The 55400-nt window shown below is 64.5% G+C and carries 58 protein-coding genes and 1 tRNA gene (1 of these 59 running past the window's edge); 39 read left to right on the forward strand and 20 right to left on the reverse strand.

Features of this window, described 5'->3' with window-relative positions; genetic code table 11:
* Together RJT48_RS03120 and RJT48_RS03125 are read left to right on the forward strand one after the other, a co-directional pair.
* Positions 1-79, forward strand: the 3' end of a protein-coding gene (locus RJT48_RS03120; RefSeq protein WP_311170761.1) for a helix-turn-helix transcriptional regulator. It extends 1193 nt beyond the left edge of the window; 79 of the gene's 1272 nt are visible here — the last part of the coding sequence; the start codon falls outside the window, past its left edge; its stop codon occupies positions 77-79.
* A 196-nt stretch (positions 80-275) separates the two neighbouring features.
* The gene (locus tag RJT48_RS03125) at positions 276-1118 is read left to right on the forward strand and encodes a polyprenyl synthetase family protein (protein WP_311170762.1); all 843 of its coding nucleotides are present in this window, start codon (positions 276-278) and stop codon (positions 1116-1118) included.
* Positions 1119-1146: 28 nt separating this feature from the next.
* On the opposite strand, the gene RJT48_RS03130 is transcribed toward RJT48_RS03125, so the two are convergent.
* Positions 1147-2292 carry a DUF373 family protein gene (locus RJT48_RS03130; protein WP_311170763.1) on the reverse strand — a complete coding sequence of 382 codons (1146 nt, stop codon included), beginning with the start codon at positions 2290-2292 and terminating at the stop codon, positions 1147-1149.
* Between the two features lie 274 nt (positions 2293-2566).
* On the opposite strand from RJT48_RS03130, the gene RJT48_RS03135 reads away from it, so the two are divergent.
* On the forward strand, positions 2567-3562 hold the full coding sequence (locus tag RJT48_RS03135; RefSeq protein ID WP_311170764.1) for a radical SAM protein: 996 nt from the start codon (positions 2567-2569) through the stop codon (positions 3560-3562).
* Positions 3563-3607: 45 nt separating this feature from the next.
* On the opposite strand, the gene RJT48_RS03140 is transcribed toward RJT48_RS03135, so the two are convergent.
* Positions 3608-4303 (reverse strand): hypothetical protein, encoded by a 696-nt coding sequence (locus tag RJT48_RS03140; protein WP_311170765.1) that lies wholly within the window; start codon positions 4301-4303, stop codon positions 3608-3610.
* Positions 4304-4719: 416 nt separating this feature from the next.
* Here RJT48_RS03140 and RJT48_RS03145 point away from each other — a divergent pair, with 416 nt between their 5' ends.
* Positions 4720-5193: a TRAM domain-containing protein gene (locus RJT48_RS03145; RefSeq protein WP_311170766.1), complete on the forward strand. Its 474-nt coding sequence runs from the start codon at positions 4720-4722 to the stop codon at positions 5191-5193.
* Positions 5194-5274: 81 nt separating this feature from the next.
* Positions 5275-5778 carry a Tfx family DNA-binding protein gene (locus RJT48_RS03150; protein ID WP_311170767.1) on the forward strand — a complete coding sequence of 168 codons (504 nt, stop codon included), beginning with the start codon at positions 5275-5277 and terminating at the stop codon, positions 5776-5778.
* On the opposite strand, the gene RJT48_RS03155 is transcribed toward RJT48_RS03150, so the two are convergent.
* The gene (locus RJT48_RS03155; protein WP_311170768.1) at positions 5775-6992 is read right to left on the reverse strand and encodes a mannose-1-phosphate guanylyltransferase; all 1218 of its coding nucleotides are present in this window, start codon (positions 6990-6992) and stop codon (positions 5775-5777) included. The genes RJT48_RS03150 and RJT48_RS03155 overlap by 4 nt on opposite strands.
* Positions 6992-7300, reverse strand: a complete 309-nt coding sequence (locus RJT48_RS03160) for a DUF7091 family protein (protein ID WP_311170769.1) — start codon at positions 7298-7300, stop codon at positions 6992-6994. The genes RJT48_RS03155 and RJT48_RS03160 overlap by 1 nt, the downstream gene beginning before the upstream one ends.
* A 231-nt stretch (positions 7301-7531) precedes the next feature.
* Here RJT48_RS03160 and RJT48_RS03165 point away from each other — a divergent pair, with 231 nt between their 5' ends.
* The 3 genes from RJT48_RS03165 to RJT48_RS03175 all read left to right on the forward strand — a co-directional run bounded on the left by RJT48_RS03165 (position 7532) and on the right by RJT48_RS03175 (position 9848).
* The gene (locus RJT48_RS03165; protein WP_311170770.1) at positions 7532-8461 is read left to right on the forward strand and encodes a replication factor A; all 930 of its coding nucleotides are present in this window, start codon (positions 7532-7534) and stop codon (positions 8459-8461) included.
* Between the two features lies 1 nt (position 8462).
* Positions 8463-9125, forward strand: coding sequence for an RPA family protein (locus RJT48_RS03170; protein ID WP_311170771.1), 663 nt, complete (start codon positions 8463-8465; stop codon positions 9123-9125).
* A 312-nt stretch (positions 9126-9437) separates the two neighbouring features.
* The gene (locus RJT48_RS03175) at positions 9438-9848 is read left to right on the forward strand and encodes a DUF8146 domain-containing protein (protein ID WP_311170772.1); all 411 of its coding nucleotides are present in this window, start codon (positions 9438-9440) and stop codon (positions 9846-9848) included.
* A 67-nt stretch (positions 9849-9915) separates the two neighbouring features.
* On the opposite strand, the gene RJT48_RS03180 is transcribed toward RJT48_RS03175, so the two are convergent.
* Positions 9916-10371, reverse strand: a complete 456-nt coding sequence (locus tag RJT48_RS03180) for a DUF5814 domain-containing protein (protein ID WP_311170773.1) — start codon at positions 10369-10371, stop codon at positions 9916-9918.
* 183 nt (positions 10372-10554) lie between these two features.
* Between RJT48_RS03180 and RJT48_RS03185 the strand changes: the two genes are divergently transcribed.
* The 3 genes from RJT48_RS03185 to RJT48_RS03195 all read left to right on the forward strand — a co-directional run bounded on the left by RJT48_RS03185 (position 10555) and on the right by RJT48_RS03195 (position 12415).
* Positions 10555-10627: transfer RNA gene (locus RJT48_RS03185), tRNA-His, on the forward strand.
* A 698-nt stretch (positions 10628-11325) separates the two neighbouring features.
* Positions 11326-12162 (forward strand): beta-keto acid cleavage family enzyme, encoded by an 837-nt coding sequence (locus tag RJT48_RS03190; protein WP_311170774.1) that lies wholly within the window; start codon positions 11326-11328, stop codon positions 12160-12162.
* A 40-nt stretch (positions 12163-12202) separates the two neighbouring features.
* On the forward strand, positions 12203-12415 hold the full coding sequence (locus RJT48_RS03195; RefSeq protein WP_311170775.1) for a hypothetical protein: 213 nt from the start codon (positions 12203-12205) through the stop codon (positions 12413-12415).
* Positions 12416-12579: 164 nt separating this feature from the next.
* On the opposite strand, the gene RJT48_RS03200 is transcribed toward RJT48_RS03195, so the two are convergent.
* Positions 12580-13722 carry a GNAT family N-acetyltransferase gene (locus tag RJT48_RS03200; RefSeq protein ID WP_311170776.1) on the reverse strand — a complete coding sequence of 381 codons (1143 nt, stop codon included), beginning with the start codon at positions 13720-13722 and terminating at the stop codon, positions 12580-12582.
* Between the two features lie 288 nt (positions 13723-14010).
* Between RJT48_RS03200 and RJT48_RS03205 the strand changes: the two genes are divergently transcribed.
* From RJT48_RS03205 to RJT48_RS03215, 3 genes are all read left to right on the forward strand, one after another.
* Entirely contained in the window at positions 14011-14307 is a 297-nt protein-coding gene (locus RJT48_RS03205) for a PqqD family peptide modification chaperone (protein WP_311170777.1), read from the forward strand.
* Complete coding sequence (locus RJT48_RS03210) at positions 14288-14725, forward strand: lasso peptide biosynthesis B2 protein (protein WP_311170778.1); 438 nt, start codon at positions 14288-14290, stop codon at positions 14723-14725. The genes RJT48_RS03205 and RJT48_RS03210 overlap by 20 nt, the downstream gene beginning before the upstream one ends.
* Positions 14726-15148: 423 nt before the next feature.
* The gene (locus tag RJT48_RS03215) at positions 15149-15259 is read left to right on the forward strand and encodes a lasso RiPP family leader peptide-containing protein (protein WP_311170779.1); all 111 of its coding nucleotides are present in this window, start codon (positions 15149-15151) and stop codon (positions 15257-15259) included.
* A gap of 95 nt (positions 15260-15354) precedes the next feature.
* Here the strand turns inward: RJT48_RS03215 and asnB are convergent, their stop codons facing one another.
* Positions 15355-17241 carry an asparagine synthase (glutamine-hydrolyzing) gene (asnB, locus tag RJT48_RS03220; RefSeq protein WP_311170780.1) on the reverse strand — a complete coding sequence of 629 codons (1887 nt, stop codon included), beginning with the start codon at positions 17239-17241 and terminating at the stop codon, positions 15355-15357.
* 267 nt (positions 17242-17508) lie between these two features.
* Positions 17509-19299, reverse strand: a complete 1791-nt coding sequence (locus tag RJT48_RS03225; protein WP_311170781.1) for an ABC transporter ATP-binding protein — start codon at positions 19297-19299, stop codon at positions 17509-17511.
* Positions 19300-19781: 482 nt separating this feature from the next.
* Between RJT48_RS03225 and RJT48_RS03230 the strand changes: the two genes are divergently transcribed.
* From RJT48_RS03230 to RJT48_RS03260, 7 genes are all read left to right on the forward strand, one after another.
* Complete coding sequence (locus RJT48_RS03230; RefSeq protein WP_311170782.1) at positions 19782-20690, forward strand: serine/threonine protein kinase; 909 nt, start codon at positions 19782-19784, stop codon at positions 20688-20690.
* Positions 20691-20772: 82 nt separating this feature from the next.
* Positions 20773-21894: a nucleotidyltransferase domain-containing protein gene (locus RJT48_RS03235; RefSeq protein WP_311170783.1), complete on the forward strand. Its 1122-nt coding sequence runs from the start codon at positions 20773-20775 to the stop codon at positions 21892-21894.
* A gap of 528 nt (positions 21895-22422) precedes the next feature.
* Positions 22423-23061 (forward strand): hypothetical protein, encoded by a 639-nt coding sequence (locus RJT48_RS03240; protein WP_311170784.1) that lies wholly within the window; start codon positions 22423-22425, stop codon positions 23059-23061.
* Positions 23058-23690 carry a DUF2238 domain-containing protein gene (locus tag RJT48_RS03245; protein ID WP_311170785.1) on the forward strand — a complete coding sequence of 211 codons (633 nt, stop codon included), beginning with the start codon at positions 23058-23060 and terminating at the stop codon, positions 23688-23690. The genes RJT48_RS03240 and RJT48_RS03245 overlap by 4 nt, the downstream gene beginning before the upstream one ends.
* A gap of 70 nt (positions 23691-23760) precedes the next feature.
* A complete protein-coding gene (locus RJT48_RS03250) occupies positions 23761-24078 on the forward strand; it encodes a hypothetical protein (protein WP_311170786.1) in 318 nt (105 codons plus the stop codon).
* A 105-nt stretch (positions 24079-24183) separates the two neighbouring features.
* Complete coding sequence (locus tag RJT48_RS03255) at positions 24184-24738, forward strand: DoxX family membrane protein (RefSeq protein ID WP_311170787.1); 555 nt, start codon at positions 24184-24186, stop codon at positions 24736-24738.
* 97 nt (positions 24739-24835) lie between these two features.
* On the forward strand, positions 24836-25867 hold the full coding sequence (locus RJT48_RS03260; RefSeq protein ID WP_311170788.1) for a threonine aldolase family protein: 1032 nt from the start codon (positions 24836-24838) through the stop codon (positions 25865-25867).
* Positions 25868-26012: 145 nt separating this feature from the next.
* Here RJT48_RS03260 and RJT48_RS03265 read toward each other — a convergent pair whose 3' ends face one another.
* A complete protein-coding gene (locus RJT48_RS03265) occupies positions 26013-26954 on the reverse strand; it encodes a cation diffusion facilitator family transporter (RefSeq protein ID WP_311170789.1) in 942 nt (313 codons plus the stop codon).
* 99 nt (positions 26955-27053) lie between these two features.
* Between RJT48_RS03265 and RJT48_RS03270 the strand changes: the two genes are divergently transcribed.
* Positions 27054-27572: a metallophosphoesterase gene (locus RJT48_RS03270; protein WP_311170790.1), complete on the forward strand. Its 519-nt coding sequence runs from the start codon at positions 27054-27056 to the stop codon at positions 27570-27572.
* A gap of 354 nt (positions 27573-27926) precedes the next feature.
* Here the strand turns inward: RJT48_RS03270 and RJT48_RS03275 are convergent, their stop codons facing one another.
* A complete protein-coding gene (locus RJT48_RS03275) occupies positions 27927-28784 on the reverse strand; it encodes an ArsR/SmtB family transcription factor (RefSeq protein WP_311170791.1) in 858 nt (285 codons plus the stop codon).
* Positions 28785-28943: 159 nt separating this feature from the next.
* Here RJT48_RS03275 and RJT48_RS03280 point away from each other — a divergent pair, with 159 nt between their 5' ends.
* Both RJT48_RS03280 and RJT48_RS03285 read left to right on the forward strand, forming a co-directional pair.
* On the forward strand, positions 28944-29192 hold the full coding sequence (locus RJT48_RS03280) for a DUF7859 family protein (protein ID WP_311170854.1): 249 nt from the start codon (positions 28944-28946) through the stop codon (positions 29190-29192).
* A gap of 6 nt (positions 29193-29198) precedes the next feature.
* The gene (locus RJT48_RS03285; RefSeq protein ID WP_311170792.1) at positions 29199-30401 is read left to right on the forward strand and encodes an inorganic phosphate transporter; all 1203 of its coding nucleotides are present in this window, start codon (positions 29199-29201) and stop codon (positions 30399-30401) included.
* 35 nt (positions 30402-30436) lie between these two features.
* On the opposite strand, the gene RJT48_RS03290 is transcribed toward RJT48_RS03285, so the two are convergent.
* Entirely contained in the window at positions 30437-31906 is a 1470-nt protein-coding gene (locus tag RJT48_RS03290; RefSeq protein ID WP_311170793.1) for a hemolysin family protein, read from the reverse strand.
* Between the two features lie 193 nt (positions 31907-32099).
* Between RJT48_RS03290 and RJT48_RS03295 the strand changes: the two genes are divergently transcribed.
* The 3 genes from RJT48_RS03295 (at position 32100) to RJT48_RS03305 (ending at position 33626) form a co-directional block, all read left to right on the forward strand.
* Positions 32100-32369 (forward strand): glutathione S-transferase N-terminal domain-containing protein, encoded by a 270-nt coding sequence (locus RJT48_RS03295; RefSeq protein ID WP_311170794.1) that lies wholly within the window; start codon positions 32100-32102, stop codon positions 32367-32369.
* The gene (locus RJT48_RS03300; RefSeq protein WP_311170795.1) at positions 32369-32878 is read left to right on the forward strand and encodes a redoxin domain-containing protein; all 510 of its coding nucleotides are present in this window, start codon (positions 32369-32371) and stop codon (positions 32876-32878) included. Before RJT48_RS03295 ends, RJT48_RS03300 begins: the two co-directional genes overlap by 1 nt.
* 106 nt (positions 32879-32984) lie before the next feature.
* Positions 32985-33626, forward strand: coding sequence for an L-threonylcarbamoyladenylate synthase (locus RJT48_RS03305; RefSeq protein WP_311170796.1), 642 nt, complete (start codon positions 32985-32987; stop codon positions 33624-33626).
* A gap of 18 nt (positions 33627-33644) precedes the next feature.
* Here RJT48_RS03305 and RJT48_RS03310 read toward each other — a convergent pair whose 3' ends face one another.
* Entirely contained in the window at positions 33645-34394 is a 750-nt protein-coding gene (locus RJT48_RS03310; RefSeq protein ID WP_311170797.1) for a CRISPR-associated protein Cas4, read from the reverse strand.
* 82 nt (positions 34395-34476) lie between these two features.
* Positions 34477-34962, reverse strand: a complete 486-nt coding sequence (locus RJT48_RS03315) for an FKBP-type peptidyl-prolyl cis-trans isomerase (RefSeq protein WP_311170798.1) — start codon at positions 34960-34962, stop codon at positions 34477-34479.
* A gap of 200 nt (positions 34963-35162) precedes the next feature.
* Between RJT48_RS03315 and RJT48_RS03320 the strand changes: the two genes are divergently transcribed.
* The 5 genes from RJT48_RS03320 (at position 35163) to RJT48_RS03340 (ending at position 41693) form a co-directional block, all read left to right on the forward strand.
* On the forward strand, positions 35163-36206 hold the full coding sequence (locus RJT48_RS03320; protein ID WP_311170799.1) for a PAS domain-containing sensor histidine kinase: 1044 nt from the start codon (positions 35163-35165) through the stop codon (positions 36204-36206).
* 347 nt (positions 36207-36553) lie between these two features.
* Positions 36554-37315: a hypothetical protein gene (locus tag RJT48_RS03325; protein ID WP_311170800.1), complete on the forward strand. Its 762-nt coding sequence runs from the start codon at positions 36554-36556 to the stop codon at positions 37313-37315.
* 126 nt (positions 37316-37441) lie between these two features.
* Positions 37442-37843: a DoxX family protein gene (locus tag RJT48_RS03330; RefSeq protein WP_311170801.1), complete on the forward strand. Its 402-nt coding sequence runs from the start codon at positions 37442-37444 to the stop codon at positions 37841-37843.
* Positions 37844-38003: 160 nt separating this feature from the next.
* Positions 38004-40289, forward strand: coding sequence for a hypothetical protein (locus RJT48_RS03335; protein WP_311170852.1), 2286 nt, complete (start codon positions 38004-38006; stop codon positions 40287-40289).
* Between the two features lie 93 nt (positions 40290-40382).
* The gene (locus RJT48_RS03340; protein WP_311170802.1) at positions 40383-41693 is read left to right on the forward strand and encodes an amidase; all 1311 of its coding nucleotides are present in this window, start codon (positions 40383-40385) and stop codon (positions 41691-41693) included.
* 4 nt (positions 41694-41697) lie between these two features.
* Here RJT48_RS03340 and RJT48_RS03345 read toward each other — a convergent pair whose 3' ends face one another.
* The 5 genes from RJT48_RS03345 to RJT48_RS03365 all read right to left on the reverse strand — a co-directional run bounded on the left by RJT48_RS03345 (position 41698) and on the right by RJT48_RS03365 (position 45912).
* The gene (locus tag RJT48_RS03345; protein ID WP_311170803.1) at positions 41698-42630 is read right to left on the reverse strand and encodes a DUF1641 domain-containing protein; all 933 of its coding nucleotides are present in this window, start codon (positions 42628-42630) and stop codon (positions 41698-41700) included.
* Positions 42631-42632: 2 nt separating this feature from the next.
* The gene (locus RJT48_RS03350; protein ID WP_311170804.1) at positions 42633-43823 is read right to left on the reverse strand and encodes an NAD(P)/FAD-dependent oxidoreductase; all 1191 of its coding nucleotides are present in this window, start codon (positions 43821-43823) and stop codon (positions 42633-42635) included.
* 66 nt (positions 43824-43889) lie between these two features.
* On the reverse strand, positions 43890-44531 hold the full coding sequence (locus RJT48_RS03355; protein ID WP_311170805.1) for a helical membrane plugin domain-containing protein: 642 nt from the start codon (positions 44529-44531) through the stop codon (positions 43890-43892).
* Positions 44528-45673 carry an NAD(P)/FAD-dependent oxidoreductase gene (locus RJT48_RS03360; protein ID WP_311170806.1) on the reverse strand — a complete coding sequence of 382 codons (1146 nt, stop codon included), beginning with the start codon at positions 45671-45673 and terminating at the stop codon, positions 44528-44530. The genes RJT48_RS03355 and RJT48_RS03360 overlap by 4 nt, the downstream gene beginning before the upstream one ends.
* Positions 45670-45912 (reverse strand): sulfurtransferase TusA family protein, encoded by a 243-nt coding sequence (locus RJT48_RS03365; protein WP_311170807.1) that lies wholly within the window; start codon positions 45910-45912, stop codon positions 45670-45672. The genes RJT48_RS03360 and RJT48_RS03365 overlap by 4 nt, the downstream gene beginning before the upstream one ends.
* A gap of 267 nt (positions 45913-46179) precedes the next feature.
* Between RJT48_RS03365 and RJT48_RS03370 the strand changes: the two genes are divergently transcribed.
* The 3 genes from RJT48_RS03370 to RJT48_RS03380 are packed head-to-tail and all read left to right on the forward strand — an operon-like array spanning position 46180 to position 48837.
* A complete protein-coding gene (locus tag RJT48_RS03370; RefSeq protein ID WP_311170808.1) occupies positions 46180-47607 on the forward strand; it encodes a cytochrome ubiquinol oxidase subunit I in 1428 nt (475 codons plus the stop codon).
* Complete coding sequence (locus RJT48_RS03375) at positions 47600-48601, forward strand: cytochrome d ubiquinol oxidase subunit II (protein ID WP_311170809.1); 1002 nt, start codon at positions 47600-47602, stop codon at positions 48599-48601. Before RJT48_RS03370 ends, RJT48_RS03375 begins: the two co-directional genes overlap by 8 nt.
* Before the next feature lie 2 nt (positions 48602-48603).
* Positions 48604-48837 carry a hypothetical protein gene (locus tag RJT48_RS03380; protein ID WP_311170810.1) on the forward strand — a complete coding sequence of 78 codons (234 nt, stop codon included), beginning with the start codon at positions 48604-48606 and terminating at the stop codon, positions 48835-48837.
* A 159-nt stretch (positions 48838-48996) separates the two neighbouring features.
* Here RJT48_RS03380 and RJT48_RS03385 read toward each other — a convergent pair whose 3' ends face one another.
* On the reverse strand, positions 48997-49236 hold the full coding sequence (locus RJT48_RS03385; protein WP_311170811.1) for a hypothetical protein: 240 nt from the start codon (positions 49234-49236) through the stop codon (positions 48997-48999).
* A 116-nt stretch (positions 49237-49352) separates the two neighbouring features.
* Here RJT48_RS03385 and RJT48_RS03390 point away from each other — a divergent pair, with 116 nt between their 5' ends.
* The 3 genes from RJT48_RS03390 to RJT48_RS03400 all read left to right on the forward strand — a co-directional run bounded on the left by RJT48_RS03390 (position 49353) and on the right by RJT48_RS03400 (position 51818).
* Positions 49353-50072 carry a helix-turn-helix domain-containing protein gene (locus RJT48_RS03390; protein WP_311170812.1) on the forward strand — a complete coding sequence of 240 codons (720 nt, stop codon included), beginning with the start codon at positions 49353-49355 and terminating at the stop codon, positions 50070-50072.
* A gap of 52 nt (positions 50073-50124) precedes the next feature.
* On the forward strand, positions 50125-50994 hold the full coding sequence (locus RJT48_RS03395; RefSeq protein ID WP_311170813.1) for a sulfurtransferase: 870 nt from the start codon (positions 50125-50127) through the stop codon (positions 50992-50994).
* Between the two features lie 137 nt (positions 50995-51131).
* Entirely contained in the window at positions 51132-51818 is a 687-nt protein-coding gene (locus RJT48_RS03400; RefSeq protein ID WP_311170814.1) for a peroxiredoxin, read from the forward strand.
* Positions 51819-52767: 949 nt separating this feature from the next.
* Here RJT48_RS03400 and RJT48_RS03405 read toward each other — a convergent pair.
* Positions 52768-53532: an IclR family transcriptional regulator gene (locus RJT48_RS03405; protein ID WP_345784730.1), complete on the reverse strand. Its 765-nt coding sequence runs from the start codon at positions 53530-53532 to the stop codon at positions 52768-52770.
* Between the two features lie 332 nt (positions 53533-53864).
* Here RJT48_RS03405 and RJT48_RS03410 point away from each other — a divergent pair, with 332 nt between their 5' ends.
* On the forward strand, positions 53865-55100 hold the full coding sequence (locus tag RJT48_RS03410; protein WP_311170816.1) for a mandelate racemase/muconate lactonizing enzyme family protein: 1236 nt from the start codon (positions 53865-53867) through the stop codon (positions 55098-55100).
* Positions 55101-55400 lie beyond the last annotated feature (300 nt).

Here is a 55400-nt window from a genome sequence, read left to right on the forward strand (position 1 = left end):
CAAACTCCGACTCGGCCGCGAGAACGTCATCTCCCTCCCCGAGGAGGCGGCCGATGACGAGAGCGACAGCGGCCAGTGACGTGAGGCAAAGGCGGTCTGAACGGGAAGACGACGGTGGCCACTGACGTGAGGCAAAGGCGGTCTGAACGGGAAGACGACGGTGGCCACTGACGTGAGACACAGCCGGCCTGCGCGGGAAGACGACGGCGGCCGTCAACCACTTCCGACTCGCAGTTCCGGAACCTCTTTTGCCGGCGCATCCTCAGAGACGGGTAATGGAGTATCTGGAGCGTCGGGTCTCGATGGTGGAGGCCCGCCTCGAGGAGGTGATCGAGGCGGTCGATCCCCCGGAACTGTCCGACGAGGTCGCCCACGTCGCACTCGCGGGGGGCAAGCGCGTCAGACCGGCCGTGACGGTGCTCGCCTGCGAGGCCTGCGGCGGGGAGCCGTCGGACGCGGTCGACTTCGCGGTCGCCGTCGAGCTGGTGCACAACGCCTCGCTCGTCATCGACGACATCATCGACCGCTCGGACGTCCGGCGCGGGACCGCCAGTGCGTGGGCCGAGTACGGATACGGTCCAGCGATCATCGCCTCCGACGGTCTGCTGGGGGAGGCTTTCGCCCTGCTCTCGCGGAACGATCACGCGACCCAGATCGTCGCCGAATCGATGGTCGAACTCGGGGAGGGCGAGGCGACGGAACTTGTCGCCCGCCCGACCGACGAGCGGGAGTACGTCGAACTGGCCCGCCGGAAGACGGGCGCGTTGTTCCGCGCGGCCGCCGAACTCGGTGCCGTCGCGGCCGGGGCGGATCCGTTCACGATCGAGGCCTTCGGCGAGTACGCCGAGCGGGTCGGCGTGGCGTTTCAGATCCGCGACGACGTCCTCGACGCCACCGCCGACGCCGACGAACTGGGGAAGCCGACCGGCCAGGACGCCGAGATGGACCGGCCTTCGCTGGTCCAGGTCACCGACCTCTCCGTCGAGGAGGCCAACCAGCGGGCCCACGATCAGTCCGATGGGGCGCTGGAGGCGCTCGCGGCCTCGAACGTCGACGACAGCGAACCGCTGGGGTATCTGCAGGACCTCGCGGAGTTCGTCGTCGTTCGCGAACGCTGATCGGAGGCCGGAACCGGTCCGGGAGCCTCTACGTCGCCTCGGCGTCCGCTTCCGTCTCTGTTTCCGCGGCGGTCGGGAATCGCGACTCCGCGATCGCGAAGGCGAGCGTGCTGAACACGCCCAGAAGTGTCCCGACCGTGAGCCCGACCGCAAGCCCCGTTAGCGAGAACGACTGGACGCCACCGATGCCGCTCGGCAGGAAAAACCCAGAGACGACGTAGAGAACGATCGCAATCGCGACGACGTAGAAGGGGGCGTTGAGGTAGCGCCACTTGAATCGGTCGGCGAGATACTCGTCGGTCACCTGTCCGAGGCTGGAGGTGACGCCGGCGGCTGCGAACCACTGCACGGCTCCGTGGACGAGCGCTGCCAGGACGATCGGCGGCGTGGGGTCGCTGACGCTCGTGCGGACCGTTTCGAGCAGGGCGATCCCCCGGAATCCGCCGACGATCAGCAGCGCCGCGGCGGCGACGTAGGTGATGAGCGTGACCCGGCCCTCGTAGAGCACGTCGCGGATCCGATCGGCGGTTTCGTCGACGGCGTCCTCAAGTCCGAGCCCACGGAAGAGCGTGTACAGTCCCAACAGCGCGGAGATGATCCCCAGCACGACGGCCCCCGGGACTTCGAAGAGGCTGGCGATCGTGAGAAACGGGTAGATGAGGAGCAGGATCCCGAGCGGTACCAGGATCGTCCCGCGGGTCTCCGGGTCCGCAAGCACCTGCTTCATCGTGTAGTAGATCGACTCCAGGTCCTGCGCCTGCCGGACGACGACGCGGCGCACGCTGTCGATGGGGACGCGCGAGCGGACGATCGGCAGGACCGACTCGTCCTGTGCGCCATCGGTGATGACGATCGTGCTGACGTTCTCACCGGTCGAGAGGCCCGCAAGCACCCGGTCGATCTCCTCACCGATCGCGCGGTTGGCCTTCACGTCGCCACTCTGCGTTCCCGTGACCGCCGCAACCGTCACTGCCTCCTCGACGTCCGGGTCGGCTCGGAGCGCATCGTACTCGTGGATCCCCTGGAACAACACGTTCACGTCGGAGTCCTCCGGATCGGCCGTGGCGAGATCGACGGCCGCCGCCTCGACCGCGTCCCGGCCGACGACGGGCGTGGGATGGCCCGTCTTGCGGCCGAGGTCGTCGTCGAGGTCGACACAGAGGACCAAGAGCATTTGTCGGGCGTAAGCCGTCGACGTATATCTGCTTTCGGGAGCACGCGAAGGATGCTGTTTAGTCAAGCAGTGATATCGCAGAGAGGCCCAGAGAGAATCTCGGAAGAGGCCGCGTTCGGCCCCTTCCAGTCCCACCCGTGGCGGTTCTCCAGCCAGCATTCGCGTAACTACATATCACCCGTACGTCTGGGGAATCCCAAGAGCGGATGCACACTCGTCAAGCCGTCTCCAAGTAGCACGACTTTTGAGTCTCGGGCCAGTAGTCTCTGAGAGAATGATCTCGAAGGGCTGTGAACAGTGCGCGAAAGGGGGCAAGATGGTGCTCTTTGTCTACGGCTACTGCGACCAGCGCGACTGTTTCTACTGCCCGCTCGGCGAGAACCGGAAGAACGTCACCGACGTCTACGCCAACGAGCGCCTCGTCGAATCCGATCAGGACGTCATCGACGAAGCGAAACGGATGGACGCGCTCGGGACCTCCATCACGGGGGGCGAGCCCCAGGAGGCCCTCGAAAAGACCTGCCGATATCTCTCGCTTTTGAAAGACGAGTTCGGCGAGGACCACCACACCCACCTCTACACCGGCATCACGGGCGGCCGGGAGAATATGCGCCGCCTCTCTGCGGCCGGCCTCGACGAGATCCGATTCCACCCGCCGTACGAACAGTGGGGCGATCTCCACGGCACCGAGTGGGAGGAGATCCTCTACATCGCCCGCGAGGAGGGGCTCACGCCCGCCTTCGAGATCCCCGGCATCCGCGCCGAACCGGAGTTCCTCGAATTCCTCGACGAGGGCGCCGCCGAGTTCTGTAACGTCAACGAGTTCGAGATGAGCGACGGCAACTACCGCCGGATGCAGGAGGCGGGCTACGAACTCCAGGAGGGCCACATGTCCGCCGTCGACGGCTCGAAAGAGGCGATCCTCGAAGAGATGGGCGACCACGAACGGGTGTACTTCTGCACCTCGGTGTTCAAAGACGCCGCCCAGCACCGGAACCGCCTCAAGCGGATGGCCAAGATCGTCCGGCGGCCGTTCGACGAGGTGACCGACGACGGGACGATCGTCTACGGCAAGACGTGGGTCCCGCCGGCGGAACTCGACGCCCTCGGCGTCGACGAGGAGTTCTACACGGCCAAATCCGACCACGTCGAGGTCGCGTGGTGGCTCCTAGAGGAGATGATCGAAGAGGGCGACGTCCCGGAAGGCGAGATCATCGAACAGTACCCGACCGTCGACGGGACCGTCGTCGAGCGGACGCCGCTCGCGTAGGTCGTCGAACGGCGCCGCTGGCGTAAGCCGCCCACACTGGATTTTTCAGCGGGAGCGCGGGGATCGACGGGTTTGGTCCGCGGTCAACGCCAGAAAGACGCTCGGGAGTAGCGCTGTCGCCGCCCCGGCGAGCAGCCACTCCGTCAGTGGACCGCCGTCGAGCACCCCGACGCCGACGAGGCCGACGCCCAAGAGTCCGCCTGCGGCTGCGGCGCGGCGTTTCGTCCGGACGCCGACGGCGACGCCGCGTTCGTTCCCGTAGAGCGCGCACCCGAGAGCCACGGCGCCGCCGACGGCGACGCCCGTGAGCGGCCGGTCGACGAACAGTCCCGCGACGAGCAGGAGGAATCCGGTCGCGGCGCCGGCGAGTACCGTCGTCTGCGGCGGGAGCGGGTTGACGCCCGCGCCGTAGCGCGTAGCATAGGCGGCTGGGGGTACGAAGAGCACGACTCCAACGAGGAGCGCGAAGAGCACGCCAGCAGGCGTCGGAGTGCCGAGGAGGGCTCCGAGCGCACCGAGTGCGGCGACGAGACCACCGGCAGCGAGCACGGGTCGGGGCCGGATCGTCGCCGCGGGATCGTCGTCGCGGACGATCCCGAAGGCGACGAAGGGGTAGGAGACGCCGGCCCCGATGACGACCGTCGCGTAGAGGCCCCACCCAAGGGTCACACCGGTGACGAGGGCCGAAAGGCCCAGAAAGACGCCCGTGACGACCGCGAACTCGGGGACGCGACGGCTCATACCCGGACTCGGGACGAGTCGAGTGAAAGCGTTGCGGTCGCGGGAGAACGGTACTGATTACTCTCACTGTTTTCCGCCGAGCGCCATCCCCGCCTTCGGCGATCGGCGGGAAGAGACGAGAGTAATCATTAGGGTCGGTTCGGCAATTCGACGGCGGGAACGGTCTGTCGCTCGCGTGGTCGGAAACGTCTCACTCCTTGCGGCCAAGGCTCACAGTTCTCTTTAGCCGACTCAGTTTACAACTACTCCGGAGGGCCCACCGGATCGAAGCGCCCGCCACTTCGATCCCGAGCGATGCGACGAGTTCATCGGGCGACGCGGCTGCAGCGGCCCACCGGAGAGGGTACTCTCCGGCCGATCAGGGCCGTTCACTTAAACCCACAAGCGTTTAGACAGGCCGCGGAGTAACTGCCACTATGTCCGACTGTCCGCTGGCCGACGACTGCCCCCGGTACTCCGAGCGCATCGACGGGATGGGGTGTCAGTACTACGGCGATCGTGGCGGCGCGGAGTGGTGTAACAACTACGACCAGCCGATCCGCGACCTGAAGGCCCAGCCCGTCAAGCCCGGGGAGGAGGTCGTCGTCGACGTCGACGACATCCACGAGAGCGGCGCGGGCGTCGGCCGGACGGACGACGGGTTCATCGTGCTCGTCGACGGCCTGCTTCCGGAGGCGCGGGCGGTCGTCCGGATCCACCGCGTGAAGTCGAACCACGCCACTGCGAAGGAGATCGTCGAGCGGCTCCCGCTCGACGAGGAGGAAGGCGAGGAGACGGACGCCGACGCTTCCGACGACCAGGAAGCAAGCGACGACGAGGACACGGAGACCGGCGACGGACTCGACCGCCGGACGGCGCTCGGCAGTCGCGACAACTTCTGGGGCGGATAGTCCGCCCGCACGTCCGAGGCAGACGGGTCGGACAGCCGTTCTTCTGGGGACTTTTTTGCGCGTGGCCGCGTAGGGAAGAGTATGGACCAGGTCGATGAGGACGAAGACGCGGACGTAGACGTCGACGCGATACTCTCGGAGACGGGGTTCGATGCCGAGGAGAGCGTACTGACGCGGCGACAGGCGGAGGTGCTGGCGCTCAGAGAACGTGACATCCGCCAGTCTAAGATCGCCTCGATGCTGGGGACGTCCCGGGCGAACGTCTCCAGTGTCGAATCGAGCGCGCGACGCAACGTCGAGAAAGCCCGCGAGACCGTCGCGTTCGCCGAGGCGCTGGCCGCGCCGGTTCAGGTGTCCGTCGAGGCGGGAACGGACCTCTATGACGTCCCGAAACTGGTCTACGACGCCTGCGACGAGGCCGGCGTGAAGGCCAACCGCACGGCGCCGGAGCTGATGAAGGCAGTGTCGGATGCCGCTGGCGACGCCGTCCAGGGGCGCGAAGTCCGTAAATCGCTGCTCGTCGGGGTGACCACGGACGGCCGCGTCGAGGTCCGCCACTCGTCGGTCGCGGCGGCCGACGACTAGAACTCGCCGCGGTCCCGTAGCGCGCCGACCAGCGATTTGACGGCCTGAGCGCGCCCTTTCGGGACTACGAGCACGCGGTCGTCCCAGGCGACCACCGCCAGATCGGAGACGCCGACAAGCGAAACGTGTTTTCCGTCGGCCGCGACGACGTTGTCCCCGGCGTCGAGCGTCCGGAGCGTGACGTCACCGGCGGTAACGTTGCCGTCTTCGTCGGCAGCGAGCACTCGTTCTAAGGCGTCCCAGGCACCGATGTCGTCCCACGTGAAGGAGACCGGCACGACCGCGACCCGGTCCCACGTCTCGAACACCGCGTTGTCGACGCTCACCGGATCGGCAGCCGCGAACGCCGCGGACACGGCCGGGTCGTCGTTCAGGTCGCCTGCGCCGTCGGCCGCACCTTCACCGTCGCCGTAGGCGTCTTCTGCTGTACGAAGCGCGTCGACCAGCTCGGCAAGCGGCGACGCCGCGGCCGCTTCGAGGAAGGCGGCGGGTCGCCAGGCGAACAGGCCGGCGTTCCAGTAGTGGCCCGCGGCGACGTACGCTTCCGCAGTGTCGGCGTCGGGTTTCTCGTGGAACGAGCGGACGGGGTACCACTCGACGTCGCGATCGGTCGATGTCTCAGTAGATCCGTCGGCGTCGTCGATGGGTTCCCCGGCCTGGGTGGCTTCGCCGGCGTCGTCGATCGGTTCCCCGGTCTGGGTGGCTTCGCCAGCGTCGTCGATCGCGGCCTCGATGTAGCCGTAGCCGGTCTCCGGTCTCGTCGGCTCGACGCCGAACGTGACGAGCCGGTCCGTCGCTGCGGCGACGGCGACGCCGCGCTCGATCGCCGGAGCGAACCCCTCGCCGACGAGGTGGTCGCTCGGGAGCGCAACGACGACAGGGTCGTCGTACGTGCGATCGATCCAGTGGGTCGCATACAGCAGGGCCGGTCCGGTGTCCCGCCCGACTGGTTCGACGAGTACTGTGGATTCGGGCACGCGCTCGCGCACGCCATCGACGTACGACTTGCGGGTGACGACGACCACCTCGTCTGTGACCTCCCGCGCCCGCGAGACGGTCCGTTCGAGGAGCGACTCCTCGCCGGCCAGCGGGAGGAACTGCTTCGGGCGATCAGAGCGGCTGGCGGGATACAGCCGGGTGCCGGTACCGCCGGCGAGGACGACGGCGACGACGGGATCCTCCTGGGGCGCGACGGGTGGTTCCGCGTCGGTCATCACCACGTCTCCACGATGCCGTCGCGGACGTCCTCGACACACCCCTCGCAGTCGGGATGCCCCGCCTCGAAACACTCGGGATGGCCGTCGTCGCCGACGTGCACGGTCCGCTTGTCGGCGTCGCGGCGGCAGACGAGCCTGACGCGGCCTGCCTCGTCGCGGGGAAGCGACGGCGGCACTGCTCCGCTCGCGGACTCGCCGCCGCCGGACTCCTCGCGACCCTCGCGGTAGGCGTCGCGTGCCTGGGCGTACTTGCGGCCTGCCTCGCGGAACTTCTGCCGGACGAGGCGTTCGAGCCGGTCCTCCATCGGGAGAGAGTGGGGCCGGAACCGGTATAGATCCGTTGGTGGGACGAAACGGACTGCTGAGCAACTCCGGCGGAGTCGACCGTCGGTCGCCGCATTCCGGATCGTATCAGGCGAAATCGACAGACTTCGTGTCCCACTTCACTTTCACCACGGTCACGATACTTTATTACTCATCGGGAACCAACCGGCGTGTGCCTCCCAACGAAAACCAAGGTGGAGGCGAGTGAAACTATGTCAGACCTGCGAACACACGCAGCGGAGATTGCAGAACAGTTCTCGGACCACCTCGACGTGAGCGAAGACGAGGTCGAAGAGCGACTGCGGAACCTCGTCGAGGAGTACCGGGTCCCGGTCGAAGAGGCGCGACGGTCGGTCGTCAACAGCTACCTCGACGAGGCCGACCTCGAACGCGACGAGATCGGCCGCGGCGGCAACGACGAGGTTCACCTCACCGACATCGACGAGGACGAACAGTGGATCGACGTGACCGCGAAGGTCGTCGAGCTATGGGAGCCCCAGAACGAAGCGATCGCCCAGGTCGGCCTGCTCGGCGACGAGTCCGGGCGGACCAAGTTCGTCGCCTTCGAGACCTCCGACCTCCCCGAGTTGGAGGAAGGAGCAGTCTACCGCCTCGGGAACGTCGTCACCGACGAGTACCAGGGCAACTTCTCGGTGAAGCTCAACCGGACGACGACGATCGAAAAGCTCGACGAGGACATCGAGGTCGGCGACGACGCCGTCACCGTCGAGGGCGCGCTCGTCGACATCCAGTCCGGCAGCGGACTGATCAAGCGCTGTCCCGAGGAGGGCTGTACGCGCGTCCTGCAGAACGGGCGCTGCTCGGAGCACGGCGACGTCGAAGGCGAGTTCGACCTGCGGATCAAGGGCGTCCTCGACGACGGCGCCGCGGTCCACGAGGTGATCTTCGGCCGCGAGACGACCGAGGAACTCACCGGCATCGAACTCGAGGAAGCCCAGCAGCTGGCGATGGACGCCCTCGACACCTCGGTCGTCGTCGACGAGATGCGGCAGGACCTGGTCGGCCGGTACTATCGGGTGTCGGGCCCGGAACTCGGCCGGTACGTCCTCGCCGACGAGGTCGAACGGCTCACCGAACCAGCGGATCCCGAAGCGGTCCTGATCAAAGCGAGGTCGATCTGAAATGAGCGCAAACGACATCCCCTCACGAGAGGTCGCACGCCGTGTGTTCGCAGACGAGTTCAACGACGCCGCCTTCACCTTCAAAGAGTCCGACGACGACCGCGCGCCGGTCTACGTCCTGCTGCCGACGGGGGCGAAGGCCAACCGCGTGTTCTTCGTCGGGACGCTGACGGAGAAAGACGACGTCGGCGAGGACAACGAGTACTGGCGCGGCCGGATCGTCGATCCGACGGGGACGTTCTTCGTCTACGCCGGCCAGTACCAGCCGGAGGCCGCGAGTACCCTCCGGGATCTGGAGCCCCCGGCGTACGTCGCCGTTGCCGGCAAGCCGCGGACCTACGAGACCGACGACGGCTCGGTCAACGTCTCGGTCCGCCCCGAGTCGATTGTCGTGGTCGACGCCGCCACTCGCGACCGGTGGGTCGTCGAGACCGCGGAACGGACCCTCGACCGGATCGACGCGTTCGACGCCGAGGGTAACGAGTACGCACGGATGGCCCGCGAGGAGTACGACCTTCCGATCGAGCGGTACACCGAATCGACGATTTCGGCACTGGAGAGCCTCGAAGAGTCCGACAGCGACGAACTCGGCCTCGGCGGTGGCACCACGGATAGTGGCGCCGGTCCCGGGGATACCGCGGACGACCTCCAGCCCGAGCCGTAGGGTCGATTGAGCCGGGAGTCTGCCGTCCTCGGCTCCGAACCGCTACCGGCCCTTTGTTCCACGCCGAACCACATCAGCAACCAGCGTCATCTCCCGGCTGAACCGCATCAGCAACGAGCGTCATCGCCCGGCCGAACCACATCAGCAACCAGCATCATCTCCCGGCCGAACCACATCACCAGCATCATCTCCCGGCTGAATCGCATCAGCAACGAGCGTTGCCGTTCCGCCGAGACGCGTCGGGGCCGGCCGTCGCGGTGAGTGTCTGACGAACCATTAAGTGGATCGGCCGACGAGTGGCGAAACGAGCCTATGGGCAACAAAAACAAGACGATCTCGTTCCGCGTCAACGAGGACGCGTTCGAGACGCTCCGTGAAATCGCCGAGGAGCGCGACATCTCCCTGTCTGCGGTCTTCCGCGATTACGTCGACACGCTCGTTGCCCACGACGGCCAGGTCCAGGTCGTCCCCGAGCACGAACTCGAACAGCTCCGCAGCGACGAAGAGGAGAGCTTCCCGCCGAAGGTGAAGGTCCCCAAGAGCTTCATCCGCGAGCACGAGCGCCTCGAACTGGAGGCCGACCACCTCCGCGAACAGCTCGAAGAGCACAAGCGGTACGTGAACTATCTCCGCGAGCAGCTCGAAGACGAGGACGAGGACGTCATCCAGCTCGAAGACCTCGATCAAAGCGAGGCCGACGAACCCTCCTTCCGTCTGGGATAACGAGCGTCTGCGGACGCGGATCTCTTCGTCGGTTACGTGCTCCCGTATTTCGCCGGTTCGACCCTGTCTATCCTGACAGCGCCTTCCGCGCCCGCCGCAGCTTCTGTTCCATCCGCTCGTCGCCCTCGACGCCCGCGAGCGTCTCGGCCGCTTCGAGCGTCCGGACCGCGTTGTCGAGAAACGACAGCACGTCGCCGGGGTACGCATACAGGAGATACTCGTCGCTCATTACGTCGACGATGGCGTCGGGGCCGAGCCCCTGTGCGCGGAGTTCCAACAGATACCGGATGAACTGCCGCTCCGGGTAGCCCGTATACAGGTCGTCGGGGTTCTCCGGGTCGAGGAAGTCCTCCGCGAAGTCGAGCAGCCGGTCGCGGGTCGCGTCATCGAGCTTCGCGAGCCCCTCTCCGGAGTAGAGGACGTCCATCGTCGCCCCCTTGAACGCCCCCTTCGGGATGTTCACGTCCAACTGGGAGACGATCTGCCGGTGGTTCTTCAGGTAGATCTTGTCCGTGATGGCCACGCGTGGCTACTTGTAGGGCGGTGTGGGGCAAAAGCGTCTCGATGCGGGGAGCGTCCGCTCGACAGCTTGCTGGCGACCGGGGCACGCCGTTCCCGCCGCGGGAGCTGTGCTGTGTGACTCAGCCGCACTCCACCCGAGAGTCGTAACGTATTTGGCTCCGACGGGGGTACCTGCAGGTGCGTGTCCGGGTTAGGGTAGTGGACTATCCTTCAGCCTTGTGGAGGCTGAGACGCGGGTTCGATTCTCGCACCCGGACTTTTTCTGCGACCCCGAAGAGAAGAGCGGTATGGTCGGAAGGCGAGAATCGAACCAGAGAGTGACGCGAGCGGCCGCGAGCGAAATGACCGTAGTTCGGTTCTCGCACCCGGGCCTATAGCCTTCTACAGCCGTTTTCCCTGCTCTATAGAAATGCGAGACGGGAGCGGAATCATTGCGCCTTGTCGAGCGTCGTGAGATTGTTGCGTGCAAACAGGAGGACGATCCCACGGGACCGACGGTCACCCCCGGTACGTCGCAACAGCTGTGAAACACGCCTCATAGCTCAGCTAAAATCCCGGTCGAGTAGTAACGTTGTTATAATTATCCCACACAGTATGCATAACAATATAAACATTTCTTGAAGGTGCCGACGGGTGTTACACCCAATGGCTGACTACGACCCACCGACGGTCGAGACGTACGGTAGCGTCGAGGAGCTCACCCAAACAAATTACGACGACGGGTACGGCACGAAAGGCGGTGACATGTTTTAGCTGTCGTCATCCGCGAACTGCCCGCTGAACGACGCGGTTCCCCGAACCGCGTTTTTCGCCGAACAGGGCGTCCAGAGTGCTTCGTACCGGTCGCGAAACGTCGCACGGCGTCACCCGAGGCGCTTCGAATCGTTCGAAAACACAGCCGGTCGACCGGCTTAACCTATTCATAACAATGGCTTGATGCGACACGCAGTGCCCTATGGCATACGAAGACTACCACCATAACGAGAAACTCATCGTCACTGTCGCGACGACTGGCGGCGTTCACGGCAAGGACGCGAATCCGAACCTTCCGGAACAACCCGAGGAAATCGCCGCCGACGTTCGTGCCTGTGAGGAACTCGGAGCCTCCATCGTTCACGTTCACGGTCGCGACGAACACGGAGAGAACGATGCCTCCCGGCTGCAGGAAGTCAACGACGCGATCCGTGATCTTTGTGACGACATCATCGTCCAGAACACGACCGGCGGACAGGGGCCGATCGGGGAACGAATCGAAGGGATCCGAACGGATCCACCCCCGGAGATGGCGTCACTCGATCTGGGACCGTTCAAACGGGATCGACATATCATCACCGAACACACCCGTCAAAATATCGAGACGCTCGCCCTCGAGATGCGCGAACGGGGTATCAAGCCGGAACTCGAAGTGTTCAACGGCGGACAACTGAACGAGGCCTTCCGATTGATCGAGAAGGGGCTGCTCGAACCGCCGTATTACGTCAACCTGATCTTTGGCGGATCGGCGTTCACGATCCCACGGCCGAAGAACGTGGTCAACCTGGTCGACAACCTTCCGCCGAAGGCGGAGTTCAACGTCCTCGCAACCGGGGCTCACCAGGTTCCGCTGACGACACTGAGTATCCTCCTCGGCGGGCACATTCGCGTCGGCCTCGAGGACAATCTCTACTACGCGGAGGGTCGGCTTGCGAGGAGCAACGCCGAACTCGTGGAACGAGCCGTAGAGATCGCCGAACCGCTCGGGCGCGACATCGCGACACCCGACGAGGCGCGGGAACTCCTCGGAATAGCGTAAACGGGTACTAACAAAGTGAATCAGGCGTGGGAATCCGTGTATGACCTGCAGCTACCTCTGCTATCGGTCCAGCGATGGAAAGCACGACTTCGATCACGAACGACCCTACTGCACCGCCACGGGGAGTTTCGTCTCCCCGATGCGTGCCGATATCTGTAACGACCGGCACGAATTCTCCCATACGACGCACTGTGAGATCTACCAACGGGTCGCAGAACGGACGGCCGATGCTGCGGTTGGGACGCTCGATTGACCGGGGTTGTGTGAGTTCTCGTCACGTGTATACGTCTTCACCGACATAATCGAACGGCAGCGTGCGATCGGATGCGTGCTCAACTGGATACGCGATTGTCGTTCCGGCTGCCGCCGACTCCGGGACCGGAACCGTCGTCGATGAGAGACGCACAGCCGACCGTTTCAGTGTGAGACCGACCACAGTTCCTGCGCAGCATGGTCAACCGGATGGCCGTCTATACTCACTTCGTCACGGAGCGGGCGGAGTCCCAGCGTCAGCCGGCGGCTTTCGTCGGCCAGAACTGACAACGGAAGCCGACTCGACGAGAGAAATCCACGCTTCCGGAGGATGCGGGGGGGAAAGACCGGTTCGGACACTTTCAGTATGTCGGTCCCGCTGTGATCGGCGATGAGATGGTCGAGGGCACAGCCGATGGCAGTCGTCCAGTTCTCGCCACCGGTCCGCGGCACGAGGTCGACTATCGACGTGACGGACGGTTTCCCGTCGTTTGTGAGGGCGATGAGACCTGCCAGTGGCTCCCCACCGCGCCGGGCGATGTAAGTCCTGTTGGGTTGCCACTCGGAACTGCGGAACCGCCAACGATAGAACGCCTCGTCGCGCACGATGTGGGGTTCCTCGGGGCGTCGCTGTCGGTAAAGCGAGGCCAAGGTCTTCTCTGGAACGGTTTCGGTTCGTGTCACAGTTATATCCGCAGGTGACCTCGAAATCCGATCGCGGACTGCGAGATGCGTTCGTGAGAGGACCGATGCGACCGGCGATAAAAGCGTTGTAACCGTATCTCGCGTGTTGGCATCCACGAGCGCACTGGCGGTTTGTACCCGACAGTACGTCTCGCGGTGTCCCAGCGACGACCATCCCATCTTCCGGTATCCAGGGAATGACCTGTGGTTGGAGTGGCTGAACACGAACGCTGGCTCGGCGGTCTCGTAGTGCTGGAGCGCTAACTCGGTCATCGCGGTGAACAGCCCGCGACGTCTGTGATCGGGATGGATAAGCGTGTCTCGCGTCAGCAAGGCCAGTTCGCTCGCCTCGCCGGCTCGTACCCGAAACGCGGTGAACGGCCGTACCCCGACGATGTCGCCGTCGGTTTCGACCACGAAAAGCGGCACGTGATCGACGTACGGGTTCGCAACGTACGTTTGTCGGAACCACTCCTCGTCGATGCCCGCATACTGATGGGCCGAGAGCAGAGCGACGATTTTTGGGGTGTCGTTCCTTTCGTATGGTCGGATCCGATAGGTGACGCCCTCGCGTGTCGTCTCCATTTCCGGCCCGTCCGGGACGGAGACGGATTTCGTCGCCATACCTTGTCGCATCGCAGTTGATTGGTTTGTTATATTGTCTATACTAGAAAAACGAGGGCGAGTACCCCAATCCAACGGGGGCGAGAGTGAAGCCCGACAGCCGCCCACCCTATCGCCCGTAGTCCACTACGGAGTCCAAATCGTGTGGAACAAACAGCCACGAACCCGAACTCGATAGTCACTGTCGAGCCACTTAGGCGGCCGTTCGGGAGCCACCCAGACGGCTGTTGTCGGTCTTGAAGGGTTAGGCGGTCTATATTCATACTCCGGTCGTCAGAAGTGAAGACTATGGCAGCGATCAAGACACATACGACTGTGGTCGCCAAAGAAGAGCACGTCGCGACTACCGTGGACGGGGAGACCATCCTACTGAACAAGGAGAAGGGAACGTATCAGGGCCTCTCCGGCGTTGGGCCCCGAGTCTGGGAGCTGATTCAGGAGCCGACCACAGTCGGGACACTCGTGGAAACCGTTTCGACCGAGTACGACGTGGCACCCCAGCGATGCGAGCGGGATATTCGCGAGTTCCTCCAGGAGATGGCCGCCGAACGTCTCATCGAGGTCGATGATCAATCTGTTCTGTAGGTTCGCCTCGCTGTCTTGGGATAAGCGAGTCCTGCTGTGTATCTCGACAGTGCTGCTCCTCTCGTGCCGGGTGCTACTGGCGCTGTTTGAACTCGACTGGACGCGATGGGGTATTTCCCGGCTCGCGAGGGCGTCGCCGGCGGTTACGAGCGTCGAGGATCCGGATCAGATCACGTGGGCAGTGACGGCTGCGAACACCGTTCTCCCGGGGAGCGGCACCTGTCTCTCCCAGGCCATCGTCGGCGCCGCACTCTTGGCGGCCCACGGCTTCCCTGCGACCGTCCGACTCGGGGTTGCGAACCCCGAGACGGCCTTCGAGGCCCACGCGTGGGTAGAGCGGGAGGGAACCGTCGTCGTCGGGGATCTGAAGGATCTCGACCGGTATCGGCGAATCTCGAGTTGGACCGTTAGTGCTTAACTTGAATTTCGGGTGTATAGTAGCTCAAATATAACGAGCTGGCAAAGTATCTATAACAATACGAATATTTCACGAAGGAGCCGATGGGTGCTCCACCCAATGGCTGACTACGGCCCTCCGGCGGTCGAGACGTACGGTCGCATCGAGGAAGTGACGCAGGATACCCACGACGGCGGGTACGGAAAGAACGACGTGCTACGATAGCCGTCGTCGCCGGCGAACTGTCCGCTGAACGACGCGGGTCCCTCCCCCGCGTTTCTCGCCGAGCAGGGCGCCCTCGATACCTCCTCCCCATCGTGAGACGCGTCTTGCGTCCCGTCCCGACTAATATTTCAATCAAATACTAACTCGTAGATGACTATCGGGCAAAGTGTCCATAACAAAACACCCGTTTCCCGAAGGAGCCGATGGGTGTTACACCCAATGGCTGACTACGACCCACCGACGGTCGAGACGTACGGTAGCGTCGAGGAACTGACGCAAGGTACCTACGACGACGGGTACGGAAACAACGGTGACGGCGGGGCCGTTTAGCGGTCGTCGCCTGCGAACTGCCCGCTGAACGACGCGGTACCCCCGCGTTTTTCGCCGAGCCGTGTCCCTCCAGTCCGTCGTAACTCGCGGAAGGATCACTTATATGGGCTCCGTGGCCGTTCCGGAGTCACTACCGTCTGATACCAGGCCACGAAGGCAAGCGTCCCCCACAGCATATAGCCGTGATGTTCCTGTTTTCGACGGTGTTCGGCCCATCGCTCGAGTATCTTTTCAGCATCGATGAACGGCGTATCTTCGAGGTTCGACTCGGTGAGCCACCGGGCGACGGCACCGTTCTCCGACCGGAACCATTCGTGGACGGGGAGACCCATCCCGTATTTCTCCCGCGAGCGAATCCGCTCGGGAACCACGTCGGCCATCGCTCTCTTCAGGACTGCTTTCCGGGTCCCGTTCAGTTTGTATTCGGTCGGCAACCGGTGGGCAAACTCGACCACTCGCCGGTCGAGGTAGGGTACTCGAGCCTCCAGCGACGCCGCCATACTCGTGTGGTCGGTCTTGTGTAGCACGTAATCGGGAAGCATATACGTGACGTCGTAGGTCATCATCCGATGGGCAGTGTCGTCGTGCACGGCTCGTTCCATCGCGGTGTCGACGGCGTCGTCGCGTTCGGATTTTCCATCCTCAATCCCCGCTTCCAGAAATTCGTCGGTCTTCGGGCGGCGATTGAACCCACAGTTGAGTCGACGGAGCACCGTCGGTTCGTCTTTCAGCGCGGCGAGATAGGAGAGGTGCTGGATCGGAACGATGTCCGCAGCGTGATCGGCGAGATCGTGGATCACCCCGGGCAGGCGTGAGACACGGCGTCGACGTGGAGGAACGACCTCGTAGCGCGAGTAGCCACCGAACAGTTCGTCCGCTCCGCTGCCTGACAGGGCGACTCGCACGCCCTGGTCACGCGCGAGTTTCGAGAGCGCATACATCGGGAGAAACTGGCGGTGTCTGGGGGGCTCACTCAGATGTGAGACCAGACTCTCGAGGTGCTCCAACGATGACAGCTCGACGTCTACCTCGTAGTGGTCGGTCCCGAAGTGGTCCGCTGCAAACCGAGCTTCGTCGCTCTCGTCGAACGACTTGCCTGGAAACCGCACTGCAAACGTCTTGAGGTCAGAGACGTGCTCGGCCATAAGCCCGACAGTAGCCGTCGAGTCGAGGCCTCCCGAAAGAAACCCCCCGACAGGCACGTCGGACATCAGCCGTCGCTCGACCGCGTCCGACAATAGCCGACGCAGTTCACTCGCCGCGCCCGCCATACTACTGGTACTCGGGACGGCGTCGGACGGCAGTGACCAGTAGCGGCGAGGGGTGACGCGCTCCGACGCCGGTCCGGACGCGTCGTCCGGCGTGACGACGGCGATACTCCCGGGCGGGAGTTTCTGTACGTTTGCGAGTAACGTCTGCGGAGACGGGGTGTACTCGATCCGGAAGTAATTGTACACGGCGGCGGGATCGAGACGGCCGTCGATCCCGGCCGCCAGGAGCGCCGGTATCTCGCTTCCCCAGACGACGCCGTCATCCGTTTCGGCGTAGTACAGCGGTTTGATACCGAGTCGGTCGCGGGCGAGCACGAGCGTCCCGGTGCTCCGATCCCACAGCGAGAAGGCGAACATACCGTCGAGGTGGTCGACCAGCCCGTCGCCCACTTCCTCCCAGAGGTGAACGATGACTTCGATGTCGCAGTTCGATCTGAACCTGTGTCCCTGCCCTCTGAGTTGCTCACGCAGAGACTTGTGGTTGTATATTTCACCGTTGCAGACAGCGACGACCGAACCGTCCTCGTTTTGAATGGGTTGGTCGCCACCATCGATGTCGACGATTGCGAGCCGACGGGCACCCATCAGTATCCTGTCGTCTTCGTCGACGAAGCGACCCTCATCGTCAGGCCCCCGGTGGTGGAGCCGCTCCAGCATCTCCGAGAGCGTTTTCTCGTCCGTCTGTCCGAGGAGGCCGGCGATTCCACACATCGTTACGAGGGAGGACGACTCTCTCTGTCCGCCCTGATGTGATTCCAAACCCTCTGCATAGGCAGCAACCCACGGGAACGGGATAAAGTAATAGAGTCGTTGACCCTACTCTTTGGCCGTCATTGAGCCGCTTGAGATGGTTTCCAGGTCGACCTCGCGACCGGTCGACGCGACGGCATCTCCGAGTGACCTCGAACAGACGCAAGCCCGCGTCCTTCGGGGTGGGGAGAAGATCAAATCAGGTGAGCGCTGCGGATCCGACTACCCTCATCCGACCTGCATCCTGTAGAGGGACGCGTACTGACCGTCCTCCGCGAGCAGTTCACTGTGGCTCCCCGTCTGTGTGATCGTGCCGTTTTCGACGGTGTAAATCCGGTCGGCGTCGGTAACTGTCGAGAGCCGATGGGCGATGACCACCAGGGCACAGTTCCGTTCGATCCCCTCGATGGCATCGTGGACCTGCTTTTCGAGGCTGGAGTCGAGGTCACTCGTCGCCTCGTCCAGGATCAACAGCTCCGCGTCTTTCAGTAGCGCCCTTGCGATGGCGACACGCTGGCGCTGCCCACCCGAAAGACGGACACCGTCGTCGCCGAGTTCGGTGTCGTACCCGCAGGGCAGTTCGTCGACGAACTCCGTGACACGCGACTTTTCACACGCCCACTCGATATCCGACCGACCGGCGTCCGCCTGTCCGATAGCCACGTTCTCTGCCAGCGTCGTGTTGAAGATGTGGGGTTGCTGCCTGACGATCGATACCTGCTCTCGCCAGTCACTGAGATCGATCTCGTTGATCGGGACGCCGTTGGCGGTGATCCGACCGCTTTCGGGTTCGTACAGCCGACAGAGGAGCGAGGCGATGGTCGACTTACCAGCTCCGGACGGACCGACGAACGCCACGAACTCGTCGGTGGTGAACTCCAAGGAGACGTTCGAGAGAACCTGCTCCGTCGAATCGTACGAGAACGAGACGTCGTCGAAGGTGACGTTCTCGATGGGCTTCGGAGGCGTCCGGGAACTGTCTTTGGGCTCGCGTTCACGCTCGATATCGTCGATGAACTCCTGAACGCGGATGAGATGGGGGAGCCCCTGTTCGAGATTGTAGACCGTTCTGTTGATTCCGTTCACCATCGGAATAAATCGAAACATCGCAAACAGGAAGACGCTCATCGCAGCTAAGGAGAGATTCGCGATGACGAACGCCACGTAGATCAACAGAAACATCGCAACGGAAGCAGCGAGCCTGTAGCCGTTCGCAATCGCTGCCTTGTTCCGATCGACTTTGGTCTTCGCGGACGTGAACTGCTGCGAAGCGTCCCGAAACCGCGACAGAACCTGCTGCTTGAGACCGAACACTTTCACCGCACCGATCCCCTGTGTTCCCTCCTGGGCCGAGCGCTGGATTCGCTCGTTGGCCTGGGCAACCCGCTCTCCGACCGAATATCCGGACTCGATGAAAAGGCGGGAAAGGACGACGAGTGAACCGAACAGCACGATACCACCCGTCGTGAGACGCGGCGCGAAGTAGAACGCGACTCCGAGATATACGAGGGCGAGAAACGTCTGTTTGATGAGCTCGACGATGGTGTTGATCGTCCGGCCCGCGTACTTCGCTTCCGTGATGATCGTGTTCAGTATCTCGTCGGACCCCTCCTCGTCAAAATATCCGATCCGTGCGTCAAGGGCTCGTTCGAGTGCAGTGACCCGAAGTGCTGTGATATACTGCGCTCGGAGTCCGGCACGGAGCCAGGCGACCAAGAAGCTGAGCGTATACCGGACCGTCATTACCCCCATAACTCCGGCGACGAGGAACCCGATCGTAAACGGGATACCGAACGTCGCGTAGATCCGTTCGAACACCTGGATGACGCCACCGGCGTTCCCGACGCTGCCGCCGGCCTGGACCGTCTCGACGATGGGAACGAGAAACCCAAGACCGATACCCTCGAATGCTGCCGCCACGATACTCAGTAAGACAATTGCCAACGCGTGTACCGGCCGATACATCGCCACCCGGTAGAGCCCCCGGAGTTTTCGACGTATCGCGTACGTCTCTTCCATTATTCCGATAGGCAGCCCCATCGAACAAAATTATGAGCCGTTTACCGGATACCATCGTCCGATTCTATGGATGAACAAGGCGAGTGCCTCGGGGTCGTTCGACAGCGCTCCATTCGCTTCTGACGACGAGACGTCCCCTGCGTCTCGAACCACTTGACACCGGGGCGTTCACAGATACCAGCGACACGTGACGAGCAGCAGCCCATCCGTTCACGGATTTGCAAGGCGGAAGTCCACGACTTTCGTCGTGGGTGGCTGACCGGTCGCATCGAGTATCGGCCGCGGACGTTTCGGTAAGATTCCACCCGGTCGGTGTCGTTTTTCTCGACCCCCCAGCAGCCCGTTATAGAGATTATACTAATGGCGGAATCTCAGGTAGTCGGCAGTATGTGTCGCGAAGCGGTCGATCGGATCCCCGTCGCGAGAACAGTCCAAGACAGCTCGAAACGGGACCGGAAGAACCGAAGCGTGGAGACGTGACCGTGTCGACCGAACCCCGTCACCGTCTGAACGCGTTCGGATTGACGGTCGCCTCGGCGTTCGAAATCCCCGAACTCCCCGACTCGCAGCGTTCCGAGGGGGCGGACGTCGTCGTCACGCGGCGATCGATCGACCGACCGGCGGACGCCCGAGACGACCAGACTGTCTATCAGAAAGGCGATGACGAACAGTTGCTCCTGTACGAAGCGGCGAACATTTCGATCCGCGAGGGCCGCGAGATAGCCGTCGATCCCGATCCGACGGCGCCGGAGGAAGTCATCCGACACGTCATCATCGGCCCTGCGTTCAACTATCTCCTCCACCAGCGCGGCTACCTCGTGTTACACGCGAGTACCGTCGCAATCGGGGACACGGCCGTCGCATTCGTGGGCGAGTCGGGGATGGGAAAGACGACGACTGCCACGGCGTTTCTGTGTGCCGGTCATCGCGTCTTGAGCGACGACGTCGCCGCTATCGAACTCGGTTCCGGGACTCCGCGTGTCCAAAGCGGCTACCCGTCGATCAAACTGGACCCGACGATCGTCGACCGGCTTGACGTGCCCGTGGAAAAACCGCATCGAACCAGTCGGCTGCGAACTCGTCACTTCCACGGTCTCAGACACGAACAGCCCGAATCGCCCGTCCCGCTGAAACGTATTTATATCCTTTCTGACGGCCCGAACGAGGCGGTTCTTCCAGTCGAACCACGAAAGCAACCTCCCGAGCTGGTTCGACACACGTACACGGTCCCTCGCATCGAAGACTCTGAGGAGATCGAATCGAACTTCGTTCGGTGTACCGCCCTCGCAGAATCGGTTCAGGTTCGCCGGTTACGTCGAGAGCGAGACCTGGGGAAACTCCCACAGCTCGTCGAATTAGTCGAGGAGGACATAGATGCGGACACGGAGTAGCCAAACGGAGCACGGGAATCCAACGGTCGAAGAGTCTCCTCCTGAGTTTGAACTCCTTCGACGCTGTTCGCTTCCCCCGTCGATGCAGGCGGAACCAGCCCGGATCCGAGTCCTCCTCGAAGAGGACCTCTCGTGGGACCGAGTACTTGACCTCGGCGGCAGTCACGGGATACTCCCGTTACTGTACCGTCACATCGAGAGCACTCCTGGACACGATGTCCCGGACACCGTGATACAGCGACTCCGCGAACGAGCCCACTCGACTGCGGTACGGAACCTCCAGTACACCGACGAGCTACACGGCATCTTCGAGACATTCGAAAACGAGTCGATCCGTGCAATGCCATTCAAAGGCCCGATACTGGCGGCGGTTTCCTACGACGATCTGTCGCTGCGGGAGTTCCACGATCTCGACATACTCGTCCACAGAGAGGATATTCCGGCCGCTGTCGATCTTCTCGAAGCTCGTGGCTATGAGTGGACTCGTAATGCACCACGCCTCGACGATTCGCCACTGCTCGGCGGCCCGTATACGATGCCGCTGGTCTGTGAGTACAAGTTAGAACGTGCAGACTGGAAGGTCGAGATTCGATGGCGTGTCGGCCAATCGCAACTCCCATTCGGAGTTGGGTTCGAAACGATGTGGGATCGCCACGAAACCGTCTCCGTCGCGGGGGTCGAACTTCCCGTACTCGACCCGGAAGACAGACTATTGATGCTCGCGTATCACGGCACGAAACACCGGTGGCATCTGCTGAAATGGATCAGCGATTTTGCAGCGTCGCTCGAAGGAACGGACCTCGAGTGGGCACGGCTTTTCACCCGAGCAAGAACATATGGCGTCGAGCGGAGGTTACTGGTCGGAATCGCCGTGGCGACCTCGGTACTCGATTACACGGTACCCGAGTGGGTCGACCGACGGGTCCGAAACGACAGTGATGCCGATAAACTCGCAGCATCCGTCGCGGCGGCGATCGAAGGGGGTGAGCCTGAACGACCAAGTGCGACTGAGCGCCTGGTTTACAACGCCACGGCAGCCGATTCATCGAGAGACGCGTTCCGGATGCTCCTCCACCGTGATAGCCTGCACCCGATGGTGCTGGAATACGAGTGCCTCCCGCTTCCGGGTGCGCTCCATCCCCTGTATTACTCCGTCGTCCCGATCCGTTTGATTGTACAGAAGCTGGCGAAAGCGCTTCGGTGAATCTTCGACGTGCCTTGCGTGGGATACTGCTGAGGAGAGACCGATCCCACGGGCGATCGCCCGCGTCATCGCCGTCGCTCATCCACCGCAGGCTGCGCATCCGGCAGCGGTCGAACTCGCCCTGGACGATCTCACAGTGGATTTCCGCGTGGCTCTCGGTATCGATCCGGGCCAGGTGACAGTGAGAGTGTCCGGGGAGCGTGACAGAGTTTTTTGACGACGCCGACGAGACTCCGGGTAAACGGTGCCTCGACGACGTATTCTTCGGTGCGGAACGGTCTTTGATCGGACAGATGGTCTCTCCTTCGCGGACGACCGGCGTGGGCCCCGTTCTCTCTCGTCGAGACCGCCTGTTTGGCCCGCAGCCACAGTTTCTCCTCTCGGAGCGTTTGCAACTGATTTCTCAGCCGGTCCCACGCCGTGAAGCGATCATCTGAGTGTCGCCTTGCAAACGCCACTAGTGTGCGCGGTCGCTCACCCAGTACCGATGCCACTGAACTTATGCGATGAGAGACCGTCACGCCCCCAATGGCTGATCGCACTGGGGACGGGGATGGAAAGATTCCATCTACCGCTGAGGACGCCCTGAAACGACTCTTTCGCGACGGGCGGACGAACGCGATGATCGCCTGGCTGCTCGTCAGTGTCCTTGCTGTGGTGTTCGTCGAGAGCGTACTGGACTTCGACTACGGGTGGATCCTGTTCGTCGGGGTTGTCGGCGCCGTCGTGCTTATCCCGCCGGTCGCGTACCGGGACTGGCATACGATGCTGCCCTGGGAGTTGCTCGTCCTCGCGCTGCTTCCGATCTTGGTCCGCGGACTCTTCGGCGGGACGGTCGGCACCTTCGCGACCTATCTTGCCTTGGCAGCTCTCGCGTTGATCATCATCGTGGAACTGCAGATGTTTACTACACTGCGGGTCACCCACTGGTTCGCCATCGGGCTCGTCGTGCTGACGACGATGGCGACGGTCGCAGCGTGGACGATCTTCCGATGGAACGCCGACCGGCTGCTCGGGACCTCGTATCTCGTCGACAACGAGACGCTGATGATGGAGTGGCTGTACGTCACCCTCGCCGGCCACGTCGCGGGCCTGCTGTTCGATGGCTACTTCAGACGACGCGACAAGGCGCTCTGGCGGACTATCCGGCGGGTGATACGCCGATGACGCTGCTGCCGCGCCCCTCGCTCCGGAATCAGCGCCGCCTCACCCGCGGAATGCAGCTGGTGCTCGTCGGGCTCGTCGGGTACGGCCTCGTGGCAGGGCAGCCGAAGGCGATCACGAACGGGGGGATCGCGCTCGTCATCACGTTCCTCCCCGCGGCGCTGCGGCGGCGGTACGACTTCCCGCTTGACCCCTGGCTCGGGCTCTGGATCACGAGTTCGGTGTTCCTCCACACGCTCGGTTCTGCCGGGCTCTACGGCCAGATCTACTGGTGGGACAATCTCACCCACGCGTTGTCGGCGTCGCTCATCGCGGCCGTCGGATACACCGCGGCCCGCGCGATCGACCTCCACCACGACGAGATTCACATTCCGCGGCGGTTCTTCTTCGTGTACATCTTCATCGTCGTGCTCGCCTTCGGCGTCGTCTGGGAGCTGTTCGAATTTGGCCTCGACATCGCCGCGGATGCGACGGGGCTGACGATGCCGCTCGCCCAGCACGGTCTCGACGATACGGTCCGCGACGCGATGTTCAACTCCCTCGGCGCCCTGATCGTGGCCGTCTTCGGGCAGGTCCACCTGACGAATCTGGCCGAGACGGTTCGGGAACGGTTCTTTACGACGGAGCTGTAGGGCGTCCGGGGGACGTCACGCGACCCGGGGCCGACCTCCCCCTTATCCTCCTTCGTCCCCTACGTATGCTGTGAACAAACGCAATGCGGGACTGGCGGCTGCAGTTGGACTCGGAATCGGCGTCGCGGCAGTTCGGACCCGGCGGGCCCGAGCCCCGACCGCGCGGGACGAAGCGAAGACGGCTGCGGAGGGTGCACTCGCGGAGACCGGTGCGGCCGCCGACCACGCCTCGGCCGCGATCGGACACGCCCGCACGGCCGGCGGAAAGTCGATCGAATACGCCCGCGAGGAACTGCGGGGCGTGGCCGCTGCCGACGCAGACGACGCAGTCCTTCACGGGCCAGCGGATCGACTCCGTACGGCCGGAACCCGGCTTGTGCGACGGTAGACCTGGCGAGATAGACACTGTTTCTCTCGATTTCCGGAGCTTCGGGAACCGTCTCTCCGTTATATCACTCCGTCGCGCGAGTGGACATCTGTAAGGTGAACCACGATGAGCACAACAACCGAAACGACCCGAACCGCCGCGACAGAGACGACTCTCGGTGACGTCCTCGACTTCGATCTCGGGGGAACACTCGCGGGCTACTGGCTCGCTGTCCTGCGCGTGATCACCGGCTACTGGTTCCTTCACGCCGGCTTCACCAAATTCAGCTTCGTCGCCGGCGAACCGTTCGACGCGAGCGGCTATCTGCTGCAGGGGACGACCGCGAGCCCGATCCACGGCCTCTTTGCGACGGTCGCAAGCACGCCGTGGCTGATGGAGTTCACGAACCTCGCGATCCCGGCCGGCGAGTTCCTCATCGGCCTCGGGCTCGTCGTTGGAGCGCTCGTCAGGCTGGCGTCGTTCTTCGGCGTCGTCCTGATGACGTTCTTCTACCTGGGGAACGCCGACTGGGCCCACGGCCTGGTCAACGGCGACCTGATGGGGCTGCTGCTGTTCGTCACCCTGGCGACGCTCGGCGCGGGTCGGGTCCTCGGCCTCGACGCCTACATCGAGCAACTCGACATCGGCAACTCGAAGCTCGCGAAGTTCCTCCTCGGGTAGGCGATCCGCCGGAGTGCTTTTTTAATCCCTCGCCGCCGTCCTGTTTCGACCGCGTTTTGATCCGGGGGTATTTCGTTCTCGCCGCCGACGTGCCAGTATGGCGATCGACCTACGGAGCGATACGGTGACGCGCCCCTCCGAGGCGATGCGTGCGGCCGCGGCCGACGCCGACGTCGGCGACGACGTCTACGGCGAGGATCCGACGGTGAACGATCTCGAAGCCGCTGCGGCCGATCGCGTCGGCACCGAGGACGCGCTGTACGTCCCGACGGGGACGATGGGAAACCAGATCGCCGCGCGCGTCCACACCGAGCGCGGCCAGGAGGTGATCCTCGATCGGGAGTCCCACATCTACCGGTGGGAGCTCGGCGGGCTGGCGCAGCTTTCGGAGGTACAACCCCGGACCGTCGACACCGCCGACGGCGTCCCCACACCCGAGGACGTCGCGGCCGCGTACGTCGAAGAGAGCCTCCATCGTCCCGGGACTGGACTGTTGACGCTCGAAAACACGCACAACGCTCGCGGTGGCGTCGCGGTGCCGCCCGAGTCGATCTCTGCGGCCGCGGCGGCTGCCCACGACCGCGACATCCCGGTGCACCTCGACGGTGCGCGGCTGTTCAACGCCTGCGTCGCGCTCGACGTCGCGCCGGAACGGATGGTCCGCGACGTCGATTCGGTCCTGTTCTGTCTCTCGAAGGGGCTCGGTGCGCCCGTCGGGTCGATTCTCGCTGGCGACGCCGAGTTCGTGGCCGCCGCCCGCCGCGTCCGGAAACTCTTCGGCGGCGGGATGCGACAGGCCGGAATGATCGCCGCTCCCGGCCTGCTGGCCCTGGAGAACGTCGAACGGCTCTCGACGGACCACGACAACGCGGCTCGACTCGCGGCCGGCCTCGATGCGATCGACGGCCTCCGCGCCCCCGAACCGGACACGAACATCGTCCAGGTTCACACCGACGCCCTCGGCGTCGACGCCGAGGAATTCGTCGCTACCTGCGAGGACTACGGTGTCCGCGGCGGCGCCCACGGGCCGACGCTCACGCGGTTCTGCACGCATCTGGACGTCGACCGCGCGGACATCGAGGCGGCGATCGAGCGGGTCACCGCGGCGGTCGGGGAACTGCGCGAATAGCGCGCCGCGGTTCGTCAACCAGACGATGATCCCCGATCCGGTAACAGCCGCGGGCTAGCGACACCTTAGCCGTTAGCCGCGAGCGAGCGACACCTTAGCCGTTAGCCGCGAGCGAGCGACACCTCAGCCGTCAGCCACGGGCGGCCTACACCTCGGGCTCGATGAAGACGTCCGACACCCGGTCGTCGACGTCCCGTAGTCGCGTTTCGATCTCGCCGATCAGATCGTCGATCTCCGCTGTCTCCACCTCCGGGTCGAAACTCACGTCGGCGGTGACGAGCACGTTCTCGGGGCCGACGAACACCGTCCGGAAGGTCTCGACGTGGACGACGCGGGGCGTCTCCCGGACGGCGTCCCTGAGATCCCCCTCGACGTCGGACGCGAGACTCTCGCCGAGGAGCAGCCGCTTGTTCTCCCAGGCGAGCGCCAGTGCAAAGCCCATCAGCAGCAGTCCGATGAGCACCGCAGCGATGGCGTCGTAGACCTCGTTGCCGGTCGCCTTCGAGAGGAGGATGCCGACGAGCGCGATCCCCGCACCCAGGAGCGCGATCGCGTCCTCGGTGAACGCCGTCAGCGTTGTCACGTCGCTCATCTTCCGGAACGCCTCGCGGAGGCCGCTCCAGCCGTACTTGTCGATCTGCCGTCGGACCTCCGCGTTCGCCTTCGCTAAGGCGTAGCTCTCGAAGCCGATCGCCCCGAGGAGGACGACGATGTTGACGTACCAGGAGGGAAACGTCGCGCCGGCGAAAGAGAGTGTCCCGGGGAGGGCGTGGCCGCCGTGGAAGACGGCGTCGTAGCCGTGTTTCACCGACTCCCAGCCGGCGATCCCGAAGAGGAGGACGGCGACGAGAAAGGAGTAGAAGAACTGCGCCTTGCCGTAGCCGAACGGGTGTTCGCGGCTCCGCTCTTTCTCGCTGTAGCGGATGCCCACGAGGAGAAACACCTGGTTGCCGGTGTCGGAGATGGAGTGGTACGTCTCCGACAGCATCGAGGGGCTGCCGGTGAGGAGGAATCCGCCGAACTTCAGGATCGCGATGGCGCCGTTCGCGAAGAGGGCAGCGAGGACGACGCCTTTGCTTCCGGCCATACGTGCTACACTGTCGACGGCGGTAAAGTGGTTTTCACCGCCCCCTTCCCCCAGCGTGGGGCGGACGGTTCTTGTCGGTCGCTCTCGTAGCCATACGCAATGCTCACCGTCGTCTCCGACACCCACAGCACCGACTCCCATCGCCTCTCCGGTCGCACGCTGACGGCCGTCCGCGAGGCCGACGTCGTCGCTCACGCGGGCGATTTTATGCGCGAATCCGTCCTGGACGACTTCCAGCGCGAGGCGTCCCGGCTGTTCGCCGTCACCGGCAACAACGACGACGCCGCGATCCGCGAGCGGCTTCCGGCGGCGCGCACCTTCACGTTCGCCGGCCTCACGTTCGCGATGACCCACACGCGGCGGAGCGGCCCGACGGCGCTCTCCCTTTTCGGCCGGGAGCGCGACGCCGACGTCGTCCTCTTCGGGCACAGCCACCGCCCGACGTACGACGCCACGGGGGAGGTCGTCCTCGTCAACCCCGGGAGCCACGCCCAGCCCCGCGGCTACCGTGCGGCACACGCGGAGTTCGAGGAACGGCCGGGCGGTAGCCTCGAAGGGCGACTCGTGACCGTCGACGGCGAAACCTTCGAGTCGTTCGTCGTCGGAGAGGGGGAGTAAAAAAGCGGGGAGAGTCGGGCCGTCGCCGGTCGGCCGGTCGCGTCCGGACACCCCCTGGGGGCAAGGGGGATGGGGATGTCCGCCGCGACCATCGAGGGGGAGTGTAGGCGCGTTTGTAACCGCTCTCCCGTCCGATCGCACGCTATCGAGCGATCGTGTGAGTGTGGATTTGCAAACGCTGGCCTTGTTGCACCCCGGAAAGGGAGGCAATCCGGGTGGAGAGCCGAAGCGACGACGACCCTGCACGCTGGAATGTGGCCCCGGAGATAATATAGGCGACGTTGACTCAAACTGCCGTTTCAGCCACGGCGTTTGCCGGGGCGCGAGCGCGATAGCTCCCCCCCGAACCGGGCGCTACTGCCGCCAGACGAGCGTGACGAACGCGAGGGCGACGACGCCGCCGAGGAAGAACAGCACGCCGGGCGGGAGTCCGGCAACCGCCGAGGCGACAGCGTCCACCGGTCCAGCCCCGCCCCCACTCTCTGTGACCGTCCGCGTCGTCTCGACGGTCGTCTCCACCGCGTCCGCGACGGTTCCCATCGGCGTCTCTGTCGGCGTCGCCTCCGGGGTGGGCGTCTCGGTCACCTCCGCGACGCCGACCTCGCCGCCGTCGCTCGGCGTCTCCGTCGGGGTCGCCGCATCCTCCTCGATCGGCGTCTCCGTCGCTGTCGGCTCGGCGGTGGCGTTCGTCGCGCCATCGACGTCCGCCGCGTCGCCGCCGGCGCCGCCGGCACCTCCGTCGCCGCCTCCCGCAGACAGCGTCGGTCCGGTACCCCGTCGAACCAGGCGGTCGACGATGACGCTCCCGAGGGCGACGGCGCCGAGTCCGCCGAGTAACTGTGTCAGCGCCGACTGGAGGCCGCTCGTGTCGCTTTCGTCCCCGGCGACGACGACGAGCGCGCGATCGGACGGTGCATACACCGTCATCTCCCGTCCCTTCTCGGAGTAGGCGGTGCCGGCGGATTCGATCAGTCCGGCGGTTTCGAGCCGTTCGAGGTGATACTGGGCGTTCTGGATTGTGGTATCGACCCGCGTCGCGATCTCGGAGGGGGTGGCTGGCTCCTCGTGGAGTTCAGCGAGGATCCCGCGGGCGGTCTCCGAGGAGATCGCCGCGAGCAGATCGTCGACCTCGTCGCTGTCGAGCCCGACGACTCGCGGCTCCTTGTCCTCGTCGTCAGGCAACTCTGGCCGGGAGGGCAGAATGTCGGCCATTTCTCGAAGTACTTTCCGCGCATCTGTGATGAGTCTTCTTCTCTCCGAGCCGCAGCCCCCCTCGGCGGCCACGCCGGGAAACGAACCCACCTCGAAATCACGCGTTCCGCACAGGGACACGGCGAAACGGTTTTACTCGCGCCGGGGAAAGCCCGGGCTATGCCCCCCCGTGAGCCGGGTTTCGTCGACCGACTGCGACCGTCGACACTGTCGCCCCGGGCGCAGACACTCCCTCCCGACGGCGAGGTCGCACAGATCGACGTCGCCGTCGACTTCGTCACCAGCAACCCCGCGTTGGTACTGCTTTTGCTCTTCTTGCTCGGTTTCGTCTTCTTCGCGTACCTCTTTGTCAGGCGGACGCTGACGGGGCTCCGCGACGGCTTCGACGACGGGTATCGGGGGAAATAATCGGCGATGGTCGCTACAGGTACCCTCGTCACGCTCGTCGTCGCCGCGCTCGCGAGCCTGTTTATGGCGTGGTCGATCGGTGCGGGCTCTTCGGGTTCGACGCCCTTCGCCCCCGCGGTCGGCGCGAACGCCATCTCGGTGATGCGCGCCGGCTTTATCGTCGGGGTGCTCGGGCTTTCGGGCGCCGTCCTCCAGGGGGCGAACGTGACCGAGGCCGTCGGGACGGAACTCGTCGTCGGCTCCGTGCTCACGGCGACCGCGTCGACGGTCGCGCTGCTCGTGGCCGCCGCGCTCGTCGCGATCGGCGTCTTCGCGGGCTACCCGATCGCGACTGCCTTCACCGTGACCGGGGCGGTCGTCGGCGTCGGCCTCGCGAACGGCGGCGGGCCAGCGATCGCCAAGTACCAGGAGATCCTGGCGCTGTGGGTGCTCACGCCGTTCGTCGGCGGCGGGATCGCCTACGGGACGGCGCGCTTTCTCCGGAACGACTCCGTCCCCGAACGTGTCGCCGTGCCCGCACTCGGGGGACTGATCGGTCTGCTCGTCGCGAACATCCGGTTCGCCGCGCTCGGCGGTGAGGGCGGGCGCTCGCTGGCGGAGGTCGGCGCCGCGTCGACGCCGGCGATCGTGCTCCCGGTCGTCGGGGTCGATCTCGGCGTCGCCGCCGTCACCGGACTGTTCATCGTTGCCTCCTTTGCGATCGTCCGGCGGGAGATTCAGATCGACGCGGCGCGCGGGCAGCGGCGCTTCCTCCTCGCGCTGGGCGGGCTCGTCGCCTTCTCGGCCGGCGGGAGTCAGGTCGGCCTCGCGATCGGCCCGCTCGTGCCCCTGCTCGATGCGGTCGCCGTCCCGCTGCCGGCGCTGCTCGTCGGTGGGGGTATCGGCCTGCTTGTCGGTTCGTGGACCGGCGCCCCGCGGATGATCAAGGCGATCTCACAGGACTACTCCTCGCTCGGACCGCGGCGCTCGATCGCGGCGATGATCCCCTCCTTCGCCATCGCGCAGGCGGCGGTCGCGTTCGGCATCCCGGTCTCGTTCAACGAGATCATCGTGAGCGCGATCATCGGGAGCGGCTACGCCGCCGGCGGTGCCGGGGTCAGCCGCGAGAAGATGCTGAAGACCGTCCTCGCGTGGGTCGGCTCGCTCGCGTTGGCATTCGGCCTCGCCTACGCCGGATTCCTCGCAGTCGACGCCGTGCTGTCGGTGTAAGGGTTCGGCTATCCGCCGGAGATTCGAGAGGTCGGCTACTCGTCCGACGTCGACTCCGCGGATTCCGAGACCGCTCCCTCGACGCCGTCTCCCTGCTCGGAATCCAGCATCTCGGGGATCGTGATCCGCGCTTTCATAATCCGCGTGTTGTCGACCTGCTCGACGCGGATCGTGATCCCGTCGTAGGTGATCTCTTCGCCCTCCTCGACGAGTCTGCCGGCGCGATTGAAGATGAACCCCGCGAGGGTCTCGAACTCCTCGCCCTCCGGGAGATCCAGCCCGAGTTCCTCGTTGACTTCGTCGATGTTCACCTCGCCGCGGACGAGCGTTTCGTGGTCGTCGACGAACTCGAAGGCCTCCTCCTCGTCGTCTTCGAGGATGTCGCCGACGATCTCCTCGACCATGTCTTCGAGCGTGACGAGGCCTTCGGTGGTTCCGAACTCGTCGATGACGATGACCATCCGCAGGCGGTTGTCCTGGATCTCGGTCAGCAGTTCGTCGACGTTCTTCGACTCGGGGACGTGCAGGGTCGGCTGGACGAGGTCGATCAGATCCGCCGTGCCCTCGCCGTAGTACTTCTCCCGGACGAGATCGCGGATCGTGACGATCCCGATGATGTTGTCGAGGTTGCCGTCGTAGACCGGGACCCGTTCGTGATCCGACTGGGTACAGGTCTCGATCGCCTCGTCGATGGTGGCGTCCTTCGGGACGGCCGTCATATCGAGTCGGGGCGTCATCACCTCCTTGGCGATGGTCTGGTTGAAGCGGAAGATGCGGTCGAGCATCTCGCGTTCCTCCTCCTCGATGACGCCCTCGCGTTCGCCCGTCTCGATCAGTCCCTGGATCTCGTCGCGGGTGATGTAGGAGGTCTCGATCGCCGACCGGCCGCCGGTCACCTTGTTGATGACGCGGGTCAGGTAATCGAAGACGACGACGAGCGGCAGGAGCGCGTACTCGGCGTACTTCAGCGGCCGGGCGATGCGGAGCGCCCACGACTCGGTGTTCTCGACGGCGTAGGACTTCGGCGCGCTCTCGCCGAAGAGCAACACGAGCGTCGTGATCCCGAACGTCGAGACCAACACGGCCGTCCCGGGGTCGGCGTAGATACCGATTATCGCCGTCGCGATCGCCGTCATCGCGATGTTGACGATGTTGTTCCCGACGAGGATCGTGATCAGGAGGCGATGGGGGTTGGATTTGAGTTCGCTGACGATCTCCGCCCGCGGGACGTTGTCCTCGACGAGCGAGTCGATTCGGTGTTTCGCAAGCGAGAACATCGCGATCTCCGAAGAGGAGAAGAAGGCCGAGAAGCCGATGAGAAGCAGGACCGCGATCGCCCCCGCGATCGTCACTGTGGTGTCGTTGATCGGGACAGCCTGGAGTACGGGCGCGACTGCTGTCGCGCCGGTGGCCGCCGGTTCGATGACCGCCGCGGCAGCGTTCTCGGCCTCGATATCCCAGCGGCCCTGCACCTCGAAAGCGACGAGTAGCGGAGACAAACCCATAGAGCGACGGCACCTTGTCCGGCCCCGGAATTAAGAGTTACTCTCACGTCGGCGGTCTGCGGCGCGATCACCCGCGCCGGTGGCGGTTTCCCGTCCACACGCCCCAGGCCAGGGGTGTCTCGGGCATCCGGTGACTGCGGGAAGTCGACGACGTGGACGAAGCGCTTAGGGGTATGTCGCTCGTATAGCCGCTATGAGCGGTTCCGAACCTTCGATCACGTTGTACCGGCTCCAGGCGTGCCCGTTTTGCGAGCGCGTCGTTCGCGTCCTGAACGAACTCGACCTGCCGTATCAGTCCCGCTTCGTCGAGCCGATGCACTCCGAGCGGAACGTGGTCAAGCGGATCTCCGGCAAGCGGAGCGTCCCCGCCATCGTCGACGAGAACACGGGCGTGACGATGTCCGAATCGGCGAACATCGTCGAGTACCTGGAGCACACCTACGGCGCGGAGGGGGGCGCATAATGGTCGACTTCGAGGTCGTCGCCCTGCCCGAATCCGACCATCCCGAGGTCGGCGACGTCGCCCCCGACTTCACGCGCCCGCTCGTGAACGGGGAGTACTGGGAGGACACTGCGCTCTCGACGGTCACCGAGGCGGGACCGACGCTGCTCGTCTTCCACCCGATGGACGGCGCGTTCCCGGCGACGTACATCTGGAACGAGATCGACGACCGCGGGTTCGCCGCGGACGTCCAGGTCGTCGGCGTCTCCGTCTCCTCGCCGTACGAGCACAAGGATCTCCTCGAAGAGCGCGCCGAGGACGCTCGGCTCTTTTCGGATCCGGCCGCTGAGGTCGCTTCCGAGTACGGCGTCGAAAACGACCTCGACGGGATGACCGGCGTGACCGAACATCGCCCTGCGACGTTCCTGCTCGATGCTGACCGAACGGTCCAGTACGCGTGGGTCGCCCCCGAGTGGCCCGCGTTCCCCGAATACGACGACCTCGCGGCGGCGATCGACGACCTCGTCTGATCACGGTTGCGACGGGCCCGGCTGACTCCTTCCCGCCGCCGCTTGGTCGTCGCTTGCGACACCGAGGCGATGCCCTCTTGACCGTCAATCTCGGACTATCCGATAGATGGCGGAGTTCGACGCGATTACGGAGGATGCGCTCACGGCGGCGGCGCGCGCAATCGACGACGGTGAGCTCGTCGTCTACCCGACCGAGACGGTCTATGGCCTCGGCGCGGACGCCACCGACCCTGCGGCAGTCGAGCGGGTCTTCGAGATCAAAGGTCGGGACCGCGGAAACCCGCTCTCGGCGGGCGTCCCGAGCATCGCTGTCGCGCAGCGGCACACCCGACCGACCGACCGCGCGCTTCGGTTTATGCGGGCGTTTCTCCCCGGCCCCGTGACGGTCGTCGTCGAGCGCGGGCCGTCGTTGCCCGACGTCCTCACCGCCGGCAGCGACCGGGTCGGCGTCCGCATTCCCGACCACGCGGTCGCGCAGGCGCTGTTCGATCGGATCGCCCCGACGCCCGTGACGGCGACGAGCGCGAACCGAAGCGGGTCGCCGAGCGTCACCGACGTCTCCGCGCTCGATCCGGGGCTCCGCGAGGCCGTCGGCGCCGTTGTCGACGGCGGCCGAACCCCCGGCACGGAGAGCACGGTCGTCGACCCCGAGCGGAACGTGATCCATCGCCGCGGCGCGATGGCCGACGCGATCGTCGCCTGGCTGACCGAGGAGACGGGCGTCGATCCGACCGTCGACGACGGCTGACGCCGCGGAGCGTTGGGTCTACCCCAGTCCGAGCATCGTCTTGAGCGAGCGCGTCTTCGTTCCGCACTGCTCTCGATACTCGCAGGCGGCGCACTTCGATTCGTCGCCGATCCGTGACGGAACGCCCGACAGCGACCGGACGGTCCACAGCGTCCGGCGGTAGGCGCTCTTGTTCCGCGTCGTCAGTCGGACGGTGCGAATGACCCCGTGTGTCGGATACTCGACGAGCGCTCGCGGGACGGGGCGCTCTCGCTCCCACGCGAGCGCCTTCGCGACGGCAACGGCCCGCACGCGCTGCGGCTCCCAGACGCCGCGCGGCGGCGGGTCACCGGGCGAGATGACCGTCGGCGTCGGCGCCGGGGGTGGCGCCCCGTCGCCGCTGGCTGATTTCCGGCTTCCGTTCGGTGACGCCTCCGACACCGCCGCGTCGACCGGTTCGAGGATCTTGTGTGCGACGCCGTGGCAGTCGCGGCCGACGAGGAACCGTTCACGAATCCCGGGATCGACGAGGCGGTCGTAATCGTCGCGCTCGGCCACCCGCGCGAGGTTCGACCGGTACGTTTCCGGATCGACGTCGATCGGGCGGTCCCGGAGCGTCTCGTCCCGCGCCGTGCGGAGCCGTTCGTACTCGAACGCGACTTCTCGCGCGGCGGTGACGTCCGGCGGCGGCTCGTGATCGTCCTCGCGCCGGGCGTAGTGGAGTTGCCGCGGGCAGTAGGCGGCCCGCGCGAGCTGTGCGATCGGAATCGAGTCCTCGGGTGGCGGCACGGAGGCCGTGGCCGCGGCTTTCTATTTGAAGGCTCGTGGCGGTGCCGGCCCTGCCATCAGTCTCCCGGGTGTCCGCCGTCGCTCACTCGTCGCCGGGCTGTCGGTCGACAATCTCGATCTCGAAGACCAGCGTCCGCCCCGCGAGTTCGTGGTTGAAATCGATCTCGACGGTGTCCTCCCGGACGGCGACGACGTCGCCGTGAAGGCCGTTCTGCGCGTGGACGTGAAGCCCGACGCTCGGCGGTTCGCCGACCATCCCCTCGAACGTCTCGCGGTCGTACTCGCGGATGCGGTCCTCGCGAACCTCACCGTAGGCCGATTCGGGCGGCACGGTCACCGTTGCGGTCTCACCAACCGCCATCCTGCGGACGGCCGTGTCGAGTCCCTCGATCACGTCCTCGCCGCCGACGATGAACGAGAGCGGTTCGTACTCGCTCTCCTTGCGCCCCTCGGCCTCCGTGAGGTCGTGTTTGGCGGCGACGGCGTACTTCGAGGTGCCGAAGACGGTGCCGTCCTCGAACCGCCCGACGTACTCGATGGCGACCCGGTCGCCAACTTCGATGGGCATAGGCGGGGTTGTGGGGGCGAGGCGGAATACGCTGTCGGGTCTCGTCACTCACGGAATGGATCTTGCGACCTGTCGAGGTCTCTCGAACGAACAAATCTGTAAAACGGATCTATCAGACATCGTATACTGATCGAACGTAGCCCTATATATTGCTCTTAGTAACTGAAAGGAAGAGTCGGCTCCGTCATCTAACCTGATATATGTCTTCTCACGACGGGGCCGAACTGCCCGCGGAGTACGACTCACTGCATACTGGTATCGCGCTGTATCACCCGAACGAGGGAACCATTCTGGACGCCAACGAGCGGTTCGAGCGAATACTTGGATACACGAGCGAGCGACTTCGCGACCTCTCCGTTGCGGCGTATACTGCGAACACTCACCCGTACTCCCAATCCGAGTTCCATAGACGGCTCCGCGCCAGTGGTGCCGGAGAGCCCCAGGAGTTCACGTGGCGAATCAAACGCGCCGACGGGGAACTCATCTGGGTCCAGATACACCTCGCTGGACACCGATCTCCCGGTGAAAACACCATCCGCGCGGAGCTGCGCGATATCACGGACTACTACGAGACGTACCACCGGGAGGAGCTATTTTGGCGGATACTTCGGCACAATCTGCGAAACGAGGCAGCTATCATCTCGGGGTACGCGGATCAGATCACAGCGGCCGACGGGGCACGCTCGATGGAAGACGCGATTACGACGCTTCAAACACGGGGCGAGAAGCTCGGCAGTATCGCGGAGTCAGTCAAGGAGATAGAGCGGGCAGTGGCAAACACTGAGACACAGCACGTACGGCGGAACGCAACAGCCGCAGTACGGGAAGTCGTCGCTGAGGTCGAGCATAACTATCCTGCCGCGAACGTGGCTGTGACCGAGCGTGAGGAGATGTGGATTGATATCGATGACGCGTTCGCTCACGCGATCAGACACGCGGTTGAGAACGCGATCATCCACAGTGAGGAAAACGCGCCGACCGTCAGTCTGCGTATCGGTCCCTCACCGAACACCGGTCGCGTCGAGATCTGCATCAGAGACGCCAATCCTCACATCCCAGACGAGGAACTTGCGGCGCTGTCGACGCCTACTGAGATCACGAGTACGTCTCACGGGTCCGGCATCGGGCTGTTTGTGATGAAGTGGTGTGTCGAATCACTCGGTGGCGAGATCACGTTCGAGAGACGAACGCCGCAGGGTAACGCAGTGTATCTGTACTTTCCGCCGAAGGATCCACGGAGGTGAGGTGGTCGGTGGGCCTGTCTGTATTCGCGGCTGCCTTGCGTAGAACGGAACCACCCGAGTTTCGGACCTCGAATCCACCGGCAGCGACCGGGACGCTCCCGATCGAACCCTTCCGCCAACTGTGGACGGTTTCGTGACTGACTTCTCGTTACACGTCGGTGTGTGACCGTCTGATAGGGATTATCGTAAGTCCTCATAGAATTCTGGCCGGACGGGGCGGCGAGAATCTATGAACAGTTACGATAATCCCTATGAGCGACACGGCGCACACTCGCTCGCCCGGATCGACGAAGAGGAGCCGTTCCCGTCCCGGGATTTGATGTTGACGGGGGAGGAAAGACGCGGCTATGACCGACGACGACTCGGTGTTCGATCGCGTTCGCCGGACGGTTTCGGGACCGACACCTGCGGAACAGGCCGAGACGCTCGCCGAGCGCGCGCGGGAGGACCCGACCGCGCTCGACGATGCCGACGTCGAGTCGCTGATCGAACTGCTCGATACTGACGATCCCGACGTCGTCGGCGACGCGCTGGGCGCGCTCAAGTCGCTCGCGGACGAACGGCCGAGCCTCGTCGAACCGGCACTGTCGTCCGTCGCCGGAGGCCTCTCCGAGCGACCGGAAACGGAGTGGTACTCCACTACCCTCGGCGACGCGTCGCAGTCGTTTCTGAACGACCTCTCCCGCGGTTCGATCTTGCTTTGGGTCGCCAAGGAGAAGCCCGAAGCGCTCGATCCGGTCGTCGAGGACCTCGTCGAACGGTACGACGCTGACACGATCGATCCGATGTCGCTACTCGCGCTCGCGTCCGTCGTCGCCGACGCGCCCGAGCGCGTCGACGTCCCGCCGGCGCCGCTCGTCGAACTCGTCGCCGACGCGCTCCGGGGGGCGGTCGAACCGGCCGACGGGTCCGGCGACGACTGGGAGAACGTCAGCCTGCAGCCGATGGCGACGACGGGCTATATTGACCTGCTTTCCTCGTTCGACGCCGCGGCGCTCGACGACGATGCGATCGAGGACAGACGCGACGCGCTCGAAACCGCCCGTACGAAGAGCGACGACGAGGAGGTCGTCGACGCGGCCGCAGCGGCGTTGTCCGCGGACGGATAGGCCGCTGGGAGACGCTCCGACCGCCACGTCCGTGAGTGGGATCGCCCCGGTACCGACTGCCACGTCAGAATGGAGTCGGCCCGGTCCCGACAGAACGCTTATGCGCGCTCGTCCGTGAACAGGGGTATGGCTGAAGACACCGAGAGCACCGACGCTGGCGGCCGCCGGGCCTCGTCCCGGCTCGGCCGGCTGCTGTTCGGCCTGGGCCTCGCGCTGCAGGCATCGGAAGATTTCCGCGACATGGAAGACACCGTCGAGTACGCCGAATCCGCCGGCGTTCCGATGCCGGACCTCGCGGCGCCGTTCGCCTCGGGAATGATGCTCGTCGGCGGTTTGGGTGTCGCCCTGTGGCGGTTCCCGCGGATCGCGACCGGCGCCGTCGTCACGTTCCTGGCGGCGGTGACGCCGACGATGCACGACTTCTGGAACGCCGAGGAGGGCTCGGCGAGCGGCGAGCGGCTGGCCTTTTTCGGCAACCTGGCGATGCTCGGCGCGGCGCTCGTGTTCCTCCGGGAGGCCTTCAAATGAGGCTCAATACGTGACAGATCCGACTGGGGGCAGCGCCGGTTCAGACTCCGACGCTGTTCCCGGCTCCGACTCCGACGCTGTTGCGGGCTCCGGCTCCGACGCTGTTCCCGGCTCCGGCGCCACCCCTGGCTCCGCCACTGTTGCGGGCTCAGGTTTCGACATCGACCGACGGACGCTGCTGTCCGCCATCGCGGGCGCCGGGGTCGGCTCCCTCGCCGGCTGTTCGGCCACTGAACGGGGGGAAGACAGCGAGACGACCGAAGTCGCCGACGAGACGGCCAAGGAGCTGGCGATCCGATTTGCCCCCACGCTGTACTTCGACCAGGCCGAGCCGTGGCTGCCGACGGACCCGCGTCCGTACGCAAGCGAGGTCGACGGCGAGTCGATCGTCGACGGCTTCGATGCCCTCGACGGATACCACGAGCGGTACGCCGAGATGGGGGAGCCGCCGGACCCGGCGGTGTTCTATCGGGCCGTCGAGTACGACGAGTCTCCGCTCGTCGTCGTGCAGTTCTGGATGTACTCGGCGTTCGATCAGTTCACCGCGAACTTCCACTGGCACGACTGGGAGGTGCTACACGTCTACGTCGACACCGAGACCGACCGTCCGCAGCTCTACGTCGCCAGCTCGCACTCGCGGAAGATACCCAACAACGAGTTTCTCGACCCCGAGCCCGAGATGGTCCCGCGGATCCTCTCGGAGCTCGGCTCTCACTCCAGTGCGCTGTCGGTCAACGACGAACCCGACCGGTTCCAGCGGCTGGCGGGCGGGGATCTCGCCGCCGACATCACGAACTCCGCAATCGAGAGCCTCGAAGCGCTTTCGGAGCTGCCGCTGGCGTACGGGCTCCCGCGCGACGAGGGCGGCCGACTCCCGTTCGTCGTTCCGGAGTACGAGGGCGCGCCGGTGTACGAACACGACCGGCTGCCGAACGTCGACAGCGAGTCGCTGGTGGACGAGGAACTGACGATCCGCTCCTTCGAGGCGCTCACGTCGCCGCCGACGGACCTCCCCGAGCGCTCGACCGGGATAGTCCTCCGGCACGCCGAGCGGGCGGAACCGGCCGCCGAGGACGCTGTCGCCGACGAAGAGGCGACCAGCTACGACTACGAACTCCTCCCGGCGAGTGAGGTCCAGCACATCACGGATTACACGGGGCCGCAACTCAGCTTCGAGTTCGCCGTCCCGCAGTTCGCCGAAGACGCCGTCGCGGGGCACATCACGACGACCGGGGCGCCGTGGGACCAGCCCCGCGTCGAGAACCCCGCCGCGGACATCACCGACCCGAACCACCGCCGAGAGCTTTCGAACCGGTACGACGCCATCGGTGACGCAGCAGCCATCAACACCGTCGTGACGCGAATCACGGAGGCCATCGAAACCGACGATGCACCCGACGGGGAGGGACTGACGACCCAGGCGGGAACCGTCGAGGCCATCGCACTTCTCGAAAGCGAACCCGCGATGGTGCCGACGTTCGGCGGCGTCGCCGTCGCCCGCGACGTCCCCGAGGGAGAACACCGACTCACCGTCAACGCCGCCGGGCAGGCACCCCACAGCCAACGGCTGACAGTCGGCGGGGGAAGCGACGACACGGCGACAGCAAGCGGGAGCGACGACACGGCGACAGCAAGCGAGACCGACACCGCGACAGCAACGACGAGCGCGACGGACACGGCTGCGACGGACGCGACCGCGACATCCGGCAGCGAGCAGTCGACGAACGACGGATCGGATCCCGCCCAGCGCATCACGACTGCCGGCGTCGATACCGAGATTCCGCTCGTCGCGCGGGAGAACGCCCAAAAACTCGAAGTCGACGCCGAGGGGACCGACGCGGATCTCTCGGATCTCGCGGTGGAGGACGACTTCGCCGGGCGGCTGTACGACGCCCCCCTCGACGGTCCCGACGCCGTGTACGTCCACCGCGGCGGCGCGTACACGACCGAGGTACGGGATACCGAGGGCGAAATCGGCGCGTTTCGGGTGAACCCCGATCCCGATGCCGAAAGCGACGGCGACACGGAAACCCCACCGTCGGTCCGCATCGACCGTCCCGACACGGGGAAAGCGTCGCTCTCGTCGTTCCTGGCGTCGATCGCCGCCGAGACTCGCGACCAGACGGCCGAACTGGTCGACGACGATGACGACGATGACGATCAGGAGGCGACACTCGAGGGCGGCGAAAACGCCCTTCGGGGGCTGGTTCGGGCACTCGATGCGATCGTCACGGCAGCCGAGCGCGCGGCCGAGAACGCCCGAAACGGCAACGGACAGCGCGCGGACCGTCAGCTCGGCGCCGTCGCGAACGGCCTCGAAACCGTCGTCGAACGGATCGAGGCGGCAAGCGAGGACCTCCCCGATCCCCTCACGAACGCGGCACGCAACCGCGTCGAGCAGGCGACCCGACGGACCGAGCAGGCGAAGGCGGCCGAGCGGCTGTAGCCGGATCTCTTCTCCCTGCGACTCCTCGACTGCGGCCTTCCCGAGCGGACGGAAGCAGTCAGTATCAAGCCAGTGGCGGTCCACGCTCCGTTCGTGCTTCACGACGAGTCACTCGCGGCGGTCGCCGCCGACCTGCGCCGCGGGCACACGGATCCGGCCGCGTACGTCGAGACGCTACAGGGCCGCGCTGGAACGGTCGACACCGAGATCCACGCGTTCCTTTCGGAGAGTGAAGGGCCCGACCGGTGGGCGCGTGCCCGCGAGCGTGCGAACGAACTCGCGGAAGCGAACTCCCGGCCGGCGACTCGGCCGCCGCTGTACGGCATCCCGGTGGGGGTAAAAGACATCTTCCACGTCGACGGCTTCGAGACCCGCGCGGGCTCCGACCTGCCCCCGGACGTGCTCTCGGGCCCGCAGGCGACAGCCGTGTCGCGGCTCGTCGACGCCGGGGCGATCGTGCTCGGGAAGACAGTGACCGCGGAGTTCGCGTACTTCGATCCCGGGCCGACGCGGAACCCCCACGACACCGGGCATACGCCCGGCGGGTCAAGCAGCGGGTCGGCCGCCGCGGTCGCCGCCGGGCTCTGTCCGCTCGCGCTCGGGACCCAGACCATCGGTTCCGTCATCCGGCCGGCGGCGTACTGCGGCGTCGTCGGCGTCAAGCCGAGCTACGGACGGGTCCCCGCGGATGGCGTCATCCCGGCCGCGCAGTCGGTCGACACGGTCGGCTACTTCACGCAGGGCGTCGCGGGGGCGCGGATTGCGGCCGGCGTGCTCTACGACGACTGGCGCGCGCTCCCGACGCCTCCCGAGCGGCCGACCCTCGGCGTTCCCGAAGGCCCGTATCTCGAACAGGCCGACGAACCAGGGCGGCAGGCGTTTGCGGCGCACGTCGACCGGCTTTCGGCGGCCGGCTACGACGTCGAGCGCGTGAGTGTACTGGACGATATCGCCGCCCTCAACGAGCGTCACACCGACCTCGTCGCCGGCGAGATGGCGCTCGCCCACGAGATGTGGTTCTCCGAGTACGCCGATCGATACGCAGCGTCGACCCGTGACCTCGTCGAACGCGGACGGGAGACGACCGTTCGAGCGGTCGCCCGCGCCCGACGCAGCCGACACGATCTCCGCGACGCGCTGGAGAATCGGATGGACGACCGCGCTGTCGACGTCTGGCTCGCCCCCGCGGCTCCGGGTCCCGCGCCGTCGGGCATCGACGACACGGGCGATCCGGTGATGAACCTCCCGTGGACGCACGCGGGACTCCCGGCCGTATCGCTGCCGGCGGGGAAGACTGACGAGGGGCTCCCGCTCGGCGTGCAGTGTGTCGCGCGGTTCGGCGCCGACGAGGATCTCCTGTCGTGGGCCGAGGGGCTCGCCGCCGCGCTGTCAGCGGCGCCCTAACACGTCACCCGTCAGTCGAAGGACGCCGCTGCTTGCCCACCCGTTCTGCGGCCTCGACGACGGTTCCGAGCGTCCGCTGGACGTCGTCGTCCCTGAGCGCGGATAGAAGTCCCAGCATCCCGACCTTTCGATCGCCCGCACCCTCGTCGGTAACCGCGCTCGCGCCCGCTTCGACGGCTCCGAGCACCTTCGGATCAGACACCCGTTCCGCGGCGTCCGCCGCCTCCCCGAGTTTTTGGCCGAGTTCGTAGTAGTCGGCCACACTCCGATCGGCGGCGTCACCGAACCCTTCGAGCAGGGCGGCCAGCCCGTGGAGCGTCTCCATATTCTCGCCGACTCGCGTCAGCGTATCGACGGTCTCGCTCCGATCGAACGCGCCCGCCAACTGCTCGATATCGCCCCGGAGAGCCGCGAGTTCCTCGTCGCTCTCCGGCGCGAGGTCACCGATGGTTTCGCTCGTCACCTCGAGTACAGCCAGCAGGTCGAGGAACGTATCGGTGTTGTGGCCGAGGCGGCGCAACAGGGTGAGGGTCTCCTCCCGCTCGAAAGCAACTCGAAGGGCCTCGATCTCGCCGCGCTGCTCGACGGCGACCGATCGCAGTTCCGGAGCGAGGTCCGCCGAGAGGTCTCTCGCGACCGAGAGCAAATCGAGGAGGTCAGCGAGCGCGTCGGCGTTTTCCCCGACGCGCTTGAGCAACACCAGCGTCTCCTCCCGTTCGAGGGACGCCCTGAGATCGGCCAGCGGTTCGCGGTTCTCCGCGGCCGCGGATCGAAGCTCCGGTGTGAGATCCTCGCGCAACCCCTGGATCGCGGCTAGCAAGTCCAACAGCTCCGCCAGGTCGTCGGCGTTGGCCTCGACGCGGGCGACCAGTCGCTCCATCTCGGCTGTTTCGCCTGTCGATACCGCATCGCCGATCGTGTCGGACGTATCGCTCATCGTCAGGGCACCGGGTCGTAACCGCGCATCCAGACGTTCCAGTACAGCGAGGGGATGACGTTCACGTCGAGGATCCAGTTCAGCCGGCTCACGACGGGCGCCGAGATCGACTCCTCGTAGTCGAACTCGGCGATCATCGCCTTCCCCTTCTCGGTGAGGATCGGACAGGCCGTGTAGCCGTCGTAGCCGTCGTTCAACCGCCGGTCTTCGAGGAACGCTTCGACGTTCTCCGCCACGACGTGTGACTGCTTGCGGGCCGCCGAGGCCGTCCGCGACGTCGGGACGTCAGCACAGTCGCCGACGGCGAAGATCTCCGGGTGCGTCTCGTGCTGTAAGGTGTGATTGTCGACGGAGACGTACTCGCCGCCGTCGGTCAACGGCGACCCTTCGACGAGGAACTCGTGACCGTACTGCGGCGGGACCGGGGCGTAGAGGTCGTACGACAGTTGTTCGCCTTCCGCGGAGTGGACCACTTGGTTCTCGTAGTCGACCTCTGCGACGGTGAACTCCGGAACGAAGGTGATGTCTCTGTCGGCCCAGATCTCCTGGACCCGCTCCTGGTACGGTGCCTTCGGACCCGTGCCGAACACCTCCGATCCCGGCTTGGTCATCACGATCTCCGCGTCGTCTCTGATTCCGCGCTTCCGGAGGTACTCCTCCATCAGCATCGAGAGTTTCAGCGGGGCGCCACCGCACTTGATCGGCGTGTCCGGGACGGTAACGAGGAAGGTACCGCCGTCGAAGGTGTCGACTGCGTCGCCGAGTGCCTCGGCCGCCGAGGCGTGATAGAACGGATAGACGCTGTCGGTTCGGTTCCAGCCTTCTTCCATCCCGGAGACGGCGTCCGGCCGTCGGCTGTTGCCGGCAGCGACGACGAGGATGTCGTACTCGTAGTCGCCGGCGTCGCCCGTGACGGTCTGTGTCGCCGGATCGACGCCTGTCACGGTGTCTTCGACGAAGGAGACCTCGTCGTGGAGCAGGTCCCGGGCGTCGCGCGTCTGGTCGGCCACGTCGAGATAGTCGAACGGGACCAGATAGTACGACGGCTGGTAGTGATGCGTCCGCGATTTGTCGACGACCGTGATGTTTGCGTCGAGACGACGCCGGAGGATGTTCGCCGTCATCGTCCCCCCGGCACCCGCCCCGAGGACCAGAACGTCCGGTTCAGCGCTCGAAGAAGTGGTTGTTGTCATCTGTCTCGTGGATCCGCTGTCTCGTACTGTTCGAACGGTGCGACGCAGAATCGCCCTCTGGATGGCTCATCCGCCACTGCCCTCGATCGTCTCGTTTCCGACGCCGCGTGCGAGGGCGACGAGATAGCCCATCCCCGCTTTCACTTCCGGATCGCGGAGTGCACGCAGGAGCCCGACCGCCCCGACCGGCTCGGCTGCGTCCGTGTCTGCCTGTCCGATGCCGGCAAGCAGCTGGGTCAGGGTTGTCCGCACCTCGTCGTCGGCGGCGGTGTCCGCGACCTCCCCGAGCGCCGTGCCGGTCTCGGTGAGCGTCTCGATCATCTCGTCGTCGGCAGCGTCGGTCACGAGGGCGAGCGCGTCCGCGAGTTCGAACAGCCGGTCGAGCGTCCCGGTTCGTTCGAGCGCGGCCAGGCGTTCGACGGTCGTCGCCAGTTCGTCGCCGTGCTGTCCGACAGACGCTGTCAGTCTCGCGGTTTCGGGCTCCGCAAGCTCCGATGCGGCCATCCCGAGCGTGGTCACGTCGCCCGTGAGTCGTTCGATCATCTCGTCGTCGAGCCCGTCCTCGACGAGTGCGAGGGCATCGAGGAGTCCCCCGAGCTGTCCCGACCGCTCGAGCAGCGACGCGACGGCCTCGGGGTTCTCCGCGATGGCTCGCTCGACCTCAGGTGGAACCGTCGTCTCGCTGTCGCTCTCTGCGGGCGTACTCATAAGACACCCCTGGCGGTGAGCCAGTACGACTGATTGTAGCCGAGTTTCGACCAGTGAAGCAGCCGCGAGGGCTCTTTGGGAACCGGCTCCTCGTCGTAATCGAACGAGATGTAGGTGCCCTCGTCCCGCCCGCTCTCGATGAAGCAGACGGTCTTGCCGTCGTAGCGGGTCGTCGGCTGCTCGCCACGAGCGACGCTGGCCAGCCGTTTCGCGAGCGCTCCGGCAGCGTAGTGGGCAGCGCTGCCCGCCTTGCTGGTCGGGAGATCGGCGACGTCACCGAGTGCGTAGACGTCCTCGGCGTTCGTGGCTTCGAGCGTATGGGGATCGACGTCGACCCAGCCGTCCTCGCCGAGTCCCGCCTCCCGGACGAGATCGCTGCCCTCGTGGGGCGGAATCGCCACGAGCGTGTCGTACTCGAGGCTGCGTCCCTCGACCGTGTGCAGGACGCCCTCGTCCGGATCGACCTCCTCGGGGTTGAAGAACGTCTCGACGTTGATGTCGCGGTCCTCCATCAGGGGCCCGGACCACTCGGCGACCGACTCGATGCCGTGTGCGCGCCCGATGGGATAGGTGTACGTGATCTCGACGTCGTCGCGGAGGCCACGTTCACGGAACCAGTCGTCGGCGATCAGGACGAACTCCAGCGGCGCGACCGGACACATGTGGGGAACGCCGATGACCGAGAGGACGAGGTGGCCCTCGGTGAACGACGCCAGTTCCTCGCGCAGCGCCGTTGCACCCTCCGGATTGTAGAAGTGGTGTCCGCCCTCGGCGAGTCCGGGGGTCTCCTCCGGGGAGACGCTTGTCCCCATCGCGAGGACGAGATGGTCGTACGCCAGTTCCTCGGTTTTGTTCTCGAGTGATACGCGTTTCGCGTCGGTGTCGACGGCCGTCACCCGGTCGATCTCGAGGTCGACGCGTCGGTCGATGAGGTCGGACAGCGGACGGCGCGCGTCCGCTGGCGTCTTCTCGCCGAACGGGACGTACAGCCACGTCGGCTTGTAGACGTGGTCTTCGGTGTCGTTGACGAGCGTGACCTCGACCTCGCCGGCGTCGATTTCGCTCGCGAGGCGGTCGCTCAGGTTGTTCGCCAGCACGGATCCCGCCGTGCCGCCGCCGACGATGAGAATACGTTCGCTCATTGTACTTCCACGTAGAGATCCCAGTGGTCGCCCCGATCGACGACCTGAAGGAGTTCGTTCCCCGATTCGTCGGCCCACTCGGCGAGGTCGTCCTGCGTCCGTTCGTTCGAGCTTTGTAGTCGGATCACTGTCCCGGCGTCGACCGATTTCACTTTTCCGATAAGATCCATCAGCGGCCCGGGACAGGACGATCCGACCGCGTTGACTGTCACATCGGCGTCCGGTTCAGTTTCCGACATCACCCCGGAGTTCGGGATATGAATCAATAATTGTGAATTTGTCGTGCGACAAGTCCCCCCAACTCCGGCGGCGAGCACTGGCAGCGGACGGACGAGACACTCCCGCCGAGGTGAATCCTTCCGCCGGTCCGGGGTGACGAGCACAGTGGGTAGTTCTCAGCTGAAATCGATGCACAACAGTGGGGTTGTCTCACGACAAAGTGGCGGTTAACTCCGTTTGCCCCGTACGTGCGACTGTCAGCACGAGTGCCGTCACCCGACCCAACAATGATCGACCCAGTCATCGCAAGTCGGCTCCAGTTCGCCCTCACCACGATTGTTCACATCATCTTTCCGGTGATGAGTATGGGCTTGGCACCCTTCATTGTCTATTTCACGTGGAAAGAGATCCGAACTGGCGAGCCGATATACGAACAGTTGCGTCGTTTCTGGACCAGGATTTTCGCGGTTTCGTTCGTCGTCGGGACGGTCACCGGTATCGTCCTCGAGTTCGAGTTCGGCACCAACTTCGCGGCGTTCTCGACAACAGCGGGCGAACTGTTCGGCGGGCCGCTCGCCGTCGAGGGGATGATGGCGTTTATGCTGGAGGCGACGTTCCTGGGCGTCTTCGTGTTCGGCCGTGAGAAGGTCGGCGACACGCTCTATATGATCTCCGCGGTCGCCGTCGGGCTGGGAACGTGGCTGTCGGCCGTCTGGATCCTCATCGCCAACTCGTGGATGCAGACTCCCCGCGGCTACGAACTCGTCACCGAGAACGGGCAGATGGTCGTCCGTCTCGTCGATCCGCTGGCGGCGTATTTCAACCCGCGCTTCGGGTATATGTTCGTCCATATGCAGAACGCGGCGGTCGAGTCGGTCGCGCTGTTTATGGCCGGTGTCGCGGCGTACTACGTCTTTCGGCATCACGTCTGGGGGTACCAGATCGAGGACATCGACTTCTGGGAGACGACGCTCAAAATCGCTCTCGTCGCGCTTCTCATCACAGCGCCGCTGCAGGTGCTCCACGGCGATATGTACGGCCGGCACGTCGCTGAGACCCAACCGCAGAAGTTCGCCGCGATGGAGGCTGTCTGGGAGACCGACTCGTACGTCCCCGAGTACATCATCGCGGTGCCGACAAACCTCGACGACATCACGGATCCGAGAGCCAAGGAACTGTTCGGGATCGGGATCCCCGGCGGCGCGTCGTGGCTCGCAAGCGGCGGCGATCCCACCGCGGAGATACGCGGGTTGAACTCCTTCGAGACCGAGGCACCGCCGGTCGCGATCGTGTTCTGGGCCTTCCGAGCGATGGTCGGCCTGGGCTTCTGGTTCATCCTGCTCGCGTTCTGGGGTGGCTACCGGTGGTACTCAGGAGAACTGTTCGAGGACGACCTCCTGCACAAGGCGCTGATGGCGTCGTCGCTTTTGGGAATCCTCGCCACCGAACTCGGGTGGATCGTCACGGAGGTCGGCCGGCAGCCGTGGATCATCCAGGGGGTGATGCGGACGAGCGACGGCGTCTCGTCGGGGCTGACCGGCACCGAGGCGACGCTCACGCTCGCCGGCTTCGCGACCGTGTATCTCGGCCTCCTCGCGCTGTACACCTACGTCGTCGCGCGGATCATCCGGAGCGGGCCACCGCGTGAACTGTCACGGCAAAAGCAGCGCCCGACGCCGGAAACGCCGTCTGTGGGGGTGAGTGACGATGACTAGTCTCGCTGCGCTCGGGGACGGACCGCTTTTCGGCCTGCCGTTGCCGGAACTCTGGTTCGCGCTTTTGTTTGCGATGCTCGGCACGTTCCTGTTCCTCGACGGCTTCGACTTCGGGGCCGGCGCGATATTCGCGACACTCGACGACGAGTCGGAACGCGAGACGGTGCTGTCGGCGATCGGCCCGTTCTGGGACGGCAACGAGGTGTGGCTCGTGGTCTTCGGCGGCGCGCTGTTCGCCTCCTTTCCCTCGGTGTACGCCGACCTGTTCAGCCGTCACTACCTCCTGATGTTCGGGATTCTGGGGGCGCTCATTATGCGCGGCCTCGCTCCCGAGATGTACGAACAGCGCCACGATCCGGCGTGGCAGCGCTGGTGGGGGCGGCTGTTCGTCGCCGGGAGCGTCCTCGCCCCGTTTCTGCTCGGCGCCTTCGCCGGCAACTGGCTCGCCGGGAGCGCCCGCTCGTTCACGCTTGTCGGAGTTGTGGTCGGGACGACCGTTACGCTTCTGACCGTCGTCTCCGGTGCCGCGTTCCTCCGGCTCAAGACCGAACAGCGGCTTCCCGACAGGATCGTCCGGTACGGCGTCTTTGCGGCCGGTGGCTACCTCCTCGCGGTGGTGGCGACGCTCGCCGTGCTTTCGATCCGACTGCCGAACGGGGTGGAGATGCTGCTGACGCTTCCCGTCGTCGGGCTGGTGGTCGCATCGATCGGCCTCGCTGTCGGCTACGTCCTCGCCCTCCGCCGGGACGCAAATCTGCTCGCGCTCGGCGCGGCCGCCGGGCTCACCTACGGACTGGTTACGGTCGTCGCTGTCGTGATGTACCCCGCAATCGACCCTGCGACCGGAGTGACGGTTCGCGATGCGATCGTCTCGACGCTGCCGCTGAATCTGATGTCGCTCGGTGCGGCGCTGTTGTTGCCGCTGGTCACGGTGTACTTTATCGTGCTCTACTCGGCGTTCAGCGGTCCGATCGGACCGGAGGAGGCGTACTGACCGTGTCGGGTCCTGTTTCAGGTGTCGGCTCCGACACCCGCGTCCGGTTGGCGTCACGGATCCTCGTCACCTGGGTCGAACTCGTTGCCGTCGGGTTTGCGGGAGCGCTATTCGGCGAGTTCGTCTCCGGCCCACCGCAGTTGATCGGCTACCTGCTGACGCTTCTCGCGCTGGTCGGGGTCTTGATGTACAACGTGGACAGGCTGGTCCTCGGTCGGGTTACCGATGTTCAGTGACGGCTGCCACCCGTGTCGTCCCGCGCGTGTTCGCCCGAAGCGGGACCGCCGGGTCGGTACTCCCGATTGTTCCGGCAGGCGGAGCGCCGTTGCCTGCTGTTTTGAGTGCCAGTCCGGCAACTCGGGCGCCGTTGCCCGTTGCTCTGAGGCCCGGTCCGGTCAACCCGCTCGGCGTCCGTCGCGACCGGACAACACCCCGCTCCGTCTGAGGCCGATACCGAATAGAATTACCGCACTGGGGACGAAGAGCGTCGCACCTAACGCCGTCACGATGTCGTCGTTCGTCACTCCGTACACGATCCCTGCGGTCGCGACGAGCAGCGCGAGAACCGCCGGGACGCAGAGGCGACACCGGAGCGCCGGGCCGATTCGCCGATCGAATACGTCACGCAAACGCATACAGGGGCAGCTACGGACCGAAGGAACATACACTGCAAGTTGGCGTAGTACAACATCCGACCGTCCGACAGTCGCTGGAAGCGATGGCGGCATCGCCTCGCCTCGCAGGCTCGCATATGTACGATTTTAGCTTCACGATCACGTACGACACCGGTGCTGACGAGTATACCGACCAGTTCATCGATCGGGAGTCGCTCCGCTCCGAAGCACTCTACGCGTGTCTGGATCCCTCGAAGATGTGGGTGCTGGAACTGGTCACCGGCGATCCGGAGGATCTGACGGCCCTCGATGAACTGTTACTCGACGAGTCGCTCGATCGCTACTCGGTCAGTGGTCGATCCTGCGAAGCGACCCGCCACACGAGTCAAATCACGGAGAAGAACCGCCAGCGGATGACGTACACCTACGTCTCCGACGTGTCGTACTGTGATGCTATCCCGCTGATCGCGGTCAAATACTTCACCGATGGGCTCCTGTTCAGGCAGACCCGCTCCGGCGAAACGGCCCAGTGGCATATCCTCGTTCAGGACGACGAGAACGTGGGAATGGTGTACGATACGGTGAGTGGGCGACTCGCCGACGGCCTCCAGTTCTCGTTCGACTATCTGACCGAACTCGACCAGTGGGAAAGCCGGCTGTTGTCGCCGAGCGGGATCCGCGCCGAGCAACGGGAGGTCCTGACCGCGGCGGTGAACCGCGGCTACTTCGAGACGCCTCGTGAAATCACACTGGACGAACTCGCAGCCGAACTAGAGCTCCCGCGATCGACGGTCTCCTACCGGCTCCGTCGGGCGACTGCCGAACTCGCAAAAGCCTTTGTCGACCAGGACCTATGACTCCGAGAACGCACAGCCCGGAACCCGAGAGTGGCCCCCTGAGAGGAACAGTATGAGCACGTCTCCCTATCCAGCGTCCGTGTTGGTCTCCCCCGACTGGGTCGCAGACCGGCTCGATCGGTTCGAGTCCGCCGATCCCGGGTACCGGCTCCTGGAGGTCGACGTCAACACGTCGTTTTACGACTACGGGCACGCGCCCGGGGCCGTGAAAATCGACTGGGAGACGGACCTTCGATCGGACGATTACCACGACATCGTCGGTCCGACCGAACTCGAAAAGCTCCTCGGATCCTGCGGTATCACCGACGAGACGACCGTGGTCGTCTACGGCGACGACTCGAACTGGTTCGCCGCCCATATGTACTGGCAGCTTACCTACTACGGGCACCCCGACGTCAGGATTATGGACGGCGGCCGCGGCTACTGGGTCGATCACGATTATCCGCTGTCGAGAGAGCCAGTCACCCCACCGACGGTGTCGTACGGCAGATCGTTGTCGCCGCCGGCGAACCCATCAGTCAGGGCCTCCCGGGAGGAGGTACTGGACGCGATCGAGACCGACACCACGTTCATCGATGTCCGGCTCCCCGAAGAGTACCGGGGCGACATCACGGCCCCGCCGGGGATGAACGAGATGGCGATGCGCGGCGGCCACATTCCCGGGGCGGAAAACGTGTTCTGGGCCGATAACATCCGACCGGATATGCGGTTCAAACCGCCCGCCGAACTTCGGGAAGTGTACCGCTCGCGCGGTATCGACCCGAGCGACGATATCATCGTCTACTGCCGGATCGGCGAACGGTCGTCGCTCACGTGGTTCGCGCTCTCGGAACTCCTCGGTTACGAGTCTGTTCGCAACTACGACGGCTCGTGGACCGAGTGGGGGAATATGATCGGAATGCCGATCGAGTCCGGCGAGTGAACCTCTGGTCATTAGCATACCTCTGCGAAATGGCACTCGCTGGAATAATATTTGCAAAATAAAAACCTTTCTTTGTGATTCAGAATGTAGATATCGCAGTATTGTTTATTTTATCCAATACCGTTGAACAAAACGCAATGACAGGCTCCACAGCAGAGTCGGGCGATGCCGCGAGGCCGCCTGGTATCGGAGAACCGTTTCCACAACTTACCGTGCAGACGAGCCACGGTGAGCTGACGATCCCCGACGACTACGCGGGGCAGTGGCTCGTGCTGTTCAGTCACCCCGGCGATTTCACTCCGGTGTGTACCTCGGAGTTCGTCGCCTTCGAGCAGCGCCGCGACGAGTTCGAGGCACTCGACGCCGAACTCCTCGGGCTGTCGGTCGATCGCGTCCACTCACACATCAAGTGGACCGAGTGGATCGCCGAGAATCTCGACGTCGACATCCAGTTTCCGATTATCGCCGACGATCAGGGCTCGGTCGGTGAGCGGCTCGGGATGATTCACCCGGAAGCCGGCACCTCGACAGTCCGTAGCGTCTTCATTGTCGATCCCGACGGGACGACCCGCCTCGTGTTGACGTATCCGATGGAGATCGGGCGCAACATCGACGAGATCCTCCGCTCGCTGCGTGCGCTTCAGAAGAGCGACGCCGACGGGGTCGCAGCACCGGCCGACTGGCCGGAACACGAAATGTTCGGTGACCGCGTCCTCTTGCCTCCTCCGGGCACAGAGGAGGGCGCCAAAGCGCGCCGGGCCGAGGCGGCTGACGACGACGCCCTCGACTATTACGATTGGTGGTTCGTCACGAAAGCGCAGTAAATCACGGATCCCTCCGTCACCACGACGGCAGAAGGGGAGTCCACCGACAAGCCCACGATTTCAGTCGTGGGTCACTGATACTCGGTCCTGTCGGCCGAGCCTCACCGGTGTATCCGATTCCAGTGCACCTTATTATAAAATTTCTATAATATAATGGAAGATTATATTTTCACAACCCTGGGTAAAGCGCCGGTCCAGGCAGGAGCATATCTACCGATTACCCGATATTTAAATTCTACTGGGAAATAAACTATCCCTGATCTTTCAGGCGACTGTATATTCGGTAAACTAAACTGATATTAAACTAGTATATGATACAAATCTCTCGATTTAGAGCTGATTACCCTCTCCTACGCGGCAAATCTTCATCATCTTGAATTCCTGGTATTCGTCCAATCGGCCCGCAAAAAGAGTAATTTGACTGCGAGGTTCAACACAAATTAACGGAGTCTGCGATTGGCCTGGCTTCGATCTCCTTTAGTTCTGCTCGACAAATAAATCTACTATATAATAAGAAAATTTATACTTACGAACACTAACCTGCTGAGACACAATTTTCTGGTCGACTACGGACGTCTCTTCGAGTGACAGGAGTGTCTGTTGCACGCTCCACCTACAAAAAGTAACAGGCGTACGTTTGTTATTGAAATCTCATCGGTCGGCAGACGCCTTGGGGGCCGGAGGTCAAATCGCTATCGAGTCGGGATGATCCCGACGGCCGGTTCCACCATCCCGCGGTGTATTTGAAACTGACTAACGAAATTCCATATTGTGGGATAACTGTTCGCCTGATTGATAGCCGAATTCGGTTCCTTTTTGCGGTATATCCGATTCAGCCCCCCCGATTCGAGGTGGAAGTGTGAGATTTTTGCCCATTATTCCCGGGATTTTATCGTGACCGCGCCGAGAGCGCAATTCGAATATGTGGAATCCCCCCAGGTCGTGGGTACTACGAGTAGGTGACGTTGAGTTCGATGACGTTGACGGTTTCGAGAACCCGCTTGGGCAGTGACTTCCGGAAGTGTTCGTCCCGGATGCGATGGGAAGGACCGGACACGCTCACCGCGCCGAGGATGCGGTCTTCATTGCTCAGAATCGGTGCTGCGACGCAGCGGAGTCCCTCCAGTCGCTCCTCGTCGTCGAGCGCGTACCCGCGCTCTCTGATCTCCTCGAGTTGATCGAACAGTTCCTCTCGGTCGGTGACCGTCCGCGGCGTCGTCGGTTCGAGTCCGTGCCGCTCGATGATTTCGTCCACTCGGGACTCGGGGAGGTGTGCCAGAATCGACTTGCCGAGCGCCGTCGAGTGCAGTGAGACCCGCGTGCCGACGTGTGCCTCGACCTGGACCGCCTGTTCGCCGCGCGCCCGCTGAAGATACGTCCCGCGGCCGTGCTCCTCGATAAGAAGATTCGCGAGTTCCCCCGTTTCCTCGGCGAGACCTGTCACTTCGGGTTCCGCGATCTCGTAGATCTGCCGCCGGTTGCGCGCGTACGCGCCGAGTTCCAGGAACCGGATTCCCACCTCGTACTGGCCGTCGTCGTTGACGACGTACTCTTCCTGTTCCAGCGTGCTCAGGTAGTTGTGCACGGTACTTCTGGGGAGGTCGGTGTGTGCCGCGATCTCCGAGACGCCGGCACCGTCGAGCGCCTGTAGCCCCTCGACGATTCTGAACGTCGTTTCGGTCGACTTGATTGGGTTTTTTGCTGGCATTTCGATGATGCTGTCTTTTCGTGTTGTCTTGTTAAATGTTATTCCACATTGTGGAATACAACTGTATTTTCGCGACGCGGGCCTCGCTCTCGTCGACGAAGTGGTTGGCCTCATAATGATTACTCTCGTCTCTTCCCACCGAGCGCCGCCACCGGGGGGGTGGCGCTCGGTGGGAAACAGTGAGAGTAATCATTATCAGTAAGGCTGTCGGTGACCCGGCTTGCATCGTCGCTTCGGTTTTCTATACCATCGTATATTGATGTTTGGGTGCGGTTCGCAGGCCGGGTGTCTCTGTAGCGGGAAGGTATAAGTCGGAGACACTGTTTGTGGTTGACGCAATGGTTCACCACGACCGATTGAGCGACCCGAACGCGGAGTACACTATGCGCGACCTGTCGCGAGGGACCCTTGGGCTCGGGTCCGGTGGGGAGATACGCGACGCCGAAATCACCGACGTCCAGACGACGATGGTCGACGGGAACTACCCGTGGATCCTCGTTCGGGTCTACACCGATGCGGGCGTCGTCGGGACCGGCGAGTCCTACTGGGGCGGCGGCGACACCGCTATCATCGACCGAATGAAACCGTTTTTGCTCGGGGAGAACCCCCTCGACGTCGACCGGCTGTACGAACACCTCGTGCAGAAGATGTCGGGCGAGGGATCGATCTCCGGGAAGGTGATCTCGGCGATCTCCGGCGTCGAGATCGCGCTCCACGACGCGGCGGGCAAACTCCTCGAGGTGCCGGTCTACCAGTTGCTCGGGGGCAAGTACCGCGACGCGGTCCGGGTCTACTGTGACTGTCACGCGGGTGACGAGGCGGAACCGGCCGCAAACGCCGACGAGGCCGAGCGCGTCGTCGAGGAACTCGGGTACGACGCACTGAAATTCGATCTCGACGTCCCGTCGGGCCACGGGACCGACCGGGTGAACCGGCATCTGCGGCCGGCGGAGATCGAGCACAAAGCCGAGATCGTCGCGGCCGTCACAGAGCAGGTCGGCGACCGCGCGGACGTCGCATTCGACTGCCACTGGTCCTACAGCGCCGGGAGCGCACGACGGCTCGCCCGCGAACTCGAGGCGTACGACGTCTGGTGGCTCGAAGACCCGATTCCGCCCGAGAACCACGATGTCCAGCGGACCGTCACACAGTCGACGGCGACGCCGATCGCCACCGGCGAGAACGTCTACCGAACCCACGGGACCCGCCGCCTGCTGACTGAGGAAGCCGTCGACATCGTCGCGCCCGACATCCCGAAAGTTGGCGGACTGCGCGAGGGAATGAAGATCGCGAACCTCGCCGACGTGTTCTACGTGCCCGTCGCTATGCACAACGTGTCCTCGCCGATCGGGACGATGGCGAGTGCGCATCTCGGAGCGGCCATCCCGAACGCCCTGGCCGTCGAGTTCCACTCCTACCAACTCGGGTGGTGGGAAGACCTTGTCGAGGAGTCGGGACTCATCGCGGATGGCCGGATGGCGGTCCCGGACGAACCCGGTCTCGGTTTGACCCTCGATTTGGACGCTGTCGAGGCGAACCTCGTCGAAGGCGCGGAACTGTTCGACGAGGCGTGATACTGATTACTCTCACTGTTCACCGCCGAGTGCCACCCCGATGACGGCACTCGGCGGGAAGCGACGAGTGTAATCAGTATGAGAGTCTCAGACACAAGCCCGCGAAAAACTCCGTCACTGGAAACGAAGCACCCGTGAATTACCCCTCTCGAAGGTGCGAACAGGCGCCGCCGCGACGCGGGTAACAGAGCGTTGAGATCGCAGGCTCACGGATCCGGACGCCATTCCGGGACGCGCTGTGTCCGGCCGATCAGGTACTCACGCCCGGTCGGCGTAACTTTCATATACTGATACGCAGAG

Source organism: Halobellus ordinarius, assembly GCF_031823395.1.
Classification (GTDB): domain Archaea; phylum Halobacteriota; class Halobacteria; order Halobacteriales; family Haloferacaceae; genus Haloquadratum; species Haloquadratum ordinarius.

Coding starts and splice junctions, on each gene's coding strand:
- RJT48_RS03320 (WP_311170799.1), top strand. CDS start 35,163: ATGTCTTCTCACGACGGGGCCGAACTGCCCGCGGAGTACGACTCACTG.
- RJT48_RS03375 (WP_311170809.1), top strand. CDS start 47,600: ATGACTAGTCTCGCTGCGCTCGGGGACGGACCGCTTTTCGGCCTGCCG.
- RJT48_RS03285 (WP_311170792.1), top strand. CDS start 29,199: ATGGTCGCTACAGGTACCCTCGTCACGCTCGTCGTCGCCGCGCTCGCG.
- RJT48_RS03130 (WP_311170763.1), bottom strand. CDS start 2,292: ATGCTCTTGGTCCTCTGTGTCGACCTCGACGACGACCTCGGCCGCAAG.
- RJT48_RS03275 (WP_311170791.1), bottom strand. CDS start 28,784: ATGGCCGACATTCTGCCCTCCCGGCCAGAGTTGCCTGACGACGAGGAC.
- RJT48_RS03155 (WP_311170768.1), bottom strand. CDS start 6,992: ATGACCGACGCGGAACCACCCGTCGCGCCCCAGGAGGATCCCGTCGTC.
- RJT48_RS03360 (WP_311170806.1), bottom strand. CDS start 45,673: ATGAGCGAACGTATTCTCATCGTCGGCGGCGGCACGGCGGGATCCGTG.
- RJT48_RS03175 (WP_311170772.1), top strand. CDS start 9,438: ATGGGCAACAAAAACAAGACGATCTCGTTCCGCGTCAACGAGGACGCG.
- RJT48_RS03395 (WP_311170813.1), top strand. CDS start 50,125: ATGAGCACGTCTCCCTATCCAGCGTCCGTGTTGGTCTCCCCCGACTGG.
- RJT48_RS03190 (WP_311170774.1), top strand. CDS start 11,326: ATGGCATACGAAGACTACCACCATAACGAGAAACTCATCGTCACTGTC.
- RJT48_RS03255 (WP_311170787.1), top strand. CDS start 24,184: ATGAGCACAACAACCGAAACGACCCGAACCGCCGCGACAGAGACGACT.
- RJT48_RS03330 (WP_311170801.1), top strand. CDS start 37,442: ATGGCTGAAGACACCGAGAGCACCGACGCTGGCGGCCGCCGGGCCTCG.
- RJT48_RS03315 (WP_311170798.1), bottom strand. CDS start 34,962: ATGCCCATCGAAGTTGGCGACCGGGTCGCCATCGAGTACGTCGGGCGG.
- RJT48_RS03150 (WP_311170767.1), top strand. CDS start 5,275: ATGGACCAGGTCGATGAGGACGAAGACGCGGACGTAGACGTCGACGCG.
- RJT48_RS03345 (WP_311170803.1), bottom strand. CDS start 42,630: ATGAGCGATACGTCCGACACGATCGGCGATGCGGTATCGACAGGCGAA.
- RJT48_RS03140 (WP_311170765.1), bottom strand. CDS start 4,303: ATGAGCCGTCGCGTCCCCGAGTTCGCGGTCGTCACGGGCGTCTTTCTG.
- RJT48_RS03245 (WP_311170785.1), top strand. CDS start 23,058: ATGACGCTGCTGCCGCGCCCCTCGCTCCGGAATCAGCGCCGCCTCACC.
- RJT48_RS03170 (WP_311170771.1), top strand. CDS start 8,463: ATGAGCGCAAACGACATCCCCTCACGAGAGGTCGCACGCCGTGTGTTC.
- RJT48_RS03210 (WP_311170778.1), top strand. CDS start 14,288: ATGATCAATCTGTTCTGTAGGTTCGCCTCGCTGTCTTGGGATAAGCGA.
- RJT48_RS03410 (WP_311170816.1), top strand. CDS start 53,865: ATGGTTCACCACGACCGATTGAGCGACCCGAACGCGGAGTACACTATG.
- RJT48_RS03385 (WP_311170811.1), bottom strand. CDS start 49,236: ATGCGTTTGCGTGACGTATTCGATCGGCGAATCGGCCCGGCGCTCCGG.
- RJT48_RS03135 (WP_311170764.1), top strand. CDS start 2,567: ATGATCTCGAAGGGCTGTGAACAGTGCGCGAAAGGGGGCAAGATGGTG.
- RJT48_RS03215 (WP_311170779.1), top strand. CDS start 15,149: ATGGCTGACTACGACCCACCGACGGTCGAGACGTACGGTAGCGTCGAG.
- RJT48_RS03290 (WP_311170793.1), bottom strand. CDS start 31,906: ATGGGTTTGTCTCCGCTACTCGTCGCTTTCGAGGTGCAGGGCCGCTGG.
- RJT48_RS03325 (WP_311170800.1), top strand. CDS start 36,554: ATGACCGACGACGACTCGGTGTTCGATCGCGTTCGCCGGACGGTTTCG.
- RJT48_RS03300 (WP_311170795.1), top strand. CDS start 32,369: ATGGTCGACTTCGAGGTCGTCGCCCTGCCCGAATCCGACCATCCCGAG.
- RJT48_RS03280 (WP_311170854.1), top strand. CDS start 28,944: ATGCCCCCCCGTGAGCCGGGTTTCGTCGACCGACTGCGACCGTCGACA.
- RJT48_RS03145 (WP_311170766.1), top strand. CDS start 4,720: ATGTCCGACTGTCCGCTGGCCGACGACTGCCCCCGGTACTCCGAGCGC.
- RJT48_RS03205 (WP_311170777.1), top strand. CDS start 14,011: ATGGCAGCGATCAAGACACATACGACTGTGGTCGCCAAAGAAGAGCAC.
- RJT48_RS03195 (WP_311170775.1), top strand. CDS start 12,203: ATGACCTGCAGCTACCTCTGCTATCGGTCCAGCGATGGAAAGCACGAC.
- RJT48_RS03295 (WP_311170794.1), top strand. CDS start 32,100: ATGAGCGGTTCCGAACCTTCGATCACGTTGTACCGGCTCCAGGCGTGC.
- RJT48_RS03165 (WP_311170770.1), top strand. CDS start 7,532: ATGTCAGACCTGCGAACACACGCAGCGGAGATTGCAGAACAGTTCTCG.
- RJT48_RS03265 (WP_311170789.1), bottom strand. CDS start 26,954: ATGGCCGGAAGCAAAGGCGTCGTCCTCGCTGCCCTCTTCGCGAACGGC.
- asnB (WP_311170780.1), bottom strand. CDS start 17,241: ATGTGTGGAATCGCCGGCCTCCTCGGACAGACGGACGAGAAAACGCTC.
- RJT48_RS03305 (WP_311170796.1), top strand. CDS start 32,985: ATGGCGGAGTTCGACGCGATTACGGAGGATGCGCTCACGGCGGCGGCG.
- RJT48_RS03235 (WP_311170783.1), top strand. CDS start 20,773: ATGCAGGCGGAACCAGCCCGGATCCGAGTCCTCCTCGAAGAGGACCTC.
- RJT48_RS03400 (WP_311170814.1), top strand. CDS start 51,132: ATGACAGGCTCCACAGCAGAGTCGGGCGATGCCGCGAGGCCGCCTGGT.
- RJT48_RS03350 (WP_311170804.1), bottom strand. CDS start 43,823: ATGACAACAACCACTTCTTCGAGCGCTGAACCGGACGTTCTGGTCCTC.
- RJT48_RS03365 (WP_311170807.1), bottom strand. CDS start 45,912: ATGTCGGAAACTGAACCGGACGCCGATGTGACAGTCAACGCGGTCGGA.
- RJT48_RS03225 (WP_311170781.1), bottom strand. CDS start 19,299: ATGGAAGAGACGTACGCGATACGTCGAAAACTCCGGGGGCTCTACCGG.
- RJT48_RS03390 (WP_311170812.1), top strand. CDS start 49,353: ATGTACGATTTTAGCTTCACGATCACGTACGACACCGGTGCTGACGAG.
- RJT48_RS03270 (WP_311170790.1), top strand. CDS start 27,054: ATGCTCACCGTCGTCTCCGACACCCACAGCACCGACTCCCATCGCCTC.
- RJT48_RS03200 (WP_311170776.1), bottom strand. CDS start 13,722: ATGGCGACGAAATCCGTCTCCGTCCCGGACGGGCCGGAAATGGAGACG.
- RJT48_RS03355 (WP_311170805.1), bottom strand. CDS start 44,531: ATGAGTACGCCCGCAGAGAGCGACAGCGAGACGACGGTTCCACCTGAG.
- RJT48_RS03125 (WP_311170762.1), top strand. CDS start 276: ATGGAGTATCTGGAGCGTCGGGTCTCGATGGTGGAGGCCCGCCTCGAG.
- RJT48_RS03240 (WP_311170784.1), top strand. CDS start 22,423: ATGGCTGATCGCACTGGGGACGGGGATGGAAAGATTCCATCTACCGCT.
- RJT48_RS03260 (WP_311170788.1), top strand. CDS start 24,836: ATGGCGATCGACCTACGGAGCGATACGGTGACGCGCCCCTCCGAGGCG.
- RJT48_RS03160 (WP_311170769.1), bottom strand. CDS start 7,300: ATGGAGGACCGGCTCGAACGCCTCGTCCGGCAGAAGTTCCGCGAGGCA.
- RJT48_RS03370 (WP_311170808.1), top strand. CDS start 46,180: ATGATCGACCCAGTCATCGCAAGTCGGCTCCAGTTCGCCCTCACCACG.